54 protein-coding genes and 2 tRNA genes (2 of these 56 running past the window's edge) are annotated in these 56,237 nt (G+C 62.7%); 24 read left to right on the top strand and 32 right to left on the bottom strand.

Annotated features, from left to right (window positions below; all coding sequences use genetic code 11):
- On the bottom strand, positions 1-219 hold the 5' portion of the coding sequence (gene recA, locus NP945_RS29300; RefSeq protein ID WP_027036993.1) for a recombinase RecA. 882 nt of this gene lie to the left of the window's left edge; 219 of the gene's 1,101 nt are visible here — the first part of the coding sequence; the start codon lies at positions 217-219; its stop codon lies beyond the left edge, outside the window.
- Positions 220-496: 277 nt separating this feature from the next.
- Between recA and NP945_RS29295 the strand changes: the two genes are divergently transcribed.
- Positions 497-1,441, top strand: a complete 945-nt coding sequence (locus tag NP945_RS29295) for a carbohydrate kinase family protein (protein WP_256748262.1) — start codon at positions 497-499, stop codon at positions 1,439-1,441.
- 75 nt (positions 1,442-1,516) lie between these two features.
- A complete protein-coding gene (locus tag NP945_RS29290) occupies positions 1,517-2,434 on the top strand; it encodes a pseudouridine-5'-phosphate glycosidase (RefSeq protein ID WP_256748261.1) in 918 nt (305 codons plus the stop codon).
- A 187-nt stretch (positions 2,435-2,621) separates the two neighbouring features.
- Here the strand turns inward: NP945_RS29290 and NP945_RS29285 are convergent, their stop codons facing one another.
- Positions 2,622-2,945 carry a TfoX/Sxy family protein gene (locus NP945_RS29285; protein ID WP_256748260.1) on the bottom strand — a complete coding sequence of 108 codons (324 nt, stop codon included), beginning with the start codon at positions 2,943-2,945 and terminating at the stop codon, positions 2,622-2,624.
- A gap of 91 nt (positions 2,946-3,036) precedes the next feature.
- On the opposite strand from NP945_RS29285, the gene NP945_RS29280 reads away from it, so the two are divergent.
- On the top strand, positions 3,037-3,534 hold the full coding sequence (locus tag NP945_RS29280; protein WP_256748259.1) for a GFA family protein: 498 nt from the start codon (positions 3,037-3,039) through the stop codon (positions 3,532-3,534).
- 185 nt (positions 3,535-3,719) lie between these two features.
- Here the strand turns inward: NP945_RS29280 and sufA are convergent, their stop codons facing one another.
- The 7 genes from sufA to NP945_RS29245 form a co-directional block, all read right to left on the bottom strand.
- Complete coding sequence (gene sufA, locus NP945_RS29275) at positions 3,720-4,097, bottom strand: Fe-S cluster assembly scaffold SufA (protein WP_127329621.1); 378 nt, start codon at positions 4,095-4,097, stop codon at positions 3,720-3,722.
- A gap of 100 nt (positions 4,098-4,197) precedes the next feature.
- Positions 4,198-4,590, bottom strand: a complete 393-nt coding sequence (locus tag NP945_RS29270; protein WP_256748258.1) for an SUF system Fe-S cluster assembly protein — start codon at positions 4,588-4,590, stop codon at positions 4,198-4,200.
- Between the two features lie 21 nt (positions 4,591-4,611).
- Complete coding sequence (locus NP945_RS29265; RefSeq protein ID WP_256748257.1) at positions 4,612-5,856, bottom strand: cysteine desulfurase; 1,245 nt, start codon at positions 5,854-5,856, stop codon at positions 4,612-4,614.
- A gap of 4 nt (positions 5,857-5,860) precedes the next feature.
- Positions 5,861-7,129, bottom strand: coding sequence for a Fe-S cluster assembly protein SufD (sufD, locus tag NP945_RS29260; protein ID WP_128308885.1), 1,269 nt, complete (start codon positions 7,127-7,129; stop codon positions 5,861-5,863).
- Between the two features lie 19 nt (positions 7,130-7,148).
- On the bottom strand, positions 7,149-7,904 hold the full coding sequence (gene sufC / locus NP945_RS29255) for a Fe-S cluster assembly ATPase SufC (protein WP_023810312.1): 756 nt from the start codon (positions 7,902-7,904) through the stop codon (positions 7,149-7,151).
- 27 nt (positions 7,905-7,931) lie between these two features.
- Complete coding sequence (gene sufB, locus NP945_RS29250; RefSeq protein ID WP_027037002.1) at positions 7,932-9,449, bottom strand: Fe-S cluster assembly protein SufB; 1,518 nt, start codon at positions 9,447-9,449, stop codon at positions 7,932-7,934.
- Between the two features lie 187 nt (positions 9,450-9,636).
- Complete coding sequence (locus NP945_RS29245; protein WP_256748256.1) at positions 9,637-10,800, bottom strand: cysteine desulfurase family protein; 1,164 nt, start codon at positions 10,798-10,800, stop codon at positions 9,637-9,639.
- A gap of 236 nt (positions 10,801-11,036) precedes the next feature.
- Here NP945_RS29245 and NP945_RS29240 point away from each other — a divergent pair, with 236 nt between their 5' ends.
- Together NP945_RS29240 and NP945_RS29235 are read left to right on the top strand one after the other, a co-directional pair.
- Entirely contained in the window at positions 11,037-11,711 is a 675-nt protein-coding gene (locus NP945_RS29240; RefSeq protein ID WP_023669128.1) for an alpha/beta hydrolase, read from the top strand.
- 21 nt (positions 11,712-11,732) lie between these two features.
- Entirely contained in the window at positions 11,733-12,383 is a 651-nt protein-coding gene (locus NP945_RS29235) for an FMN-binding negative transcriptional regulator (protein WP_256748255.1), read from the top strand.
- Positions 12,384-12,394: 11 nt separating this feature from the next.
- Here NP945_RS29235 and NP945_RS29230 read toward each other — a convergent pair whose 3' ends face one another.
- The 3 genes from NP945_RS29230 to NP945_RS29220 form a co-directional block, all read right to left on the bottom strand.
- Entirely contained in the window at positions 12,395-13,225 is an 831-nt protein-coding gene (locus NP945_RS29230; protein WP_256748254.1) for a phosphatase PAP2 family protein, read from the bottom strand.
- A gap of 45 nt (positions 13,226-13,270) precedes the next feature.
- Positions 13,271-14,914 (bottom strand): glycosyltransferase family 39 protein, encoded by a 1,644-nt coding sequence (locus NP945_RS29225; RefSeq protein ID WP_256748253.1) that lies wholly within the window; start codon positions 14,912-14,914, stop codon positions 13,271-13,273.
- A 72-nt stretch (positions 14,915-14,986) separates the two neighbouring features.
- Positions 14,987-15,274, bottom strand: coding sequence for a hypothetical protein (locus NP945_RS29220; protein WP_256748252.1), 288 nt, complete (start codon positions 15,272-15,274; stop codon positions 14,987-14,989).
- On the opposite strand from NP945_RS29220, the gene tyrS reads away from it, so the two are divergent.
- From tyrS to NP945_RS29200, 4 genes are all read left to right on the top strand, one after another.
- Positions 15,261-16,514 carry a tyrosine--tRNA ligase gene (gene tyrS, locus NP945_RS29215; protein ID WP_256748251.1) on the top strand — a complete coding sequence of 418 codons (1,254 nt, stop codon included), beginning with the start codon at positions 15,261-15,263 and terminating at the stop codon, positions 16,512-16,514. The two genes, NP945_RS29220 and tyrS, sit on opposite strands and share 14 nt — an antisense overlap.
- Positions 16,515-16,669: 155 nt before the next feature.
- Positions 16,670-17,452: a hypothetical protein gene (locus tag NP945_RS29210; protein WP_256748250.1), complete on the top strand. Its 783-nt coding sequence runs from the start codon at positions 16,670-16,672 to the stop codon at positions 17,450-17,452.
- 62 nt (positions 17,453-17,514) lie between these two features.
- Positions 17,515-17,835 (top strand): helix-turn-helix transcriptional regulator, encoded by a 321-nt coding sequence (locus tag NP945_RS29205; RefSeq protein WP_256748249.1) that lies wholly within the window; start codon positions 17,515-17,517, stop codon positions 17,833-17,835.
- A 190-nt stretch (positions 17,836-18,025) separates the two neighbouring features.
- Positions 18,026-19,327, top strand: coding sequence for a hypothetical protein (locus NP945_RS29200; protein ID WP_256748248.1), 1,302 nt, complete (start codon positions 18,026-18,028; stop codon positions 19,325-19,327).
- An 81-nt stretch (positions 19,328-19,408) separates the two neighbouring features.
- Here NP945_RS29200 and NP945_RS29195 read toward each other — a convergent pair whose 3' ends face one another.
- On the bottom strand, positions 19,409-22,789 hold the full coding sequence (locus tag NP945_RS29195) for a DUF3971 domain-containing protein (RefSeq protein ID WP_256748247.1): 3,381 nt from the start codon (positions 22,787-22,789) through the stop codon (positions 19,409-19,411).
- A gap of 95 nt (positions 22,790-22,884) precedes the next feature.
- Between NP945_RS29195 and NP945_RS29190 the strand changes: the two genes are divergently transcribed.
- Positions 22,885-23,352 carry a peroxiredoxin gene (locus NP945_RS29190; protein ID WP_127258257.1) on the top strand — a complete coding sequence of 156 codons (468 nt, stop codon included), beginning with the start codon at positions 22,885-22,887 and terminating at the stop codon, positions 23,350-23,352.
- A gap of 151 nt (positions 23,353-23,503) precedes the next feature.
- The gene (locus NP945_RS29185) at positions 23,504-24,808 is read left to right on the top strand and encodes a M23 family metallopeptidase (protein ID WP_127268135.1); all 1,305 of its coding nucleotides are present in this window, start codon (positions 23,504-23,506) and stop codon (positions 24,806-24,808) included.
- Between the two features lie 49 nt (positions 24,809-24,857).
- On the opposite strand, the gene NP945_RS29180 is transcribed toward NP945_RS29185, so the two are convergent.
- The gene (locus NP945_RS29180; RefSeq protein ID WP_256748246.1) at positions 24,858-26,087 is read right to left on the bottom strand and encodes a M20 family metallopeptidase; all 1,230 of its coding nucleotides are present in this window, start codon (positions 26,085-26,087) and stop codon (positions 24,858-24,860) included.
- Positions 26,074-27,252, bottom strand: a complete 1,179-nt coding sequence (locus tag NP945_RS29175) for a M24 family metallopeptidase (protein WP_256748245.1) — start codon at positions 27,250-27,252, stop codon at positions 26,074-26,076. Before NP945_RS29175 ends, NP945_RS29180 begins: the two co-directional genes overlap by 14 nt.
- A gap of 221 nt (positions 27,253-27,473) precedes the next feature.
- On the opposite strand from NP945_RS29175, the gene NP945_RS29170 reads away from it, so the two are divergent.
- The 5 genes from NP945_RS29170 (at position 27,474) to NP945_RS29150 (ending at position 32,409) form a co-directional block, all read left to right on the top strand.
- Positions 27,474-28,640 (top strand): ROK family transcriptional regulator, encoded by a 1,167-nt coding sequence (locus NP945_RS29170; RefSeq protein ID WP_256748244.1) that lies wholly within the window; start codon positions 27,474-27,476, stop codon positions 28,638-28,640.
- A complete protein-coding gene (locus NP945_RS29165; protein ID WP_256748243.1) occupies positions 28,637-29,401 on the top strand; it encodes an ATP-binding cassette domain-containing protein in 765 nt (254 codons plus the stop codon). The genes NP945_RS29170 and NP945_RS29165 overlap by 4 nt, the downstream gene beginning before the upstream one ends.
- A 40-nt stretch (positions 29,402-29,441) precedes the next feature.
- A complete protein-coding gene (locus tag NP945_RS29160; RefSeq protein ID WP_127329643.1) occupies positions 29,442-30,482 on the top strand; it encodes a sugar ABC transporter substrate-binding protein in 1,041 nt (346 codons plus the stop codon).
- 147 nt (positions 30,483-30,629) lie between these two features.
- The gene (locus NP945_RS29155) at positions 30,630-31,625 is read left to right on the top strand and encodes an ABC transporter permease (protein WP_164898763.1); all 996 of its coding nucleotides are present in this window, start codon (positions 30,630-30,632) and stop codon (positions 31,623-31,625) included.
- Positions 31,626-31,638: 13 nt separating this feature from the next.
- Complete coding sequence (locus NP945_RS29150; protein WP_128310000.1) at positions 31,639-32,409, top strand: SDR family NAD(P)-dependent oxidoreductase; 771 nt, start codon at positions 31,639-31,641, stop codon at positions 32,407-32,409.
- A gap of 63 nt (positions 32,410-32,472) precedes the next feature.
- Here the strand turns inward: NP945_RS29150 and NP945_RS29145 are convergent.
- Positions 32,473-32,548 (bottom strand) — tRNA-Val (locus NP945_RS29145).
- A 216-nt stretch (positions 32,549-32,764) separates the two neighbouring features.
- Here NP945_RS29145 and NP945_RS29140 point away from each other — a divergent pair.
- Positions 32,765-32,841, top strand: a tRNA-Asp gene (locus tag NP945_RS29140).
- Between the two features lie 145 nt (positions 32,842-32,986).
- Here the strand turns inward: NP945_RS29140 and rbsK are convergent.
- From rbsK to NP945_RS29125, 3 genes are read right to left on the bottom strand one after another with little or no spacing between them, the layout of a single operon-like run.
- Positions 32,987-33,931 (bottom strand): ribokinase, encoded by a 945-nt coding sequence (gene rbsK / locus NP945_RS29135; RefSeq protein WP_256748242.1) that lies wholly within the window; start codon positions 33,929-33,931, stop codon positions 32,987-32,989.
- 4 nt (positions 33,932-33,935) lie between these two features.
- Positions 33,936-34,388: an RbsD/FucU family protein gene (locus NP945_RS29130; protein WP_256748241.1), complete on the bottom strand. Its 453-nt coding sequence runs from the start codon at positions 34,386-34,388 to the stop codon at positions 33,936-33,938.
- 21 nt (positions 34,389-34,409) lie between these two features.
- A complete protein-coding gene (locus NP945_RS29125) occupies positions 34,410-35,468 on the bottom strand; it encodes an ABC transporter ATP-binding protein (RefSeq protein ID WP_256748240.1) in 1,059 nt (352 codons plus the stop codon).
- 289 nt (positions 35,469-35,757) lie between these two features.
- Between NP945_RS29125 and NP945_RS29120 the strand changes: the two genes are divergently transcribed.
- From NP945_RS29120 to NP945_RS29110, 3 genes are all read left to right on the top strand, one after another.
- Positions 35,758-37,422 (top strand): ABC transporter substrate-binding protein, encoded by a 1,665-nt coding sequence (locus NP945_RS29120; RefSeq protein WP_127266588.1) that lies wholly within the window; start codon positions 35,758-35,760, stop codon positions 37,420-37,422.
- 88 nt (positions 37,423-37,510) lie between these two features.
- Entirely contained in the window at positions 37,511-38,632 is a 1,122-nt protein-coding gene (locus NP945_RS29115) for a carbohydrate ABC transporter permease (RefSeq protein WP_127273345.1), read from the top strand.
- Positions 38,633-38,658: 26 nt separating this feature from the next.
- Positions 38,659-39,576, top strand: coding sequence for a carbohydrate ABC transporter permease (locus NP945_RS29110; RefSeq protein ID WP_127321755.1), 918 nt, complete (start codon positions 38,659-38,661; stop codon positions 39,574-39,576).
- 12 nt (positions 39,577-39,588) lie between these two features.
- On the opposite strand, the gene NP945_RS29105 is transcribed toward NP945_RS29110, so the two are convergent.
- On the bottom strand, positions 39,589-40,332 hold the full coding sequence (locus tag NP945_RS29105) for a creatininase family protein (protein ID WP_127268004.1): 744 nt from the start codon (positions 40,330-40,332) through the stop codon (positions 39,589-39,591).
- Between the two features lie 3 nt (positions 40,333-40,335).
- Positions 40,336-40,902, bottom strand: a complete 567-nt coding sequence (locus NP945_RS29100; protein ID WP_256748239.1) for an SIS domain-containing protein — start codon at positions 40,900-40,902, stop codon at positions 40,336-40,338.
- Positions 40,903-41,080: 178 nt separating this feature from the next.
- On the opposite strand from NP945_RS29100, the gene NP945_RS29095 reads away from it, so the two are divergent.
- Complete coding sequence (locus NP945_RS29095) at positions 41,081-42,103, top strand: aldo/keto reductase (RefSeq protein WP_127382698.1); 1,023 nt, start codon at positions 41,081-41,083, stop codon at positions 42,101-42,103.
- Between the two features lie 204 nt (positions 42,104-42,307).
- Here the strand turns inward: NP945_RS29095 and hupB are convergent, their stop codons facing one another.
- From hupB to clpP, 4 genes are all read right to left on the bottom strand, one after another.
- Positions 42,308-42,580, bottom strand: a complete 273-nt coding sequence (gene hupB, locus NP945_RS29090; protein ID WP_127268007.1) for a DNA-binding protein HupB — start codon at positions 42,578-42,580, stop codon at positions 42,308-42,310.
- A gap of 298 nt (positions 42,581-42,878) precedes the next feature.
- Positions 42,879-45,290 (bottom strand): endopeptidase La, encoded by a 2,412-nt coding sequence (lon, locus tag NP945_RS29085; protein WP_127810676.1) that lies wholly within the window; start codon positions 45,288-45,290, stop codon positions 42,879-42,881.
- Positions 45,291-45,598: 308 nt separating this feature from the next.
- Entirely contained in the window at positions 45,599-46,873 is a 1,275-nt protein-coding gene (clpX, locus tag NP945_RS29080; protein WP_013532190.1) for an ATP-dependent Clp protease ATP-binding subunit ClpX, read from the bottom strand.
- 297 nt (positions 46,874-47,170) lie between these two features.
- On the bottom strand, positions 47,171-47,800 hold the full coding sequence (gene clpP / locus NP945_RS29075; protein ID WP_013532191.1) for an ATP-dependent Clp endopeptidase proteolytic subunit ClpP: 630 nt from the start codon (positions 47,798-47,800) through the stop codon (positions 47,171-47,173).
- Positions 47,801-48,138: 338 nt separating this feature from the next.
- Here clpP and NP945_RS29070 point away from each other — a divergent pair, with 338 nt between their 5' ends.
- Positions 48,139-48,729 carry a hypothetical protein gene (locus NP945_RS29070; protein WP_256748238.1) on the top strand — a complete coding sequence of 197 codons (591 nt, stop codon included), beginning with the start codon at positions 48,139-48,141 and terminating at the stop codon, positions 48,727-48,729.
- Positions 48,730-48,746: 17 nt separating this feature from the next.
- Here NP945_RS29070 and NP945_RS29065 read toward each other — a convergent pair whose 3' ends face one another.
- Positions 48,747-49,850, bottom strand: coding sequence for an FAD-binding oxidoreductase (locus NP945_RS29065; protein WP_127269906.1), 1,104 nt, complete (start codon positions 49,848-49,850; stop codon positions 48,747-48,749).
- Between the two features lie 103 nt (positions 49,851-49,953).
- Between NP945_RS29065 and NP945_RS29060 the strand changes: the two genes are divergently transcribed.
- Positions 49,954-51,204: a cytochrome P450 gene (locus tag NP945_RS29060; protein ID WP_256748237.1), complete on the top strand. Its 1,251-nt coding sequence runs from the start codon at positions 49,954-49,956 to the stop codon at positions 51,202-51,204.
- A 64-nt stretch (positions 51,205-51,268) separates the two neighbouring features.
- A complete protein-coding gene (locus NP945_RS29055; protein WP_256748236.1) occupies positions 51,269-51,985 on the top strand; it encodes a transporter substrate-binding domain-containing protein in 717 nt (238 codons plus the stop codon).
- A 91-nt stretch (positions 51,986-52,076) separates the two neighbouring features.
- Here the strand turns inward: NP945_RS29055 and NP945_RS29050 are convergent, their stop codons facing one another.
- From NP945_RS29050 to NP945_RS29025, 6 genes are all read right to left on the bottom strand, one after another.
- A complete protein-coding gene (locus NP945_RS29050) occupies positions 52,077-52,427 on the bottom strand; it encodes a cupin domain-containing protein (protein WP_256748235.1) in 351 nt (116 codons plus the stop codon).
- A 6-nt stretch (positions 52,428-52,433) separates the two neighbouring features.
- A complete protein-coding gene (locus NP945_RS29045) occupies positions 52,434-53,714 on the bottom strand; it encodes an O-acetylhomoserine aminocarboxypropyltransferase (RefSeq protein ID WP_256748234.1) in 1,281 nt (426 codons plus the stop codon).
- Positions 53,715-53,939: 225 nt separating this feature from the next.
- Complete coding sequence (locus NP945_RS29040; protein ID WP_127269926.1) at positions 53,940-54,461, bottom strand: CoA-binding protein; 522 nt, start codon at positions 54,459-54,461, stop codon at positions 53,940-53,942.
- Positions 54,448-55,212 carry a GNAT family N-acetyltransferase gene (locus tag NP945_RS32060; RefSeq protein ID WP_256748233.1) on the bottom strand — a complete coding sequence of 255 codons (765 nt, stop codon included), beginning with the start codon at positions 55,210-55,212 and terminating at the stop codon, positions 54,448-54,450. Before NP945_RS32060 ends, NP945_RS29040 begins: the two co-directional genes overlap by 14 nt.
- On the bottom strand, positions 55,209-55,985 hold the full coding sequence (locus NP945_RS29030) for an AAA family ATPase (RefSeq protein ID WP_256748232.1): 777 nt from the start codon (positions 55,983-55,985) through the stop codon (positions 55,209-55,211). Before NP945_RS29030 ends, NP945_RS32060 begins: the two co-directional genes overlap by 4 nt.
- Positions 55,985-56,237, bottom strand: partial view of a VOC family protein gene (locus tag NP945_RS29025; RefSeq protein WP_127322812.1) — the 3' portion only. It continues 170 nt past the right edge of the window; 253 of the gene's 423 nt are visible here — the last part of the coding sequence; the start codon falls outside the window, past its right edge; it ends in the stop codon at positions 55,985-55,987. Before NP945_RS29025 ends, NP945_RS29030 begins: the two co-directional genes overlap by 1 nt.

The raw sequence follows: 56,237 nt of genomic DNA, 5'->3' as shown, positions 1-56,237 counted from the left end.
GATGATGCGGCCGCGCGGCAGGCCACCGACGCCAAGCGCGATGTCGAGGCCAAGCGAGCCGGTCGGCACCGTTTCAATCTCGACGACCTGATCGTTGGCGCCGAGCCGCATGATCGAGCCCTTGCCGAAAGCCCGCTCGATCTGCGACAGCGCCGCATCCAGAGCCTTTGATTTGTCCACTGCCTTGTCCTCTACCAGCCGCAAAGAATTCTGAGCCATGATACATCACCCCTTGGTCGTCAATGAAGGCCGGACAATCCGTAATCCCTGCCTATTTGTACCTTTTTTGTTCTCATTTGGCAAGAGGGGTCAAATATCTGAAAAACAAACAATATCCGGATTTGTTCTTTTTTTGTCCAAAGATTCGATCAGGAATGCACCGCACGTTGGGCCAGACGGCTCGGTTGTTTCGACCTGCCGAATCGCCGCCTCGCATGCGAAGCTCCGTCGCACCTAGCGCTTGTGCGGCTGGAATAACAAAGGTCATATCGCCGGCATGCTGAAATCCGCGAAAATACTGGCCATAGGCGGCGCCCATATCGACCGACGCGGCCAGGTGTCCGGCGCTTACGTGCCCGCCGCCTCCAATCCGGGCACAATGCGCGAGGATGTCGGCGGCGGCGTCTTCAATGCTTTGCGCAGCGCCGTGCGGCGCGGCGTCTCCGCGTCGCTGATGTCGGTTCGCGGCGGCGATGCCGCTGCCGAAACCGTTTCGCGAGCCATCGCCGAGACAGGCATTACCGACCTGTCGGCGGTCTTCCTCGACCGCACGACGCCGAGTTACACGGCGCTGATCGACAGCGAGGGCGAGCTGATCGTCGGCTTCGCCGACATGGCGCTCTATGAGTTGGCCTTTCCCAAACAGATTCGCCGCTCCAGGGTGCGCGAAGCAATCGCGGCCGCCGATGCCGTGTTCTGCGACGCCAACCTGCCGACGGCGGCGCTGGAACGGCTGGTCGCGCTCGCCGCGGGCAAGCCGGTTTTCGCCATTGCCATCTCGCCGGCCAAGGCGGTGCGGTTGATACCGGTGCTGAAGGAGCTCTCGCTGGTCTTCATGAACCGGCGCGAGGCCATGGTGCTGGCCGGCGTCGCCGCGAATGCCAGGCAGCGCGAGGTCGTCGACGGGTTGCGATGCAGCGGCCTCGTCAGTGGCGTGGTCACGGCGGGCGAGGCGCCCGTGCTGGGGTTCGATGAAACAGGCGCCTTTTCGATCATGCCGCCCAATCCCCGAAAGGTCGCTGACGTCACCGGGGCCGGTGATGCGCTGGCGGGCGCAACGGTCGCTGCCTTGCTGCGCGGACTGCCGCTGCGGGTGGCCCTGCGCGAAGGCATCGCCGGGGCGACGCTTGCCATCGAAAGCGCCAACGCCGTTCCCGAGTTCACCGCCTCAAGCTTCGCGGAAGCGCTGGCTCTTGTGCCGGATGCCAGGGAAGTGGCATGAGACCGGCGAATTCATAGTGCCGCGATGTTGCCTGATGTCCCCACGGACGCGCCGCATTCCGGATTGGAGACCCTGATGACCCCTGAGACCGCCCGCCCCCTCATCGACATCCACGCGCCGGTGGCGCAGGCTCTGGCTGCCGGCCGGCCGGTGGTGGCGCTGGAAAGCACCATCATCACCCATGGCATGCCCTACCCCGACAATGGCGCCATGGCGGCCGACGTCGAAAAGATCATCACCGATGGCGGCGCCGTGCCGGCGACGATCGCCGTGGTTGGCGGCCGCATCAAGATCGGGCTTTCGGACGGCGAGCGCGAATCGCTGGCGATGACGGGCGACGCCATGAAGCTGTCGCGCGCCGATCTCGGTTTTGCCGTGGCGCAAGGGCGTACCGGTGGCACCACGGTCGCCGCCACGATGATCGCGGCGCATATGGTCGGCATAAAAGTGTTCGCCACCGGCGGCATCGGCGGCGTGCACAAGGGCGCCGAAAAGAGTTTTGACATTTCCGCCGATCTCGACGAGCTGGCGCGCACGCCGGTCATCGTCGTCTCGGCCGGCGCCAAGGCCATCCTCGACATCGAAAAGACGCTGGAAGTGCTGGAGACGCGCGGCGTGCCGGTGGTCGGCCTTGGCTGCGAGACGATGCCGGCCTTCTGGTCCAGGCATTCGCCGTTCCGCGCGCCGCTGACCTTGCACGAGCCGGAAGAGATCGCGCATTTCTACCAGACGAGGGCAGCGCTGGGGCTCGCCGGTGGCATGCTGATTGCCAATCCGGTGCCGGAAAACCACGAAATCCCGGCTGAGGAGATGGCCGGCTATATCGAGGCCGCGCAGAAGGCCGCCGAGGCGCTCAACGTGACCGGCAAGGCGGTGACGCCGTTCCTGCTGGGAAAGATTCTCGAACTGACTGGCGGCAGGAGCCTGAAGACGAACATCGCGCTGATCGAGAATAATGCGCGGCTGGCGGCGAGGATTGCCAAGGCGCTTTAGGGTCGCGCAGCGAAGGTTCCCCCTCACCCGGATTCCCAAGACCGAATTGCAAAGAACAATTCGGGGCAATCCGACCTCTCCCCGAGGGGAGAGGAGCTTGCAGCGCCGACGTCGACCTCTTCTCCCCTCGGGGAGAAGGTGGCCGCGAAGCGGACGGATGAGGGGGTGGCCTCGAGCTTGCGGGAATCTACTTCCCCGCCCGTCGCCCCGCCTCATAGGCCCGGCGTGCCCAGATCGTCATCTCGTCGGGATCATCGAAAGCGCTGTCTGGAACGCTCCAGTAGGGCATGGCGACCAGCTTGCCGTGGCGCGAGCCGGTATAGGTCCATTGCGTGCAGCCGGCGGCCTCGAACTCGGGCGCGCTTTGCTCGTCGGCCTTCAGCAGCAATTCTCCGCGCAGCACGATGGCGACGATGACGCCGTCGAAATAGATGCCCTTGCCGCCGAACAGTTTTCGGATGCTGACAGGACCGAGGCCCTCGAACAGTTCGGCGATGCGCTCATTGTCCATGCCGCGATCATGTCACCGGCGTTTGGCCTTGTCATCGCCGCAACCAAAATCATGCTGACAGGTTGTGTGAGGTCGATCGGAGTTTCCCGCTATGCCCGTGCTGCTCAAAGGCTCCTGCCGCTGCAATGCCGTCCGTTTCGAGGTGGTGAGCCACACGCCGGCGCCATTCATGCTGTGCTACTGCTCGATCTGCCGCAAGCAGCAGGGCGGCGGCGGGTTTGCCATCAATCTCGGTGCCGACAACGAAACACTGAACATCAGGGGCAAGCGCAGCCTCGGCGTCTTTCGGGCGGAGATCGAGGACGACGAGCATCCGCATTGCGAAATCTCAACCGGCGAGCGCAATTTCTGCAAGAAATGCGGCTCAGCCCTTTGGCTCTACGACCCGACATGGCCGGAGCTGGTGCATCCCTTCGCTTCGGCGATCGACAGCGATTTACCCATTCCGCCAAGCAAGGTGCACCTCATGCTGAAATACAAGGCGAACTGGGTGGAGCCGGTGGTTGGCAAGCATGACAAGGTCTTCGACATCTATCCCGAGGAATCGATCGCCGACTGGCACAAGCGGACGGGCATGTGGGTGGAGTGAATTTCTTCGCGCCGTTTACGGGGAGGTGAGGAGTGATCCGCGCAGCGGACGAAAAGCCAATTGCTTGGCCTTCGAACGACGAACGCCGGCAGATGAGGAGCGGCGCTAACTTTGGAGAGGCCGGCGCTGCCTATCATCCGTCACTTCGTGACACCTTCTCCCCGTCAACGGGGCGAAGGAAAAACTCAGGAAGCGCGAGCTTCTGCCAGTGCCTTCAGGTCGGCCGGCTTGAGTTCGACGGATTCGCCGCAACCGCAGGCCGAGCTCTGGTTCGGATTGTGGAATGTGAAGCCGGTGCGCAGCGTCGTCTGCTCGAAATCCATCTCGGTGCCGAACAGGAAAAGTGCTGCTTCCGGTGCGACATAGACATGCGCGCCGTCGCGCTCGATATGGTCGTCCTTGGTGTTGGGCTCGGTCACCAGATCGACCGTATATTCCATGCCGGCGCAGCCGCCCTTCTTGATGCCGAGGCGGATGCCGTGCGCATTCTCACGGGTGGCGACAATCTCGCGCACCCGGTCGGCGGCCTTTTCGGTCATGGTGATGACGGCGAAGCGTCCCATTCTTTTTCCTTCCATTCCATGCAGGTTCAAGGCCTGCCGAATGATTCCTCACCTAAAATGGTGAAGTTTTATCCCTGGCGCAAGTATGCCAGGCTCGACGCTAGTACCAACCCACCGCCACCTGCGCCTCTTCCGACATGCGGTCGGCCGACCAGGGCGGGTCGAAGGTCATGTTGACCTCGACGCCGGACACGCCTTCGACGGCGCCGACGGCATTCTCCACCCAGCCGGGCATTTCGCCGGCGACAGGGCAGCCGGGAGCGGTCAGCGTCATGTCGATCTTGACCGAGCGATTGTCCTCGATATCGATCTTGTAGATCAGGCCGAGCTCGTAGATATCGGCCGGGATTTCCGGATCGTAGACCGTCTTCAGCGCCGAAACGATGTCGTCGGTCAGCCGCGCCAGTTCGTCGGCTGGAATAGCCGATCCCGAAACCAGCGCATTGGGCACGGTTTCCGCAGTGGTCTCGGCAGCGATGCTTGCATCATCCATGGTAGTCACCCAAAAAACTCGTCATCCGAAGAATTTGCGCGCTTTTTCAAGCGCCTCGGCCAAAGCGTCGACTTCGGCCCTGGTATTATACATGCCGAACGATGCCCTGCATGTGGAGGTTACGCCGAACCGTTTCAACAGCGGCTGGGCGCAATGGGTGCCGGCGCGGACAGCAACGCCCTGCCTGTCTATCACCATCGACACGTCATGCGCATGAATGCCTTGCAGTTCAAACGAGATGATGGCGCCCTTGCCGGGCGCATCACCGAAGATGCGCAGCGAATTGATGGAGCGCAGCCGCTCATGCGCGTAATTCTTAAGGTCTTCCTCGTGGGCTGCAATGCGCTCGCGGCCGATCGTTTCCATATAGTCGAGCGCGGCACCCAGCCCGATCGCCTGGACGATCGGCGGCGTGCCGGCCTCGAAGCGGTGCGGCGGCTCGTTGTAGGTGACGATGTCTTCCGTCACCTCCTCGATCATCTCGCCGCCGCCCATGAAGGGCCGCATGCCAGCGAGAATGTCCTTCTTGCCGTAGAGCACGCCGATGCCCGACGGGCCATAAACCTTATGCCCGGTGAAGACGAAAAAGTCGCAGTCGAGATCCTGCACATCGATCGGCATGTGGACAGCGCTCTGGCTGCCGTCGACCAGCACGGGAATTCCACGCGAATGCGCGATGCGCACGATCTCCTTGATCGGCGTCACAGTGCCAAGCGCGTTCGACATGTGGGTAATGGCAACGAGCTTTGTCTTGCTGGTCAACCGCTTCTCGAATTCCTCGATGTGGAAGACGCCGAGATCGTCGACCGGCACCCAGACCAGTTTGGCGCCCTGCCGCTCGCGGATGAAATGCCACGGCACGATGTTGGAATGGTGCTCCATGATCGACAGCACGATCTCGTCGCCCTCGCCGATGTTGGGCATGCCATAGCCATAGGCGACCGTGTTGATGGCCGAAGTCGTGTTCGAGGTGAAGATGATGTTGTCGGTGCTCGGCGCATTGAGGAAGCGGCGCACCGTCTCTCGCGCCTTTTCGTAGGCATCGGTCGCGGCGTTCGAGAGAAAATGCAGGCCGCGATGGACGTTGGCGTATTCCTGGGAATAGGCATGCTGGATTGTGTCGAGCACCGCCTGCGGCTTCTGTGCCGAGGCGCCATTGTCGAGATAGACCAGCTTCTTGCCATAGACTTCCCGCGACAGGATCGGGAAATCGCGGCGGATCGCTTCGACGTCGTAGAAATCTCCGATCTTGCCCGGTGCGTTCATCAGATCACCCGTGTGCCGCGAACCAGCCGTCGAGCCGCGCTTCCAGCGCCTCGACGATCGCCTCGTCGTCCAGTTCCTCGATCACCTCCGCGACGAAGGCCTTCACGAGCAGGCCCCGCGCGCTTTTCTCGTCGACGCCGCGCGCCATCAGGTAGAACAGATGGTTGTGGTCGATTTCGGTGACCGTCGCGCCATGGCCGCAAATCACGTCGTCGGCGAAGATTTCAAGCTCGGGCTTGGTCGAGAATTCGCCGTCGTCCGACAGCAACAGCGTGTTGCAGGCCATCTTCGCGTTGGTCTTCTGCGCATATTGATGGACGTTGATGCGGCCCTGGAACACACCGCGCGCCTTGCCCGTCACCACGTTGCGGATGATCTCCGTCGAGGTCGTGTGCGGCACGGCATGGTCGAGAACCATGGTCACGTCGGTGTGGGTGTCGCCGGCCAAGAGGTTGATGCCGCGAAGCTTGAAATCGGCGCCTTCGCCAGTCGTCCTGACCATGATCTCCTGGCGCACGAGCTTGCCCCCGGCGTTCATGACGAACAGTGTCAGTTTCGCATTCTTGCCGATATGGGCCTTGAACTGCGCCAGATGCGTCGCCGTTTCCGGCTGCTCCTGGACGATCAGCCACGTCACCTCGGCGCCCTCGTCGAGCACGACCTGGCTGACCGAGCTGCTCAAGGCAGCGCCATCACCCGTCTGGCGCTCGACGATAACGGCCTTGGCGCCGGCGCCGACACGAACGGCCAGGCGCACATGGGTCTGGCCGCCGGCCTGCAGGTTCTGCAGCTCGACCGGCTTTTCAAGTTCCACACCATCGGCGATGTCGACAAAATACCCGTCGGCGACAAAAGCCGTGTTCAGCGCGCCAATGGCATCGTCGCTGCCATAGGGGTCGAGCCCAGGTGCTGCGCTGCCGTCGACCAGCTTTTCCGACAGGCGCTGGAAAGAGACGCCTTCAAGAACCGGCACTTTGGCGTCGGACTTGCCGTTCAGGATCGACACCACGGTGGAACCGTCGACGATCGGGGCGATGGCTTTGGCCATGGCTGCCGGGTCGAAGTCCGGCACGGTATTCAGCAACCGGCGCAGGTCGGTGTAGTGCCAGGATTCGACGCGCCGCGTCGGCAGGCCGTGCTTGATCGTCTCGATGGCGTCGTCGCGCTTCAGCATCACCGCGCCGTCGCCCGGCAGCAGCGACAACCGGTCGCCGAAGGCATCGATCAACGCTGTTTCGGCCGGTGTCCGCTGCGGTTGTGCGTGCATATTCATCAAACTGCCCTCTGGCATCTCACGCTGCTTCGCCGATCACGCCGGCATAGCCATTGGCTTCCAGGTCGAGCGCCAGCGACTTGTCGCCTGACTTGATGACCTGACCCTTGTAGAGCACGTGCACGGTGTCGGGCACGATGTGCTCAAGCAGGCGCTGGTAGTGGGTGATGACCAGGAACGCCCGGTCCGGCGCGCGCAGCGCGTTGACGCCGTCGGACACGATCTTCAGCGCATCGATGTCGAGGCCGGAATCGGTCTCGTCGAGCACGCACAGTTTCGGCTCCAGCAGCTTCATCTGCAGGATCTCCGCCCGCTTCTTCTCGCCACCGGAGAAGCCGACATTGAGCGGCCGCTTGAGCATCGCCATATCCATGCTGAGCGAGGCGGCGGCTTCCTTCACGCGCTTCAAAAATTCCGGGATCTTCAGCGGCTCCTCGCCACGCGCCTTGCGCTGCTCGTTCATCGCCACCTTCAGGAATTCCATGGTCGCAACGCCCGGTATCTCCATCGGGTACTGGAAGGCGAGGAAAATGCCTGACGTGGCGCGCTCGGCCGGATCCATTTCGAGGATCGACTGGCCGTTGTAGAGGATGTCGCCTTCGGTCACCTCATAGTCCTCGCGGCCGGCGAGGATGTAGGACAGCGTCGATTTTCCCGAGCCGTTCGGCCCCATGATCGCGGCGACCTCGCCGGCTTTCACCGTCAGGTTCAGGCCGCGGATGATTTCGGTGCCATCGTCGACGATGCGGGCGTGCAAATTTCTGATTTCAAGCATTTTTTCGTTTCCTGAATATATATCCGGTCAGCCGACCGAGCCCTCAAGGCTAATCCCGATCAGCTTCTGCGCCTCGACCGCGAACTCCATCGGCAGCTGCTGGATGACGTCCTTGACGAAGCCGTTGACGATCAGCGCGATCGCTTCCTCTTCAGGGATACCGCGCTGCATGACATAGAATTTCTGGTCCTCGGAAATCTTCGACGTCGTCGCTTCGTGCTCGAACTGCGCCGTCGAGTTCTTGGCTTCCATGTAGGGCACGGTGTGCGCGCCGCACTGGTCGCCGATCAGCAGACTGTCGCAGTTGGTGAAGTTGCGGGCGTTGGTCGCCTTGCGGTGCGCCGAGACCTGGCCGCGATAGGTGTTCTGCGAGAAGCCGGCGGCGATGCCCTTGGAGATGATGCGGCTCGACGTGTTCTTGCCGAGATGGATCATCTTGGTACCGCTGTCGACCTGCTGATAGCCGTTCGACACCGCGATCGAATAGAACTCACCTTGGGAATCGTCACCGCGCAGGATGCAGCTCGGATATTTCCAGGTGATCGCCGAACCGGTCTCGACCTGCGTCCATGAAATCTTGGAGCGGTCGCCACGGCAGTCGCCGCGCTTGGTGACGAAATTGTAGATGCCGCCCTTGCCCTCGGCGTCGCCGGGGTACCAGTTCTGCACCGTCGAATATTTGATCTCGGCATCGTCGAGCGCCACCAGTTCGACGACGGCGGCATGCAACTGGTTCTCGTCGCGCTGCGGCGCCGTGCAGCCCTCGAGATAGGAGACGTAAGCCCCCTCCTCGGCAATGATCAGCGTGCGCTCGAACTGGCCGGTGTTCTTCTCGTTCATGCGGAAATAGGTCGACAGCTCCATCGGGCAGCGCACGCCCTTGGGCACGAAGACGAACGAGCCGTCGGTGAACACAGCCGAATTCAGCGTGGCGTAGTAATTGTCGGAGGTCGGCACGACCGAACCGAGATATTTCTTCACCAGCTCCGGATGCTCGCGGATGGCTTCCGAGATCGAGCAGAAGATGACGCCGGCCTGCGCCAGTTCCTTCTTGAAGGTGGTGACGACGGAGACGGAATCGAACACGGCGTCGACAGCGACGCGTCCCGACTTGTAGACATTGTCGCTGACCTCCTCGAGCTCCGAGGCGTCGGTCTTCTGCACGCCGGCGAGGATTTCCTGCTCGCGCAGCGGAATGCCCAGCTTCTCGTAGACCTTCAAGAGTTCGGGATCGACATCGCTCAGCGAAGTCGGGCCGGGCGTGCTCTTGGGCGCCGCGTAGAAGTAGATGTCCTGGAAATCGATCTTGGGATAGTGGACGCGCGCCCAGGTCGGCTCGTCCAGCGTCAGCCAGCGGCGATACGCTTCCAGACGCCATTCCAGCATCCAGGACGGTTCGTCCTTCTTGGCCGAAATGAAACGGATGATATCTTCGCTGAGGCCCTTGGGGGCCTTATCGACAGCGATTTCGGTCTGGAATCCGTATTTGTATTGGTCGACGTCGATCTTTCGGACCCGATCGATCGTGTCCTGCACAGCAGGCATATGCGTTCTCCATCCACGCCGGGGTCAAGGCCCGACAGTTTTCAAACTATGGCACCGCCAAAAACGAACCCCAAAAAGGCGCTCGCGGCAGCGTAAGTTTCATATAGTGCGCTTCGACCGGAAATTCACCCGGCCAGTATGAAACGCACGGCTCTACCAGGCCGAAAGGCCCAAATTCGTCCAACCGCTACGCGGCCCGTTCTCTATCCGCCCTTCGTGCGGCAATACCCGCAAGCGCGGTGCGGAAAAGCTCAACGTCTTCCGCGCCGGTCGCCGGTCCGATCGACACCCGCAAGGCGCCGAGACTGTCACCGTAGCCCATGGCTTTCAGCACATGGCTCGGTCCGACCTTGCCCGACGAACAGGCAGAGCCGGCCGACAGCGCTACACCGGCCAGATCGAAGGCGATCTGCGCGGTTTCGGCTTTGACGCCCGCAATAGCGAAGAATGCCGTATTGGCAAGCCTTGGCGCACCGGTTCCAAAGATTTCCGCGTCCGGCACCAGCGATTTGACGATGGCCTCGATCTCGTCGCGGCGCTGGCGCACCGCATCCATGGCCGGCAATCCGGCAAGCGCCTCGCGTGCGGCGGCGCCGAAACCGGCAATGGCGGCGAGGTTCTCAGTTCCGCCGCGATGGCCCTTTTCCTGGCCACCGCCATTGATCAGCGGCTTCGGCATCATCAGGTCAGAGGCGGCGACGATGGCGCCCACGCCCTTGGGACCACCGATCTTGTGCGAGGACAGAATCAGATAATCGGCGTAACCCGCTGATAGATCGATGGAAACACGCCCAGCGGCCTGCACGACGTCGACTATGAGGATGCCGCCCGCCGCCTTGACGATCCCGGCGATGCGATCGATCGGCTGGATGACGCCGGTTTCGTTGTTGGCGGCGTGGATGGCGACCAGCGGCAGGCCTTCGCTCTTGTCGTGACCGCCGAGCGCCGACGCCAAGGCGCCGAGATCGGCGATGCCGTTGGCGTCGACGCCGATCCGCGTCACCTGCGCTGCGGGGAACCGTCCGCCGTTCAACAGGCAGGGATGATCGGCCTCCGACACGTAAAGCCGGCTCATACGCACCGTGCCGCGCCCCATCTGCCAGTCGGGTGACAGCAGCGTCGAGGCTGCTTCCGTGGCACCGGAGGTGAACACGACATGCTCCGCCTTGGCGTTGACTAGCGCCGCCACGTCACGCCTGGCGGTCTCGATCAGGCGGCGGGCCGCGCGCCCCTCGGCGTGAACCGATGACGGATTGGCCGCGACGTCAAGGGCCGCGACCATAGCCTCGCGGGCCACGGCAAGCAGCGGCGCACTGGCATTGTAGTCGAGATAGGCGCGTATTCCGGCCATTTTCGTCCGTCAAATCCCGTCAGAAGCCATTCCGCTGTCGTATGGCGTTATTTCCTTGAAATTCCAAGGCGAGCCGTCCTATTTACGCGGCTTGCGGCGCGGGTGGCCGGGCTCGATGTCTTGCCACTCAGTTTTGAACAATTCTAAACTAGCTTCTAAGAAGACGCTCGCCCTGCGTCAAGGCCAGAGGAAACGTTCCAGGCACCGCGCGTTCGTATTACCAAGTGGAGTATTTTATGCCTGAGGTCATTTTCACCGGTCCTGCCGGCCGCCTGGAGGGTCGCTATCAGCCTTCCAAGGAAAAGAGCGCGCCGATTGCCATCGTCCTGCACCCGCATCCGCAATTCGGCGGCACGATGAACAACAAGATCGTCTACGACCTCTTCTACATGTTCCAGAAGCGGGATTTCACCACGCTGCGCTTCAATTTCCGCGGCATCGGCCGCAGCCAGGGCGAGTTCGACCATGGCACCGGCGAGCTGTCGGACGCTGCCGCGGCGCTGGATTGGGTGCAGTCGCTGCATCCCGATTCCAAGAGCTGCTGGGTCGCCGGCTACTCCTTCGGCTCCTGGATCGGCATGCAGCTTCTGATGCGCCGGCCGGAGATCGAAGGCTTCATCTCGATCGCGCCGCAGCCCAACACCTATGATTTCTCGTTCCTGGCGCCCTGCCCGTCATCGGGCCTGATCATCCATGGCGATGCCGACAAGGTAGCGCCGCCGAAGGATGTGCAGGGCCTTGTCGACAAGCTGCACACGCAGAAGGGCATCACCATCACGCAAAAGACGTTGCCCGGCGCCAACCATTTCTTCGCCAACGATGCCGACCTGCTGCTCGAGGAATGCGCCGACTATCTCGACCGCCGGCTGGCCGGCGAATTGTCGGATCCGCGCCCGAAGCGGCTGAGATAGACAAGGAAAGAACGGACGGCGATGTACGAGCCTCCTCATTTCAGGGAAACGCGGCCGGAAATCCTGCACGGGCTGATCCGGACGCATCCGCTGGGCCTGTTGGTTTCCAACGGGCCCGAGGGGCCGGTCGCCAACGCCATCCCGTTCCTGCTCGACGCGGAAATCGGGCCGAACGGCAGGCTGCGCGCCCATCTGGCGCGGGCCAACCCGCAATGGCGCCTGTTGGCCGACAACCCGGCGTCACCCGTGCTGATCGTCTTCCAGGGCAGCGACGCCTATGTGACGCCGTCCTGGTACGAGACCAAGCGCGAGACCGGCAAGGTGGTGCCGACCTGGAATTACGCCATCGTGCAGGTCCGCGGCACCGTCAAGGTGATGGATGACCAGGACTGGCTGGCGCAGCAGATCGCTGATCTGACCGTCTCCCAGGAAGGCGCCCGCGCCGCGCCCTGGGCGGTGACCGATGCGCCGGAGCCCTTCATCCAGTCGCAGATCAAGGGCATTATCGGGCTGGAAATCGAGATCAGCGAAATCCACGGCAAGTGGAAGGTCAGCCAGAACCGGCCGGTCGCCGATCGCGTCGGCGTTGCACAGGGGCTGGAAAGCGAAGACCACCAATCGCCCGGCATGGCCGGCTTGGTCAGATCCTATGGCGGACTGGAGGGCAACTGAGCTTCGAATGCTCAGCCAGCCTTCCTTCTCCGCCCAATCAGCCGAAACGTCCTCTTGCGGACCGGCAGTCCCGACGGCATCGGCCGGAAGATGAAACCGAGCCGGGCAAAGACCAGCCCGCAGGCCAGCGCGAAGCCGCAGCCAAGGCCGAAGCCGGCGACGGTGTCGCTGGGATAGTGCGCGCCGACGAAAATCCGTGTCGAGGCGATGCAGGCGGTGATCGCCAGGGCGATGTACCAGCGCCGCGGAAACAACAGCAAAGCGACCCCGAACACCGCGCCCATTGTGGTACCATGGCCGGATGGAAAGCCGGCGAAGCGCGCATCGAACGCGAAGGGGTGCAGGGTCAGCACGCCAAAGTCCTCGTAATAAAGCGGGCGAGCCCGGCCAATGGCATATTTCAGCACATTGACGGCGATCCCCGACAGGCCGGTGGCGCACAGCACCAGAAAAGCCAGGCAGGTCCAATTGTAGAGCAGCATCAGCGAGCGCCGGGAGAGGCTTCGCCAATCCGTCAGGTTCGCGGCGACAAGCAGAAGCACTGAGGGAATGAGATACCAGCCACCCAGGCCGAACTGGGTGAAAAAGTCGGCAGTCCGGGCAAATCCCGCCGACCACTTGCCGTGAAGCATTCCGGCCGGGGTGTCGAGACGAACAAACGCAACCGCCGTCAGCAAAATCCAGACCAGCACCCAGACCGACCACAAAACGTTCGGGTATCTGGCCGGACGGGTGGCAAGGCGGCTTTTGGCGATCTGCATCGTATCGCGAAAATTGTCGAGCGACCGGCGCCCTATCCCAAGGAGCAGGCTCGAAACGGGCGGGCGTGATTTCACCAGCATAGGAAATTCGACCCCATTGTCGCCGTCATGGGCATCGGCGAGCCGTCACTGGGTTACACGATAGAGGCCGAGCGACAGCTTGTCTCCCGACGAATAGTTGAGGCCGTCAACCTCGGCAACGCGGTTCGCCGACTTGCCTTGCGCCGCCAGCAACCCATTCAGTTTCTGCTCGTCGCCGACCTGAGCCAGCGCCAGGGCGCAGGCGGGGTCGCCGAGCAGATGCTTGGCGACGCCATCGACATCGGTCAGGACGGTCTTGGTGCCGACCAGGAACACCAGGCTCGGCTCGTGATATTCCGCCGAAGCGAGCACCGTGGTGTCGCAAGGCCTGTTGGCCTGGAACGCCGCCTCGATCGCCGGGCTCAGCCAGATCGGCTTCAGCGAAGGCGCGATGACGCCGAACAACAGCCCATAGGTGATGCCGGCGCAGACGGCGATGGCGCCGATGCGGGAGAGCGGCACTTGCAGCTGTCGCGAAAAAGCGAAATATCCTGCCGCCAGCGCCGCCGCGGCGGCCGGGATGCTCCACCAGGAGAAGGCGCCGGTGAGATAGATCGGCGCTCCGACGCAGACCACCGCCAGGCCAAGGCTGACCACGGCAAGACCGAATGCGGTCGACCACCACAACCAGTCCTGCCAGCGCCTGAGCGGCGCATTCGCCTCCTGGGGCGGCAAGGTCAACAGCCAACCGATCAGCAGCGCCATGCCGGGATAGGCCGGCAGGACATAGTGCGGCAGCTTGGTCGGGATCAGTTCGAACACCAGCCAGAACGGAATGTACCAGGCGAGGCAGAAACGCAGCCGCGGATCGTCGCGCAACCGGTTGAGGGCCTGCAGCCCGGCGCCAACCGCGATCAGACCGAACGGCCACATGAACAAGGAATAGGTCAGCATGTAGAAGCCCGGCGGCAGGCCGTGCGATTCCTCGCCCGAGGCGACCTTGGCCATCATGTCCTTGCCGACGGCATCACTGAGAAAGGCGCCGCCGCTCTTCCAGGTGATGAGGGCGACCCAGGGCAGCACGATGAGCAGCACCAGGGCGGCACCGCGCACGAGCTTCAGCTTCAGGAGCCAGCGCCAGTCGCGCTCGAAGGCAAACAAGGCGGCGACCGTCAGCACCGACAGGAGCGGAGCCACCGGCCCCTTGATAAGGATTCCAAGGCCTTGAGCAGCCCAGAAAATCCACGGCAGGTGGGCGGCTACCGGTTCGTTCCGGCGCGCTGCCAGATAGATCTGGGCGAGCGCGCCTTGCGCCGCCACGCAGCAGGCCAGCAGCATGGCGTCAGTCTTGGCGTCACGGCCCTCGAAGGCGGTGGCGAAGATAGCCGCCATCATCAGGCCGGCGGCGAGACCGGCATTGGCCCCGAACAGCTTGGTGCCTGTCCAGGCAATGCCGACGACGGCCAAGGCAATGCCAAGCATGGAGACGAGGCGGTAGACCCAGATCGGCGCCGCCGCCCCCTCGCCGCTCAGCGCCACGGCCGCCGATTGCAGCCAGTAGATGCCGATCGGCTTCTTGTAGCGCGAGGCATCCTGAAAACGGATGTCGACATAGTCGGAGGTTTCGACCATCTGCTTGGTGGCCTGGACAAAACGGGATTCGTCCCGGTCGACGGGTGGAAGGCTCGCCAGTCCGCTGAAAGTCATCAGCACGCTGAACAGAAAGAGAAAAAGATAGTTCCTGTTCATCGCGGAGCTTTCCGGATCTGATCTGCGGGATGGCCCCGTCGCGGCGCCTCAGGCCCTGCCCTGCGCGGCGCCTCAATACGCCAGCCCAAACGACGAAGCAAGGATTCGCAAATGCCATCCGCGCGGGCACCAAAACCGGAAACCACTTTTGCTGATCGCCGGACCTTTGTCTGGCGCGCGATCGGACGCAAAACCGGAAACCACTTTTGCTGATCGCTGGACCTTTGTCTGGCGCACGATCAGTCGCAAAACCGGAAACCACTTTTGCTGATCGCGCTTGGATGCTAAACGCCCGCGTTCATGCACACCCGAGCCACGCTGGCCGGACGCTTTCGGGAAAGAAAAAATGCCTGCCTTCAAATCGGATTTCCTGCGCACGATGAGCGAGCGCGGTTTCATCCACCAGACTTCGGATGATGCCGGTCTCGACACTATCTTCGCCAAGGAAACGGTGACGGCCTATATCGGCTTCGACGCCACCGCCAAGAGCCTGCACGCCGGCTCGCTGATCCAGATCATGATGCTGCACTGGCTTCAGCAGACCGGTCACCGGCCGATCGCGCTGATGGGCGGCGGCACCTCGATGATCGGCGACCCGTCCTTCAAGAACGAGGCGCGCAAGCTTTTGACCCCGCAGGACATCGAAGACAATCTGGCTGGCATCCGCCGCAACTTCATGCCCTACCTCAAATTCGGCAGCGGTCCGAACGACGCCATCATGGTCAACAACGCCGACTGGCTGATGGAGATCAACTACGTCAATTTCCTGCGCGATGTCGGCCGTCACTTTTCCGTCAACCGCATGCTGGCGTTCGATTCCGTCAAGCTGCGGCTCGATCGCGAGCAGTCGCTGTCGTTCCTCGAATTCAACTACATGATCCTGCAGGCCTATGATTTCGTCGAACTCTACAAGCGTCTCGGCTGCCGCCTGCAGATGGGCGGCTCCGACCAATGGGGCAACATCATCAACGGTATCGATCTCGGCCGCCGCATGGAGGACGCGCAGCTCTATGCGCTGACCACGCCGCTGCTCACCACCTCGTCGGGCGCCAAGATGGGCAAGTCGGCTTCGGGCGCGGTCTGGCTCGATGCGGAGATGCTGAGCCCCTACGAATTCTGGCAGTACTGGCGCAACACCGAGGATGCCGACGTCGCGCGCTTCCTGAAGCTCTACACGACGCTGCCGCTGGACGAGGTGGCGCGACTCGAACGGCTCGGCGGATCCGAGATCAATGAGGCCAAGAAGATCCTCGCCACCGAGATCACCGCCCTGCTGCATGGCCGTGCAGCCGCCGAGCAAGCCAGCGATACGGCGCGCAAGACGTTCGAGGAAGGCGCGCTCGCGGAGTCGCTGCCGACCGTCGAGGTCGACAAAACGGCGCTTGAAACCGGCGTCGGCATCCTGTCGCTGCTGGTCACCGCCGGACTGGCGGCGTCGAACGGCGAAGCGCGGCGGCATGTGCAGGGCGGTGCCGTGCGCCTGAACGACGAGCCGGTGAGCGACGAGCGCCGCCTGGTGACTCCTCAGGATTTGAGTCCGGAAAACGTCGTAAAGCTTTCTCTGGGAAAGAAAAAACACATTCTGGTACGGCCTACCTGATCCGCACGGTGGGACCGAGCCAACCGCTTGTCAGGATCAGCGTTTGACGGCTCCGTCTTGGGCGCATAAATTGCGTTGAATGCATCGTCCATGCGCCGGGGGGCCGCCTGTGAAGATCAATCCACGCAAGCATAACGCACGAGCACGCCCAGGCGATGCGTCCGCTCCCGCCGCCAGCTATGGTTTGCGGAGCACCGACCTTCCCTGAGATCACGCTCGACGACTTCAACAGCCTTATCCACACGGTCTACGAGGCAGGCATCAACCCGCACAAATGGTCCGCGTTCGTCGGGGACCTGTCAGGCCATCTGGACGACACGCTCATTTGCCTGCATGCGCATGATACCGTCGCGCGAGCAAGCCTGGGCTTGCTCGCGTCCGGGGCTGCGCCGGAATTTATTGATTCCTATGTGCGAGACTATGCGACGATCAACGTCTGGGCGAACGGAATGGCTATCGCCCCGATCGGCAAGCTTGTTCAATCGGAAGAAATATACGACCCGGACAAGCTTCTCAAAACCGAGTTCTACAATGACTGTCTGCGTAGCCAGAGCCTGGTGTCCGCGAGCGCCGTTGCGCTGCATCGCTCATCGGACAGGATGCTCTTCCTTTCGGGCAATATTCGCCTGCGCAACCATGATCTCGTGCGGGCGCGGGTAAACAGGACGTTTGACCTGCTTGGGCCGCATATCACCCGCTCGTTCGAGTTGATGCGGCACATCCCGCACCAGGTGGAGGGAGAAGACTATCGCGCCACTCTTGAGACATCGACGACGCTGTGCTGTTCATCGACAGAGCCGGGCGTATCACCCACTGCAACCGTGCCGGAACGGCGATGCGCAAGGACGCGTCTTTGCTCGCCGTCGACCGCGACGGGCACCTGCACCTCAAGGATCCGAGGGCCGATACGACCCTGCGGATTGCCCTGGCCGCGATAGCGAGAGCGGATTTTCCCGCAATTCCAGGCAGCTTCCCCGTTCGTCGGGCGGCCGGTTCGCCGATGCGCGCGATGATCGTGCCGCTCGCCCACAGAACCACGCAAACAATGTTCGATCAGATTTTCGAGGACCTTCCGATTGCAATGCTGGTCCTGCGCAACCAGCCGACGCCGCAGCCTTCCGTCGCTGCATTGCCCGGCTATGGGCTGACACCGGCTGAATCGGAGCTGGCCGTGGCCATCGCCCAAGGCATCTCGCCGCGCGACCATGCGGACAGCCGCGACGTCAGCATTCACACGGTCAGGGCGCAGTTGAAGTCCGTCTTTGCCAAGACCGAGACCCGTCGCCAAAGCCAGCTCGCCGCCCTGATCCTGCGCCACTAGAGCGACAGGCACCGCCGCCTCGAAGCAAGCTCTAGCTAAGACTTTGATTTTCAGGCCGTTCCTGCGGCCGCATAGCCCAAATGGGTGATGCGAGGAATCCGTCCACCGAGCATAAGTCGTCGAAACAGGCGATCTGACCAACGTTGCAACGTTGGCTCTGGGGAAGCCCGACGCAGGCTTGGGGACGAAAATGAGAACAGGCAAGATGATGGCGGCGGCCGTGGCCTGGATCGCGGGAGCCTTCCCGGCCGGCGCTCAGGAGCAAACGCCGGAGCCCTCGCAGAAATCGGTCCGCCTGGTCGTAAACGGGCAGGTTTCGGAAGACGACAACCAGCAGCGGCTGAATGCCAGGATCGTCGCTGCATTCTCCGACGTTCCGGTAGCCATCGGCGTGGCCGCGGAGAAGGGAAACGGCGTCGCGCGGCTGATGGTTGGCGGTGCGGCGAACCTGGGCGAACTGCTCGCCGTGCAGGTTACCGGGCAATTCGTCCGCGAGGATGCCGATCAGCTGTTCGGCCTGACGACAGACAAGAGTGTCGAAACCTGGAGCCTTGCCAGCTCGCTCGACCTGCGCCTGAGCGCGGCGACCACGGTTTCTCTCGGTGTCGATGGCTGGAACAGCCCGTCCGCCATGTTGATTGACGAGCCCTTCGCGAAGACGCGCTTCGACGGCGCAAGCGGCGTTCGGGTTGCGCCCGGCTTCGAAACCTATCTCGACCCGAGCCTGAGATTAGGCGCCAGGATCGGCTACGAGCGTGCCATCGACAATGGCGATGACGGGCTGTTCGCAAAGGTCGATTTCAGCAAGGCGTTCGGCAAGACCTCGATCGAGGGAACGGCCTGGACCTCGCCCAATTTCGGCGCGGGCGCGCAGATCGGATTGGGCTATGCCTTCGACAACGACATGACGGCAAGCGTCTACGCCGGCTATCGTGACGGGATGACGCAAGGCGCCTATCTGGGCGCGAAACTGTCGATGGAGTTTGGACCGCACGCTTCGCAGGAAAGCGGTGGCCTCATCAACCGCCTCGACCGCCAGATGCAATATGCTGAAATGACGATGCCGGGCGTTCCCAAGACGGCCCGCGCGGCGGTTTCCACCGAGATCAATTCCCCGTTCAAGACTGTGTTCGACGTGCCATGCCAGAGTGTCGAGCCAACGCCCGGATGCACGTTCTTCATGGCGAACGGAAACCGGATCACCCTTGCTGACGATCCTCACTACAACAGATACGGCAACGGCTCCGACGATCTCGGATATGTCAGGTTCGACAGCGTCGGCAACGCCGCCGTGTACAACAATCTTGGCCAATACCAATATTCGTCATCGGCGAGCGCCTTCGAAGGGTTTGTCGGCGGAACGACCATCGGCGTCGGCACTACGGGTTTCTACTGGGAGAACGTTGCCAGCGGCACATACTGGCTCGGCAAGAACGGTATCCTGTACTCGGCTAATTCCGGCTCAAGCAACTTCCAACAGGCAATCAACTGACCATCCCCGCCGCCTTGCGGTGCCGAAGCGACGGACCGGTTGATTTGACACTTTGCGCGCGGCGGCCATGATCCGCGCCACTCACCTATACTCAAAAATCGACCTGAATATTCCGGGCGCGATCACCGACAGCGGATTGATGTCCAGCAGCGGCTTGTTGGCATTGCCTTTGAGCCGGTAGGTGACGCCGATCAGGCCACGGTCACGGCCATTGCCGAGCAACGCGCCAACGATGGGCAATTCGCCGAAGATGCGATTGAGGCCATAGACCGGCATGAAGGTGCCGGTCATGTCCATGTTGTTGTTCTGGTCGTAGAGCGTGCCCTGGAACGTCGTGCCGATGCGCGGTCCACGCAGCACGCCATTGGCCAGTTTCAGATAGCCGCTGCCCTTGTCGATCTCGGCGTAGCCGCGTTCGAACTTCACCCGCGACGTGTCGAGCTTGCCCTTGACCGCCTGATTGAGGCTGCGGTTGTCGCCGGCCGGCGTGGTCGAGACGATGGAGGCCAATTTCGGTTCGTTGACCACGAAAAAGTTGCTGGTGTCGACCTTGCCCCTCAGCGATCCGTCGCTCGGCCCCGCAAGCGCCAGGGTGATCGTTCCGCCTTCCATATGCTCGTAGATATTGAGGAATCTCAGGATGGCGCCGGCGTCCGCGGACTGCATGTTGAGCGCGCGCCGGCCGGCGCCGGTGGTGTTGCTGATCGATATGGCCGCACCCGAACTTGCCGTGGCGCTGACCTTCAACCCGTTTACCCGCGAGCCGGCCGCGCTGTAGTCAAGCTTCAGATTGGACAATTGCTCGTCGTGGAAACCGGTCAGCCGGTCGACATCGGCGCTGACGGAAATGGCATCGGAACCGGTGGTCTTGGTAGCCGTGTCGACGTCCGAGGTGAACTGCTTGATCAGCGAGCGGGCATCGAGCGCGTTGCCCGATATGTCGACCGCATAGCCCTTGCCGGACCGCTTCACCGACACGGCAACGTCGTCGCCCCTGTTCAAGGTGACCTTGCTGAACCGCGCCGACGACAAGGCGCCATTGACCAGCACGATGCTGCCGTCGACGGAGAACGTCTTTCCGTCAAGGTCGAAATCGGACAGCGTCGTGGTGTCGCCGGACTTGGTCATGACGAAAGTGACATTGGCAGGAACTCCTGCCCCCTTGCTCCAGCCGGCCCAGGGAATGTCCAGCCTGGCGTTGGTCAGATCGGCCGAGACGTTCTGGTCGCCGCCGCCGTTCTTGTCGATCGCCACCTTCACCGTTCCGGCAAGCAGCGGCTTCAGGCCGGGCATGGCGGCGGCGCGGATCTTGTCGTCAAGCACCAGAGCCACCTTGCGGCTGCGCGCCGGCCCGTCATCCCTGAGCGGCTCGACCAGATCGAGTTCGGCCGGAATGCCGTTCAGCAATGCCTTGGCGGAGATCACCGCCTTCTCCGGATCGACCGTGATCGAACCGTCGGCATCCGTCACGATCTGGCCCTCGAAAGGCTTGGCCAAGGACATGCCGCTGTAGTCGAGCGACACCAGCCAATCGAGCTTCGAGGAGTCGACACCGGACTGCAGCGGAATATCCGCCTTGACGTGGCCGGTGACGCTGCCCGACAGGTCTTCCGGCAGGATGCCGACATGGCGCATGGCGTTGATCGGCTCGTAGGATGCGAGTTCGGCGACGGCCGACGCTTCGCCGTCGACGTCGATATCGAGCGCGCCGACGACCGGCGGGCGGTTGGCCGCCTTGACCGTCAGCGTGCCGTTGCTGGCCGCCACGGTGCGGCCGCTGGGCATGTAGACGGTGCCCGAGGATAGCGAGATATCGACATCGTTGCCGTGGAAACCGACGACGCCGACCGCGTCGCGTATCGGCGGAATGCGGCCGGCGGTGTCGAAGCGCGATCCCTCGATCTGGAAGCGGCCGAACACCTCATCGGCCGAAAGCGGCACGCCGTTGCCCAGGCGGCCCGGCACCACCTGGAACTGAAGGTTGGCGTCGACGACACGGCCGCCGAACAGATTGGCCAGCACCCAGAGCCGGGCATTGCGCGCCGAAAACCACGGCCACAGCTGCTTGACGTGAGAGACCTGCATGTCGTGGATGTTGAACGCCAGATTGATCCCCGGCACTTTGCCGTCGACGAACGCCACGGCGGCGGTGCCAAGCATCTCGCCGGAGCCGGCGGACCGGAGCGCGATCTGCTCGGCGACCAATTTGTGGCTCACCGTGTTGTAGACGCCGGCAATCCGGGCCAGGAAGGTGAGCGCCGGCTCGGGCGACTCCGAAGGCGCAAGCGACGATCCGTCGCTGGTCAGGTCGTAGCGATAGGAGGGTTCTTCACCCACCGCTCCGCTTGCCGGCTTCGGCCCGATCGAACCGGCGAAATCGAATGTCGAGCGGCCGGTCTTCAGCAGCAATCTGTCGACCTGGATCTTGTTGCTGCCCGCAACCAGCGTCGCATTGATATCGACGTCCGCCGGCAGCAGTCCTCGCGTGCCGAGATCGAGGACAGAACCCGTCGACGACAAAGCGGCCGTCAGCCGCGATGCGTTCGCGCCGAACCCTTCCGATCCCGTCAGCTTCAGCGCGACGGTTCCCAGCTTGCCGGCAGCGGCCGCCATATCGCCGGTATCGGCCAGATCGACGCTCGCATCCAGTGCCGTGACGCGGTGCGCCGCGATATCGCGGGAGGCGGAAGCGGCAACGGTAGCCGTCCTGCCGTCGATGTCCGCCGTGGACGAGAACTGCATGCCGCCCGGGCCCGACTGCACGACGGTGGCGTCGGTGATCTTGACGAGCTTGATCGCTCCGGTTTCGGGCAGCACGAATTCGACATTGCGAAGGTCGATCCGGCGCAGCGAATCCTCCCGCACGGCATCGAGTGCGTGGTTGATGTTTCCGAACACCGCGGCGGACAGCTTCTCCGGATCGATGAGGCCGTCCGCATTGCGCAGGCCGGCGGTCCAGTCGCCGCCTGACGGCATCGCCGCCACGACGATGCGGGCATCCGAGATCCTGGCGCTGGTCAGCCGCACATCTCCCCACAGCAGCGGGAACAGACGCACGCCGAAGCGCACGCGGCCGGCATCGGCCATCGGCTTGCCGTCCGAAGTCTTCAAGCTGACGTCGCTGACCTGAAGCGCGATGAAACTCGAACCGTCGAGCGTGATGCGGGCAGGCCCGACCGCGACATTGACATCGACGCCCGCCAGTTTCTCGAGCGCCGTTTCCGCCTCGGTGCGAAGCCGCTCGGATCCGATGCCGGAGGCGCCAACCAGATAAACGAGCACGGCGGCCAGCAGCACGAAAGCGACCAGACCGGCGAACAGTCGCGACAGGATGCGAAAACCGCGTCCGATCGAAGCCTGACCGAGCGGCGGCACACGGCAGGCGGACGGAAAGGTCCCCAGGTCGGTGATCTCATCACGCCTGAACCGGATCTTCTCGTGCTGCGGTCGCTCCTGATCCACGCAATTTTCCGTTGTACGAACTCGATCGTGGACGAATCCCCGTCCGACACTATATCGGTGTGGCTTCGCGCGTAACCTCAAACAAGGGCATCGGTATGGCTGACCTCGACGTAGGCGATCTCGCGCCGCAATTCGACCTGCCGCGGGACGGCGGCGGATCAGTCAGCCTTGCCGCATCGTCCGGCAAGCCCATCGTGCTCTATTTCTATCCGCAGGACGACACAACAAGCTGCACACAGGAGGCGATCAGCTTCTCGCAGCTGAAGCCGGACTTCGAGAAGGCCGGCGCCGTGGTGATCGGCCTGTCGCCCGACCCCGTCAAGAAGCACGACAAGTTCAAGTCGAAATACAATCTCACCATCGACCTCGCCGCCGACGAGGAGCGCAAGGTGATCGAAGCCTACCATCTGTGGGTCGAGAAATCGATGTATGGCCGCAAGTATATGGGCGTCGAGCGCGCGACGTTCCTGATCGGCCGCGACGGGCGGATCGCCAGGATTTGGCGCAAGGTCCGCGTCAAGGGCCATGCGGAAGAGGTGCTCGAGGCCGTTCGCGCGCTTTGAGGTTTTGCCGGCGAGGTTGGCCCGGTTTCCCTTACAACCATACGCACGCCTGGCGGGCGTTCGCTGCGGGCAAGCCGGCGCTGCAAGCCTTTGTTAACCTTAATAATGTGTAGTCAAGCTGTCGTGGTGTCGTAAACGAAAGCTTGGTCCCGTGAACGCAACCGGTCAGTCCGCAGTCTTCGGCAGGCGTAAGGAGCCCCATACGGTCATCATCGCCCGGGGCAACGAGATCAGGCATTTCACGATCCGACCGTGGCTGGCGGCCTTTATCGGCTCGGCGCTCGCCGCCATTGCCGTCGGCTACCTCATGGCCACCTCCTATCTGGTGCTGCGCGACGATCTGATAGGCGCCACCACGGCGCGCCAGGCGCGCATGCAGCAAGCCTATGAAGATCGCATTTCGGCGCTTCGCGCCCAGGTCGACCGCATCACCAGCCGGCAGTTGCTCGACCAGCAGCTGATGGAAACCAAGGTCAGCGAACTGCTTGAACGGCAGAGCCAGCTGAGCCAGCGTCACGGCCGCCTTGGCCCGCTGCTCGAACGCGCCGAGAGCGAAGTCGGCGCAGCGCCGGCCGAAGATCCGGCAGCGGTTGCGAAGCCGGACAAACGCGCCGAAGTGACCGGCAGCATCAAGGAGCCCGCGCGGAACTATGCGGTCGCCAGCCTGAGCGCCGATCCCGGCGCCGGCGACACAAGGCCGTTCTCGCTGTGGTCGACCCGCTCCGATCCGCTGCCCAACGATTCAGCCGCCGATCGTGCCGACAAGCTCTTCGTCTCGATCAACCAGTCGCTGAAATCCATCGAGAGCGACCAGTTGACCCGCATCAGCACGCTTGCCGACAATGCCTACAAGAGCGCCGATGCCATTACCCAGGCGCTCGAGGCGGCCGGCCTGCCCGTCGACAGCGACTTTGGCAAGGGCGACAGCGATGTCGGCGGACCGCTGATCCCGCTCGACAGTTCGATGATGTTCGACAGCAAGGTCAAGGAGTTGGACGAAGCGCTTGACGCCCTCGACCATCTCAAGAAGGAAGCGCGCCAGCTGCCGCTGACCAACCCCGCACCGGGCCACTCCGTCACCAGCCCGTTCGGCGTGCGCACCGACCCGATCCTCGGCACCGCGGCACTGCATTCCGGCATGGATTTCAGAGCCCCGATCGGCATGGCCGCCAAGGTCACCGCACCCGGCACCGTCACCAAGGCCGGCTGGAACGGCGGCTATGGCCGCATGGTGGAAGTCGACCACGGCAATGGTTTTGCGACACGTTACGGGCATCTCAGCGAAATCGACGTCACCGTCGGCGAGAAACTGGACGCCGGCGCCGTCATCGGCAAGACCGGCAGCAGCGGCCGCTCGACCGGCCCGCATCTGCACTACGAAGTCCGCCACAATGGCGAAGCGATCGATCCCTTGCGCTTCCTCACGGTCGGCAAGAAGGTCGCTCAGTACCTGTAAGCGATCCTGGGCTCCTGCCCCATGCGCCGATGACCATCATGATGGCTGACTAAGGCGCTTCCATCGACAGAAACGCCGTCGCTGCCGCAACCAGGGTGGTCGCACCGACCTTCAACGCGGCCTCGTCGACACGAAACCGGGCGTGATGGAGCGGAAAGACCGATCCGATCTCCTCGTTTCGGATTCCCAGCCGAAAATAGACCGAAGGACGTTTCTCGCTGTAGTAGCCAAAGTCGTCCGCGATCGTCCATCCGGGCGTGCTGAGGACGTTGTCGGCACCGATGCAGGCCTTGGCGCTGGCGGCAATCAGCTCAGTCATCTCGACATCGTTGACGACACCAGGTTCGCCCTTGTGGATGTCGACCTCGACACGCGCGCCGTGGCTCGTCCCTATTCCCTCGGCTATCGTACGGACGCGGCGCCAGGCCCGCTCGCGGGTTGCATCGCTGCCGCTGCGGATGGTGCCTTTCAACGTGACCTTGCCGGCGGTGACATTATAGGCGTTGCCGCCATTGATGGCCGTCACGGAAATCACCAGCGGATCGTACGGGTCGATCTCGCGCGAAACGATCTTCTGCAATTCGCTCACCAGTGAGCAGGCCACGGCCAACGCATCGACACCTTCATGCGGTTTTGCCGCGTGCGCGGCCGAGCCGATGACGACCACATCGAACGTGTCACAGGCCAGAGTGTATGGACCGGAGCCGACGGCGATCTTGCCGGACGGCGTGTAGGGATCGACATGGACGCAGATGGCGGCGTCGATGTCGTCGAGAAGCCCCTCTTCCACCACCCGCTTGCCGCCCGACGGTTCGTCCTCCTCCGCCGGTTGGAAGATCAGGCGAACGGTGCCGCCAAAACTGTCCCGCGACCGGTGAAGATGCGCGGCCACCGCGAAAGCCATCGATGCATGGGCGTCGTGACCGCAGGCATGCATCACGCCTGGTTTCGTCGATGCATAATCGACGCCGGACTCCTCCTCGATCGGCAAGGCATCGATGTCGGCGCGAATGGCGACCTTTCGATTTGACGGCTTGCCGGTGCCGACAATATCGACGGCAAGGCCAAAGCCGGCGACGTCGCGAATGTCGGCAATTCCCTGATCCACCAGCATCTGCCTGAGATAGCGCTGCGTGCCGGCCTCCTGGTTCGAAAGCTCGGGATTGCGGTGCAGGTGGCGGCGGACCTCGATCATCCGATCGAGAATTCCGGCGTCGATATCGGTCGTCACGGTTTTCGCAACACCACCCGCCGTGGCCGAACCCTCAGGATTTGACATGGATCTCTCGCGGGAACTTCGTCAGGGTCTCATGGCCGGTTTCGGTGACCAGGATGGTCTCGCTGATCTCGATGCCCCAGCCATCCATCCACATGCCGAGGATGGAATGAACGACATTGCCCGGTTCAAGCACGGTCTTGTCGCCCGGCCTGAGGCTGATCGTATGCTCGCCCCAGTCCGGCGGATAGGCGACGCCGATGGAGTAGCCGATGCGCGATTCCTTCTTCAGTCCGTAGCGCTGGATGACCTTGCGCCAGGCGGCTTCGACGGCTTCGGCTGATGTTCCCGGTTTGACCGCGTCGAGCACCGCATCCATGCCCTCGATCACCGCTTTTGCCGTGTCCGAAACATTTGTCGGCGTCTTGCCAAGCTGCATGGTCCTGGCGAGGCCTGCGGCATAGCGGCGGCAAACGCCGGCAAGTTCCAGCGCAATCGTCTCGTTGTCTCCGAACCGCCTGTCGCTCCACATGATGTGCGGCGCCGAGGCATTCTCGCCACCGAGGATTGTCGGTGGAAGAGCGGTGATGTCGCCGGCAAAATCCGGGCTGCCTGCGATCTGCGCCGCCTGGATGGCGGCGATGGCATCGCACTCGCGAACACCCGGTGCGATCACCTCGAAGGCCCGCGTGACGGCCGCTTCGGCCAAGGTGGACGCCTTGCGCAAATAGGCGATCTCGGGCGCCGATTTGACCGCGCGGATCCAGTTCACCAGCAGGTCGGCATCATGCCATTTAGCATTGGGAAGTCCCGCGACAAGCCGGGCGTGCGCCTTGGGGGAGAAATAATAGGCTTCGAGTTCGATGCCGATATGTCTGACACCCCAGCCCCTGGCGACGATCCAGTTCGCGATCCAGTCCATGGGATGGCGATCGACGCGCTGGACATGATCTTCCGGAAAGCCGATCACGTTTTCCGGTTTCATCCAGGCTGTCAGAAGACCGCCGGCCGCATCCATGGCGCGCCCGATCCAGACCGGCTCGACCTCCTCGATCGGGACCAGCACCACCTGCGGCGTGTAGAACGACCAGCCATCATAGCCGGTGATGTAATGCTGGTTGGCAACGTCGTTGACGACAAGGAGTTCGAGACCGCGCTTCGCCATCTCGGTGCGGATCTTGCGAAGCCGCTGTTGGTACTCGTCGCGGGCAAACGGCAATTCGATCATCTTTGCTCCATGCTTTGTCGGATCAACGGTCGCGGGGTTCGCTCACCATTGAAGGGGTTTCGCCGCGGCGGCAATCGGCCAGGACGACGCGTGGGCAGGTCCTGAACCGAATAGGCCCTCCACGGCCTTCCCCTGGAAAACTTCGTCGTGATTATTTTTGAATTCCATTTGACTGAATAAATAAGCAATGCAAAGCTGCGCTCTCCTAAGGGGCGCAAGGCATGACACTGCGGGGGACCAATCAGGAGTTCGGGCGGCCGTACAATCGGCGCATCGTGCTTGAGTCCATCCGCCTTCATGGACCGATCGCCCGCGGCGAGATCGCCCGGCGCGTCGGCCTCACCGTCCAGACGGTATCGACCATCGTTCGCGAACTGGAAGATCAGGACTACATCCTGTCGCTGCGCGAAGAGCCGAAGGGGCGCGGCCTGCCGCCGGCGACGCTGCGGATCAACCCCGATGGCGGCTATGCCGTCGGCATCCACATCACTCCGCTTGGTATCAGCGCCGCCTTGATCAATCTGAGCGGCGACGTGATCGAGAGCATCTACCGCGAGGCGCCGAACGCGGCGCCGGACCACGCCTTCGAGCTGATCGGGGCGATGGTGGTGGAATTGACCAGACTGCGGGCTGGCGGACGGGTGCTGGGCGTCGGCATGGCCCTGCCCGGCCCATTCGACGTGGAGTCCATGAGTTTCGTGGGGCCAACCACCATGACCGGCTGGAAGGATGTGGCGCTGCGCGAACGGCTGGCGGCCTCCACCGGATTGCCGGCCTTCTTTGAAACCGATATGGCCGCGGCCGCCATGGGCGAGCGCCTCTACGGCCTCGGCGCCCAGTTTTCCGAATACTACTATCTCTATTTCGGCGTCGGCCTTGGCGGCGTCATGGTTCATGACGGCAGCGCCTTGCGCGGCGCCTGGGGAAATGCCGGCGAGATCGGACACATTCCCGTCATTCCCGGCGGCGAGGCCTGCCCGTGCGGCAACAGCGGCTGTCTCGAAAGATACCTGTCGCTCGAGGCGCTCCGGCGCTGGAACGGCAGCGAGGCGGATTGGGTCGCCGAAGTCGCACCGATCTTTCACAACGCCGTTGCCGTCATCGAGAACCTGTTCGACCCGGAGACGGTCATCCTCGGCGGGCTGGCGTCCACCGACCTGCTCGAAATGCTGGCTGGTTCGGCCGGAGGCCTGCACAACTCCGTCTCGGCCCGCAAGGACCGCACGACTCCCAGGGTTGTGGTTGCGCGCGGCGGACAGCATTCCGTGCTGCGCGGCGCCGCCGCCCTTGCGGTTTCCGGGGTGCTGTCACCTCGCTTCGGGCAGATGTTCGCGGCCGAACGCGAACGCGAGCGCGACCTTCTCAAAGGCAGGGAGATTGCGGCATGAGTGAACCCCTGCTGGTGCTCGACAACGTCACCAAGAACTATGGCGCGATCGAAGCGCTCAAGGGGATCAGCTTCTCGATCGGCAAGGGCGAGGTCGTGGCGCTGCTGGGCGACAACGGCGCCGGCAAATCGACACTGGTGAAGATCATATCGGGCGGACTGGAGCCGACCTCGGGCCGCATCCTGTTCGAGGGCAAGGAATTCCTTGCCAAATCACCGGCCGAGGCCAAGGCGGCCGGCATCGAGACCGTCTACCAGGATCTCTCGCTGTGCACCAATGTCGACGTGGTCGCCAATTTCTTCATGGGCCGTGAGATCACACGCAAGTTTCTCGGCATTCCCGTACTCGACGAGCACGCCATGGAAGCCGTCGTTGGAAAGGCGCTGGCCAATGCCGGCACCCGCATTCCCTCGCTGCGGGCCAATGTCGAGCATCTCTCGGGCGGCCAGCGGCAAGCCATCGAGCTCAACCGTTTCGTGCACTGGGGCGGCAAGCTGGTGCTGCTCGACGAACCGTTCGCCGCCCTCGGCGTCGAACAGACACGGCGCGGCCTCGACATGATCCGCCAGGTGGCGAACCAGGGCATCGGCGTCGTCATCATCACCCATATCATGCAGCAGGCTTTTCAGGTCGCCGACCGGATCGTGGTGATCCGCCAGGGCGTCGTGGCCGGCGATGTCGCACGCAATAAAACAAGTCCCGATGCGGTGATCAACATGATCACCGGTGAGACGCTTGCCGGTGCCGGACCGACAGGCTGAGGGACAAAAGAGGGGTCCGGCTTAAAGAGGAGCGAACGACATGAAGCGAATACTTCTTGCTGTCTTCGGTATCCTTGCACTGGCCTTTGCCACGCTCACGCCGGCATTCGCCCAGTCCAAGGGTATCGTCTACTATATGGTGCCGACCCTGCTGGACGAGTTCCAGACCGGCTCGGTGAGCGCGCTGGAACTGTTCCTGAAGCAGACCGGCTACGAGATGAAGACGCTGAACGCCGACAACAAGACCGACGCCCAGCAATCGCAGATGAACGATGTCATCGCGCTGAAGCCGGCGGCCATCATCCTGGCGGCAGTCGACTTCAATGCCCTGAAACCGTCGATCGAGGCGGCCCGGGCCGCCGGCATCCCGGTGGTCGAGTTCGACCGCCAGATCACCTCGACGCCATCCGACTTCACCTCTGTCGCCGGAACGGTCGAGATCGGCTACGTCGCCGCCGACCAGGCCGAGAAGCTGCTGAAGGCAAAGCACGGTTCGGTGAAGGGCAAGGTGCTGCAAGTCCTCGGCGACCCCGGCGACCCCTATACGCTCGATATCCAGAAGGGCTTCGAGGAGAAGATGAAGGCGTTTCCGGACGTCAAGATCATCTCGCTTCCGGCCATGCAGTGGGAAGCCAGCAATGCCGGCACAATCGTTGCCGACCAGATGCTGGCGAACCCCGACATCGACCTGATCTTCAGCCATGCCGCTCATCTTTCGGTCGCCGCCGTCGCCTCGCTCGAGGCGGCCGGCAAAAAGCCGGGCGACGTCATGCTGATGAGCTCGAACGGCGCTCCGGTCGGCCTCGACCTGATCCGCAAGGGTTGGCTCAATGCCGAAATCGAGCAACCGCTCTACGCGCAGGCCGCGGCTGTCGCCATGTTCATGGACAAGATCGTCAAGAAGCAAGAGATCAAGCCCGGCGAATACGACGTACTTGGCTTGAAATCGACGGTGACCAAGGAAGCCTGGGGTCCGAACATCAAGATCCCCGGTGCCGCCATCACCAAGGAGAACGTCGACAACCCGGCCTTCTGGGGCAACCAGAAGCCGCCGACGGACACCGTCAAGCCGGTCGAATAGTCATTGAAAGCGCTCCGGGCCGTTACGGCCCGGAGCCTGCCCCTTCACAACGCCGCGTCCAAAAGACGCCGTGGCGAATTTGAATCCGCGCCCGAACCCGACGAAATCGAATTGATTTCGCGGGGCATGCGCCAACCGGATCAGCCCATGAACCCGCGCACACGCAAAGCCCTGGAGTTCGTACTCGACAACCTCGTCTGGTTCATGCTGCTGTTCGTGCTGGTGGTCTTCTCCATCTTCGTCCCGAACTACTTTCAGCTCGGCATCTTCGCCAACATCATCGAGGCTTCCAGCGTGCTCGGCGTCATGTCGATCGGCCTGGCGCTGGTGATCATCGCCGGCCACATGGATCTGTCGGTCGAATCCGTCGCAGCGCTTAGCGCCATGGCGGTCGGCATCCTGTTCTGCTCGTCGGGCATCGGCATGGGCGTGCAACTGCATCCCGAATGGCTGATGGTTCCGGTTTCGCTGCTGCTGGCCCTGGCCGTCGGCGGTCTCATCGGCGCCTTCAACGGCTATCTGGTGGTCAAGGTGAAGATGAGCGCCTTCATCATCACGCTGGCGTCCTACATCTGGGTGCGCGGCCTCGTGCTGGTCGTGTCGGGCGGCCGCTCGGCGCAGGATCTTGCACCGGCCATCCGCTGGTTCGGCATCCAGCGCCTTGTCGGCCTGCCACTTACCGCCTGGATCGCGGTTGGCTGTTTCGTGGTCTTTTCGCTGATCATGGCCAAGACGCCGTTCGGCCGTCACCTCATCATGATCGGCGGCAACGAGACGGCGACCTTCCGCGCCGGCATCCGGGTGAACCGCAATCTCATCATCGCCTTCGTGCTTGCCGGCGCGATTGCCGGCCTTGCCGGCTGGCTGCTGGCGATCCGCACCTCGGGCGCCACCGCCAATCTCGGCGTCGGCCTGCTGTTCAACGCCTTCGCCGCCGTCGTCATCGGCGGCGTCAGCCTCAAAGGCGGCGTCGGCACCCTGCCCGGCGTCTATGCCGGCGTGCTGCTGCTCTCGGCCATCAACACGGCGATCAATTTGATGGGCCTGCCGGCCAATTTTACCCAGGTGATCCACGGCCTGCTGGTGCTGGCGGCCGTGCTGCTCGACGCCTTCAAGCAAACCATTCGCCAAAGACTCGCATGACAGGACGGCTCGCATGACCAATCGGTTGCAGGACAAGGTAGCGCTGATCATCGGCAGCGCCCGCGGCATCGGCAAGGGCATCGCGCTACGCTTTGCCGAGGAAGGCGCAAGGCTGGTGCTCGCCGACACTGAGGCCGATGCCGGGCAAGCCACCGCTGACGAGTTGGGCGTCCCCTTCATCCGCACCGACATCTCGCAAATGAGCGACGCCGAGGCCGCCGTGGCGCTGGCGCTGAAGCAGCATGGCCGCCTCGACATCATCGTGCAGAATGCCGGCATCTATCCCTGGCAACTGATCGAGAACACCAGCGCCGACGACTGGGACCGCGTCATGGCGGTCAACCTGCGCGGCACCTTCAACGCCAGCCGCGCGGCCCTGGTGCCGATGAAGGCGCAAGGCTTCGGCCGCATGCTCTACACCTCGTCCATCACCGGCCCGCATGTCACCAGCCCGGGCCATGGCCACTATTCGGCCAGCAAGGCCGGCATCAACGGCTTCATCCGCGCCGCGGCACTGGAATTCTCCGGCTACGGCATCACCGTCAACGGCGTCGAGCCCGGCAACATCCTGACCGAAGCCATCGAGCTGCATCGCGGCGCGGCCTACATCAAGAACATGGAGGACTCCATCCCGCTCGGCCGCCTCGGCAGCCCGCGCGACGTCGCCAACGCCTTCCTGTTCCTCGCCTCCGACGATGCCAGCTACATCACCGGCACGACCATCGTCGTCGATGGCGGGCAGTTGCTGCCGGAGGGCAATGATTTTCGACTGTTGCCGCCGTGATTGCAGCACCTACCGAACGACTCGGTTCCGTGTCTTGGCAACAGATTGAATGGACTAATGGAATGGTGGGCGATGACGGGCTCGAACCGCCGACATCTTCGGTGTAAACGAAGCGCTCTACCAACTGAGCTAATCGCCCGCTCCGGGCCGGACCTTTAAGCGGTCAGGGTCCGCTTCGCAAGGCCAAATGAGCGCAGGACACCCTGGTTGGATGCCGGTTTTGCCAACAAAACGCCGGCTGTCAAAAAACCTTCTCCTGTTTGCTGTTATGCTGTCCTGTCACGCTTGACACCCGGTGGCGAACCCCTTATCCAGCGCCCCAACGACGAACACGGCTGACACGTGTTCGCCATGCGCGGGTGTAGCTCAGTTGGTTAGAGTGCCGGCCTGTCACGCCGGAGGTCGCGGGTTCGAGCCCCGTCACTCGCGCCATTTCTCTCAAGGGTATCAAGCTCTTGGCTTCAGAGAAATGTCGACATTGATTGTCAAAAATATTGTCTTGCAAGAGACCTGAGGTCCAAGAGACCTGAGGTCACTCAGGTCCTTTCAGCCCTTGCCTACGCCTGGCCCTGCAAGATCACCCCCTCGCCAGCAGTGCCTCGACCTCCTGCAACGTCGGCATCGACGGTGCAGTCCCCGGTCGCGTCACGGAGATACCGGCGACGGCGCAGGCGAAGCGCACCGCTTGCAGCGGCTCCACGCCCCTCGAAAGTGCTGCGGCAAGCCCGCCATTGAAGGCATCGCCTGCCCCCGTGGTTTCGACCACCGGGCCGGCGCTGACGGCTGGAACATGGTCGGAGCGCTCCTTCGAGTGCAAAAGCGCGCCCTTGTCGCCGAGCGTGACGATGACCGTGCCGACCCCCTTTTTCAGCAGACTGTCCGCGGCGGCTCGCGCCTCGTCGACCGAGGACACCTTCATCCCGGTCAGTTCCTCCGTCTCGGTCTCGTTGGGCGTGAGATAGTCGCACAGCGTGTAGATGCGGTCGGGAAGCTTTGCCGCGGGGGCCGGGTTGAGGATCGTCGTCACCCCTGCCCCACGCGCGATCTCCAGCGCCCGCATGGCTGCTTCGATCGGCTGTTCGAGTTGGGTGACAAAGACGCCGGCATTGCTGATCAATGCAGCATTGGCTTCGATATCGGCTGGAGAGATCAGCATGGCAGCACCAGGGCTGACGATGATGGCGTTGTTGCCGGTGGTCTCCTCGACGAAGATGTAGGCCGCACCGGTGTAGCTTTCCGGCGTATCGATGACGGCATTTTTGACGCCCGCCTGCGCCCAGGTCTGCCTCGCCATGTCGGCGAAGGGATCGACGCCGAGGCGGGTGAGGAAGGTGACGTCGGCGCCGAGCTTGCCGGCGGCCACGGCCTGGTTCGAACCCTTGCCGCCCGGCCCCAGCGTGAAGGATGTGCCTAGGATCGTTTCGCCCATGCGCGGCTGCCGCTGCGCCCTGTAGGCGGTGTCGGCGACGAACACACCCAATATGACGACAGGCTTCATGACGACCGGCTTGCCCGAAGCCATGCCGCTACTGCGCATCCGGCGGCACGACGCCCTTGCGGAAGGCGAAGCAGCCATAGAAGCGGCGCTCACCTGTCTGGATGACGCAATAGGCCTGTTTGGCGCGCTCGTAGAAGGCATAGCGCTCAACCGCGATCATCGGCCACGACTTGCCCTCGGCGTTGTCGACCTCCTTCTGCACTTCGCTTTGCACGGGCGGAATCTCGTCGGGCTTGCCGACGATTTCCATGCGCGCGGCCGAGTCGTCGACGAATGTATCCAGCGGGTAGAGCGACAGCACCGCCTTGACCACTTGCGCCGCCGAGGCATCGATGCGCAGCACGCGGCCGAGCGCGGTCTGGCGCGCCACCGAATCGGACGGAAAATTGGTGTCGGCGATGATCAGATCATCGCCATGCCCCATTGCCCGCAATGCCTGCAGCACGTCGGCATTGAGCAGCGGGTTGATGCCTTTGAGCATGGTATTCCTCGTGAGTTGGGATCAGAGACGCTTGCCGGTCTCTGCGTCGAAAAGATGGATTTGGTCGAGCCTTGGCTTCAGCTTCAGAGTATCGCCCGGCTTGAAGTCGTGGCGCTCGCGAAACAGCGCCACCATCTCGCCTTCGCCGAAGCGCAGGAACACCAGCGTTTCCGAGCCGGTCGGCTCGACCACCGAAATCTTCGCCGGCACGCCGTCGGGATGGATTTCGAGATGCTCCGGTCGCACGCCATAAACGACGGCTTGCCCGTCTTGTGCGGCGTTGCCCGATGCGATCGGGAACAGCGTGCCCGCGATGTCGACACCGGGCTTGTCGCCCTTGCGCATGGTGCCCTTGAGCAGGTTCATCGACGGCGAGCCGATGAAGCCGGCGACAAACAGGTTGGCCGGTCTGTCGAACAGCTCCAACGGCGCGCCGACCTGCTCGATGCGGCCATCGCGCATCACGACGATCTTGTCGGCCATGGTCATGGCCTCGATCTGGTCGTGGGTGACGTAGATGGTGGTGGTCTTCAGCCTCTGGTGCAGTTCCTTGATCTCGGTGCGCATCTGCACGCGCAGCTTGGCGTCGAGATTGGACAGCGGCTCGTCGAACAGGAAGACCTGCGGATTGCGCACGATGGCACGGCCCATGGCCACGCGCTGTCGCTGGCCGCCGGAAAGCTGGCGGGGATAGCGCTTCAGATAGGGATTGAGGTCGAGGATATCGGCGGCGCGCTTGACCCGCTCGGCGGCCACGGCCGGATCGGTTTTCCTGAGCTTGAGGGCAAAGGCCATGTTCTGCTCGACCGTCTTGTGCGGATAGAGCGCATAGTTCTGAAACACCATGGCGATGTCGCGCTTGGCCGGCGGCAGATGATTGACGACACGGTCGCCGATGGCGATCGTACCGGCGGAGACGGTCTCCAGCCCGGCCACCATCCTGAGCAATGTGGACTTACCGCAACCCGAAGGGCCAACCAGCACCACGAACTGTCCGTCTGCGATATCGACGCTGACTTCGTGCAGAACCTTGACCGTTCCAAAGGCCTTGGCCACCTTGCTGATCGCGACTTGCGCCATGTCTCCCCCATCGGCTCCATTAGCCGTAGGCGCAGAAGCTAACCAACGCGCCCTGTCAGGGCAAGTCGGTCCCTTATAGATAAAAACCCGTTCTCGTTGACACGGCGTTGGGTTGTGAGAATAGTGGCAGGCGCTGGTCGAAATGTCGGTACCCGATCCGCAATCGGAACCTCAATCGACGCAGGGTGGGGTCCTGCCTAATTCGTTTCCGAAACGGGAGCATCGTTGGCGCTCCGGCGTCCGACAGTTGGCCGATTTATTCACACTGATGTTCTGGGAGGAATAGGCGATGAGAACGGGTCTTTACGACAAACTGGTTCGAGCCGGCGCCACAAGGCGCGACATATTGAAAGGCGCGGCCAGCATGGCCGCGATCGCAGCCGCATCCAGCGCCGGACTTGGCGCCTTGACGCGCCCGGCTTCCGCGGCAAGCGAATTGCGCACAAAAATCCTGCAGATCCCCGGCGTCGGCAAAGGCCAGCCGACGGACGCCGACTTCCAGAAGGTCGGTGAACTCTGCCTCGAAGCGACCAAGGCCAATGTCAAGGAAGGCGAATTCGCCGGCGTCGAGCTGACCTTCATGGGTCTCAACAACCAGAACCTGCACAATGTGCTGTTCCGCGGCTTCCTGAAGCCATGGGAGACCTACACCGGCGCCAAGATCAACTGGATCGACCTGGCGCAGGCCGACTACAACGCCCGCCTGCAGCAGTCGATCGCGACCGGCACCGTCGACTTCGACATTATCGAAATGGGCGCGCCGTTCGAAGGCGATGTCTGCGGCAAGGGCCTGACGTCGGAAATGCCCGACTGGGTCAAGACCCAGATCGATTTCGACGACCTCGTCAGCTATCTGAAGCCGCCGGTCGGCACCTGGGACGGCAAGCAATACCGCGTGACCGTCGACGGCGACGCGCACAACTTCAACTACCGCACCGACGTGTTCGCCGATGCCGACCTCGCCAAGGCCTGGAAGGACGGCGGCGGCGAAGGTGAATGGGGCGTACCGAAGACCTGGCAGCAGGTTCAGGCGGTGACCAAGTTCCTCAAGGGCAAGAAGCTCAAGGACCAGGACGTCTATGGCTATCTCGACGCGCCAAAGCCCTGGGGCGGCTTCGGCTTCTATTTCCTCGGCAGTCGCGCCACCGCTTATGCCAAGCACCCCGACGACAAGGCCTGGCTGTTCGACGCCGACACGATGAAGCCGCGCGTCAACAATCCGGCCTGGGTGCGCGCCATCCAGGACGTCATCGACGCGCTGCCGTCCGAACCCGCCGACCAGATCAATGCCGATCCGAACACGACCGCCTTCCAGCAGTTCCTGGCCGGCACCGGCTCGATGGTCACTTGGTGGGGCGACGTCGGCTCCAACGTCAAGACCAACGACTCTTCCGTCGTCGGCGACGTCACCGGCTTCTCGATCCTGCCCGGCTCGGACGATGTCTACAATGCGAAGACCGGCGCCTGGGACAAGCTCGCCAGCGGCCCGAACTATGCGCCCAACTGCGCCTATCTCGGCTGGGGCGTCTATGTGATGGCCCGCGTCGATGCCGACGAAAAGAAGAAGAAGGCGGCATGGTCCGCCGCCGCCCATCTCGGCGGGAAGGACCTGTCGATCTGGACGGCGATGTATCCGTCGGGCTTCCAGCCTTACCGCAACTCGCATTTCGACATTCCCGAATGGGTGGCGGCCGGCTACGACGAGGCCTTCATCACCTCCTACCTCAAGTCGGAATCAGACAGCTACAACCATCCGAACGCGGCAATCGAGCCACGCATCCCCGGCATTTTCCAATACTACAGCGCCGCCGAGGACATCCTGGCCAACACTTTCGCCGGCAAGATGAAGGCGCAAGAAGGCGCCGACGCCATCGCGGCGGCCTGGGAGAAGCTGACCGATCAGATCGGCCGCGACAACCAGATCAAGCTCTACAAAGCTTCGCTCGGCATGTAGGCTGGCCTATGAACCGTGGTCCGGCGGCAACGCCGGACCACTTTAGACCGGCTCCGGCTCTTCGAGAGCCTTCAAACGGGCGAGATTTGTGGCTGACCAGACTTCGACCGCGAACCAGTGGCCGGCAGATGCCGGCCCTTCCGATCTGATCTCTCCAGGCCGCAAACGCCTTGGCTGGACGCTGATGGCCGTTGCGACGCTTGGCCTGCTGGCGACGATCGTGCTGGAGATCCTCTACAAGGGCAGCGCCGATACGATCGGCTTCGAGACCTGGCGCCCCGTCGTCTATGCCTATGTGCTGTGGGGCGTGGCGATCGGCGTCGGCCAGGTGCTGACGCGCGGCGAAGACGGACAGCGTGCCCTGTTCCTGCTGCCGGCGCTGCTGTTCACCATCGCCATGGTGATCTTCCCGACGCTGTTCGGTTTCTACATCGCCCTCACCGACTGGAACCTCAGCTCGTTCAGCGGTCGCAAGTTCAACGGGCTCGACAATTTCTGGCAGATGCTGGCCGATCCCTACTACCGCAACGCGCTGTTCAACATGGTGCTCTATGTGCTGGCGGTGGCGGTCGAATATGTCATCGCCTTCGGCCTGGCGCTGCTGCTCAACGCGCAGATCCGGGCGCGAAAATTCTTCCGCGTCGTCTTCCTGATGCCGTTGATGCTGTCGCCGGTCGCGGTGTCGTGGATGATCGGCAAGTCGCTGATGGAATACCGGTTCGGACCGGCAGCAACGCTGGCGCGCCATCTCGGCTGGGAAAATCCCGCCTTCTTCTCTGACCCGATCATCGCGCGCATATCGATCATGATACTGGATGCCTGGACCTTCATTCCGTTCATGATGATCATGCTGCTGGCCGGGCTGCAGGCGATGTCGCGCGAGGTGCTCGAAGCCGCACGCGTCGATGGCGCCAATGCGTGGCAGACCTTCTGGCAGGTCACTTTTCCGCTGATGTTGCCGGTGTCGGTGACGGCGGTGATCCTGCGCATCATCTTCAAGTTGAAGCTTGCCGATATCATCATCACCGTGACGTCCGGCGGCCCCGGCGGCGCCACCGATTCCGTGTCGAGCTTCATCTATCGCGAATATCGCGACCGCTCGAATGTCGGCTACGGAACCATGCTGGCGATGGCCTATCTGGTGATCATCGTCGTGTTCGTCACGTGGCTGTTGAAATTCGCCAACCGTTTTGTCCGCAATGTCAATTAAAGCAAGATGGGGGTGAGTTAAGCCCGATGAGCGTTCAGACCACCGAATATGTCGCCTCGGAGATCCGCTCGCCGGCGAGCTTCCTCGCCAGCCGCGTTTTCATCTATGGCGCGCTGGCCTTCTGGGCGTTCATCTGCCTGTTCCCGATCTATTGGACGGTGACAACCTCGTTCAAGACCGCGGTCGACGTCACGCAGGGCCATCTCATCCCCTTCGTCGACTTCCAGCCGGACTGGAAAGGCTGGCGCTCGCTCGGCCTGTCGCCGGACTCGATTTTCCAGACCTCGACGGTGCGCGAGGAGTTCCTCAAGCGCTTCATGAATTCGGTGATCACCTCGGTCGGCGCGTCGAGCCTCGCCATTGTCATCGGCAGCCTCGCCGCCTATGGGCTCACCCGCTATCGCTATCATTTCGCGTGGTTCAAGAACGAGGACATCTCGTTCTTCTTCCTGTCGCAGCTGATCCTGCCGCCGGTGGTGCTGGCCCTGCCCTTCCTGGTGCTCTATCGCGAGGTCGGACTGCTCGACACGCGCGTCGGTCTGATCCTGCTTTACACGCTGATGGTGCTGCCGATCGTCATCTGGATCATGCGCGACCAGTTCAACTCGATCCCGGTTGAGCTCGAGGAAGCAGCCCTTGTCGACGGGCTGTCGATCTGGGGGGCGTTCTTCCGCATCGTCATGCCGATCGCGCTGCCGGGCATGGTCGCCGCCTTCATCCTGGCGATGGTGCTGTGCTGGAACGAGTATTTCTTCGCCGCCCTTTTGACCTCGACCGACGCCAAGACGATCCCCGTCATGGTGGCGAGCCAAACCGGCTCGCAAGGCATCAACTGGTGGTCGATGGCGGCACTTGCGACGGCGGCCATTGCGCCGCTGGCGGTGATCGGCATCGCGTTGGAGCGCTATCTGATCATGGGCATGACCGCTGGCGCGGTGAAGTAGCAGGGCGGCCCGCTAGGCTGCCAGGATCGTGCGCAGGTGGTCCATGATCATGGCGACGCCCTTCTGCCCAAGCTCGGCCGAAGCATCCTTGGCGCTCGCCGTATACCAGCTCTTGTTGTCGTTGAAGTGAGCGGCATCGACAGCCTCCGGGCATAGCGCCAGCATCAGCGAGGTCTCGCCGATGCCGGCATGATCGAACGGGTACTTGCCGTTCATGTCAGCCGACATCAGCGGATGCACTTGCACCCAGTTGAAGAAATTTTCACCCGTGGCGTGCCCGGAATAGTAGTCGGCCATCGCCTGAGAGCCCCACCAGCCCTCGCCGCGCTCCTTTTCGAGGAAGCGGAAGATCGCCTGGCGGCCGGCGGTCTTGAACGCCAGATCGGTCGGCATGCCGGCGGCAAAGTTCTCGGTCTGGTGGTGGATGATGGCGTGGATGTTGCGAAAGCCGATGCGCAGCAGGCTGTAGAACAGCTCCTCGCCGAACGGCGCCAGCGCATTGCCGCCGACCTGCACCGAGCCGCTGCCTTCCGGCGGCGCCACCGCATAGCTCGCAGCACCGTAATAGAAGGGCGGCAGGATGACGACGTCCTTCTCCTTTTCGAACAGCTCCAGCGTCTTGACGACGGCCAGCGTGTCCATGCCGACGGCCATGTGCTCGCCATGGTATTCGAGCACGCCGAGCGGCAGAGCGACCGGCCAATTCTCGGCGATCGCCCTGCGGATCTGGTGTGGCAGCATCAGTTCGTAGCGCATGATCTATTCCATGTTGGTGTGGCGGGCGCGCATGGCTTCGGGCGACGCTCCGATCAATTCCCTGAGCTTCAGCACCATCACCTCGAACAGCAGGAACAGCGCGCCTTCGAACACCGAGCCCATCGGCAGCACCGATGTCTTCTGCGCCCCCTGATCGTTGGCCATGGTCTGCGCGGGAATGAGCAGGGTGAAGTCGGCAAGCCTTGCCGCGCTGCCTTCGGCCTGGGCGGTCAGCAGGAGGTTGGTCGCGCCGGCATCGTGCGCGACCTGCATCAGGGTCAGCACGGTCGAGGTCTCTCCCGGCCCGGAGCTGACCAGGAAGACATCGCCCTGCCCCAGCGGCGGTGTGTTCATGTCGCCGACCACGGACACCGGCAGGCCCAAATGATAGAGCCGCATGGCAAAACCCTTGACCTGCAAGGCCTCGCGGCCGCAGCCATAGACGACGATCTGTCGCGCGCCGGCCAGCATTTTGCAGGCGGCGTCGATCCGGCTTTCGTCGATGCGGGCCAGCACGCCGCCGAGTTCCTCAAGCGCGGTCTCGAACAGGCTTTTGCTCTTGTCGCTCACCGCGATCCTGCCATCAAAAATCACCCCTGGGATTTGCCGCCATTGCTGCCACGAACAGCTTGATTTCGTTCATGCTAGCAACCGCGAAAATGCGTGTCCAACGCGCAGCGATGCTTTTGCCTGATCACAGGCGTGATAGTGTCATGTCAGACAAATCAGGCGAGGCAAGCAGCAGCATATGAAGACACGGCATTTCGACCGCATCGGCAATGGCGGCATCAGTTTCACCGAGCTCGGCTTCGGCGCGGCGCCGCTCGGCAACCTCTACCGTGCCGTCTCCGACGAGGACGCCAACGCCACGCTGGAGGCCGCGTGGGCGACCGGCTGCCGCTACTACGACACCGCGCCGCTCTATGGGCTCGGCCTCTCGGAAACGCGGCTCAACCCGTTCCTGCGCGGCAAGAAGCGCGACGACTATGTGCTGTCGAGCAAGGTCGGCCGCATCATGCGCGCCTGCCCGCCCGAAGAGCGCACCGGCATCGGCAAGTTCTTCGACACGCCGTCGCGCCGCGAAGTGTACGACTACAGCTATGACGGTGTCATGCGCTCGTTCGAGGCCTCGCTTGAGCGCCTCGGCGTCGACCGGATCGACATCCTCTTCGTCCACGATGTCGACATCTTCACGCATGGCAGCAAGGAAGCCTCCGACCGGCGCATCGAGGAGTTCATGCGCTCGGGCTATTACGGCTTGCTGTCGCTGCGCGACCAGGGCGTGATCAAGGCGTTCGGTGGCGGCATCAATGAGTGGCAGGTCGCGCAGACGCTGGCCGAGCGCGGCGACTTCGACCTGTTCCTGCTGGCCGGACGCTATACGCTCCTGGAACAGGAGGCGCTGACGTCCTTCCTGCCGCTCTGCCAGGCACGCGGCATCGGCATCGTTCTCGGCGGCCCCTACAACTCCGGCATCCTGGCGACCGGACCGAAGCCCGGCGCCTACTACAACTACTCGGAAGCGCCGAAGGACATACTCGATCGGGTCGCCGGGATCGAAAACGTCTGCAAGCGTCATGGTGTCAGGCTGATCGAGGCCGCCCTGCAATTCCCGCTGCTGCACCCCTCGGTCGTCTCGGTGATCCCCGGTGGCCAGCGGCCGAGCGAGGTCGAGAGCAATCGCTCGCTGCTCGATGCGAAACTGCCCCCAGCGCTTTGGGCCGATCTCAAGAAGGAAGGTCTTATGCGCACCGAGGCGCCGACCGCGTAAGCCGGCCGCCGTCGCGTCAGCGTCGGGCACAAAAATGAAAAGCCGGGCAAGCCCGGCTTTTCTGGTCGCGTGTACCCGCGTAGGCTATAAAAAATGAAAAGCCGGGCAAGCCCGGCTTTTCTGGTCGCATGTACCCGCGTCGGGCGCCAAAATGAAAAGCCGGGCAAGCCCGGCTTTTCTGAGGTCTCTGAAAAGAAAAAACGCTTAGTTGACTGCGTCCTTGAGGCCTTTGCCGGCCGAGAACTTCGGCACGGTGCGCGCCGGGATCTTCACTTCGGCGCCGGTCTGAGGATTGCGGCCGGTCGACGCCGCACGCTTTGACACGGAGAAATTGCCAAAGCCGACAAGCCGGACATCGCCGCCCTTCTTCAGTTCGCCGGTGATCACGGAAAATACCGCATCGACCGCCGACTGCGCGTCACCCTTCGAAATGCTCGCGGCGTCGGCGACAGCAGACACCAGTTCGTTCTTGTTCATAAAAATTCCCTTCCATGAGAACACCGGAACTATCGACTCATCCGGCAGGAAACGGACTTTAGAAAGAAGCGCTCCCGCAACCAAGTCGAAAAGGCAGGAAAAAAGCGGAAAAAGCCCGGAAATGCTGGGTTTTTCACATGAAAAAGCCGGGCTCTAGGCCCGGCTCTCCGTTTGTGCGCTGCAACCTTGACGAAAACCAACGCATAGCCTCGAAAACCGTAGCCGGTTTTCGGAAAGGGCCATGCGCAAGTCCGAGCGTTAGAGCGTCCTTTGTGCGTCCAGATGGACGCCCGGCGCTCTAATGCGCCAGGGACTTTCCAGCGTCGTCGGCACTGTCTGTCGAGGCCGGCGGATTGACCGGTTCGACCCATTCGATCGGCTCCGGCATACGCACCAGCGCGTGGCGCAACACCTCGCCGACACGTGAGACCGGAATGATCTCCATGCCGTTCTTCACGTTGTCCGGGATCTCCGCCAGATCCTTGGCATTGTCTTCCGGGATCAGCACCTTCTTGATGCCGCCGCGCAGCGCGGCGAGCAGCTTCTCCTTGAGCCCGCCGATCGGCAAGATGCGGCCGCGAAGCGTTATCTCACCGGTCATCGCCACATCCGCCCGGACCGGAATACCCGTCAGTACCGACACAATGGCTGTCGCCATGGCAGCACCCGCAGACGGGCCGTCCTTCGGCGTGGCGCCTTCCGGCAAGTGCACGTGGATGTCGCGCTTGTCGAACAGCGGCGGCTCGATGCCGAAATCGACGGCGCGCGAGCGGACATACGAGGCCGCCGCCGAAATCGATTCCTTCATCACGTCGCGCAGGTTGCCGGTCACCGTCATGCGGCCCTTGCCGGGCATCATGACGCCTTCGACCGTCAGCAGTTCGCCGCCGACTTCCGTCCAGGCAAGACCTGTAACGACACCGACCTGATCGTCAGCCTCGACCTGGCCGAAGCGGTAGCGCTGCACACCAAGGTAATCGGAGAGGTTCTCCGCCGTGATGCTCACCGTCTTCTTCTTCGTCTTCAGGATCTCGGTCACCGCCTTGCGCCCGAGCTTCATCAGCTCGCGCTCCAGGCTCCTGACGCCCGCTTCGCGGGTGTAGGTCTGGACGATGGCGCGGATCGCGTCCTCACCGACGGAAAACTCCTTCGGCTGCAGCGCGTGATCGCGGATCACCTTCGGCATCAGGTGCCGCTTGGCGATCTCGATCTTCTCGTCCTCGGTGTAGCCGGCGATACGGATGATCTCCATGCGGTCCATCAAGGGCGCCGGGATGTTCAGCGTGTTCGCCGTCGTCACAAACATGACGCTCGACAGGTCGTATTCGACCTCGAGGTAATGGTCCATGAACGTCGAGTTCTGTTCCGGATCGAGGACCTCAAGCAACGCCGATGACGGATCGCCACGGAAGTCCTGGCCCATCTTGTCGATCTCGTCGAGCAGGAAGAGCGGGTTGGACTTCTTGGCCTTCTTCATCGACTGGATGACCTTGCCGGGCATCGAGCCGATATAGGTGCGCCGGTGACCACGGATCTCGGCCTCGTCACGCACGCCGCCAAGCGCCATGCGGATGAATTCGCGACCAGTCGCCTTGGCGATCGACTTGCCGAGCGAGGTCTTGCCGACGCCGGGAGGGCCGACGAGGCACAGGATCGGCCCCTTCAGCTTCTTCTGGCGGCTTTGCACGGCGAGATACTCGACAATGCGCTCCTTGACCTTGTCGAGGCCGAAATGATCAGTGTCGAGCACGTTCTGCGCGAACGCCAGGTCCTGCTTGACCTTGGAGTTCTTGCCCCACGGGATCGACAGGATCCAGTCGAGGTAGTTGCGCACGACGGTCGATTCAGCCGACATCGGCGACATCGTCCGGAGCTTCTTCAACTCGGCTTCCGCCTTTTCGCGGGCCTCCTTGGAGAGCTTGGTCTTCTTGATGCGCGCCTCGATCTCGGCGGCCTCGTCGCGGCCGTCCTCGCCCTCGCCGAGCTCCTTCTGGATCGCCTTCATCTGCTCGTTGAGGTAGTATTCGCGCTGCGTCTTCTCCATCTGGCGCTTGACGCGCGAGCGGATGCGCTTCTCCACCTGCAGGACGGAGATTTCGGCTTCCATGAAGCCCATAGCCTTTTCCAGCCGCTCCTTGACCGAGAGCGTGGCCAGCATTTCCTGCTTCTCAGGGATTTTGATGGCGAGATGCGAGGCGACCGTGTCGGCGAGCTTGGAATAGTCGTCGATCTGGCTGGCTGCACCCACCACTTCGGGCGAGATCTTCTTGTTCAGCTTGACGTAGTTCTCGAAGTCGGTGACGACCGAACGCGCCAGCGCCTCAACCTCGACCTCTTCCTCGTCCGGCTCGACCAGCGCCGCGGCGCGGGCCTCGTGGAAGTCGGGACGGTCGGTGAACGAGACGATTTTCGCACGCGAAGCGCCTTCGACCAGAACCTTGACGGTGCCGTCGGGCAGCTTGAGCAATTGCAGCACATTGGCGAGCGTGCCGATGTCGAAGATGGCATCGGGCTCGGGATCGTCGTCGGCGGCATTCATCTGGGTGGCAAGCAGGATCTGCTTTTCCTGACCCATCACCTCTTCCAGCGCCTTGATCGACTTCTCACGCCCGACGAAGAGCGGCACGATCATGTGCGGGAACACCACGATGTCGCGCAGTGGGAGAACTGCGAAGACGCCGTCGCTGGGTGCCTTGGATACTTTGGCCATTGTCCAACCTTTCATGTCGCGGCCGCCAATCAGCCAACCGCGAATCTTATATTAACGACCGGGGATCGTTCCGCCTACCACCGTTTATGACGGGAGTTTTACAGCACAGAAATCGGGCACCTCGGCCTTCTCCAGTTAGTTGGATGCACGACCCCCAAAGATCAAGGGGCGTGTCCAAATCCGCACTTCCAACCCGTCCGCGAGTGACACATTTGCGACGCCAAGCCGTACGCCGCGCAAAAGCCCTGTGTGACAGCAAAACGGCGCCTTGCGGCGCCGTTTCAGAATTTCGCTGCGGGCTCATCATGTCAGGCGCTGACATTGCCCTTCTTTTCCTTCTGCTCGGAGTAGATGTAGAGCGGCCGGGCACTGCCGGTCACCACCTCCTCCGAAATCACCACTTCGCGCACGCCCTCGAGCGCGGGAAGCTCGAACATCGTGTCGAGCAGGATCGCCTCCATGATCGAACGCAGGCCGCGCGCGCCGGTCTTGCGCTCGATGGCGCGCTTGGCGATCGCCGAAAGAGCGTTCTCGTGGAAGGTCAGGTCGACATTCTCCATCTCGAACAGCCGCTGATACTGCTTGACCAGCGCGTTCTTCGGCTCGGTCAGGATCTGGATCAGCGCCGGTTCGTCGAGGTCTTCCAGCGTCGCCAGAACCGGCAGACGGCCGACAAATTCGGGGATAAGACCGAACTTCAACAGATCCTCGGGCTCGACCAGGCGGAAGACATCGCCAGTGCGGCGATCCTCGGGCGAAGCGACGACCGCGCCGAAACCGATCGAGGTCTTGCGGCCGCGATCCGAGATGATCTTGTCCAGCCCGGCGAAGGCGCCGCCGCAGATGAACAGGATGTTGGCTGTATCGACCTGCAGGAACTCCTGCTGCGGGTGCTTCCTGCCGCCTTGCGGCGGCACGGAGGCGACGGTGCCTTCCATGATCTTCAGGAGCGCCTGCTGCACGCCCTCGCCCGACACGTCGCGGGTGATCGAGGGATTGTCCGACTTGCGCGAAATCTTGTCGATTTCGTCGATGTAGACGATGCCGCGCTGGGCCCGCTCGACATTGTAGTCAGCCGACTGCAGCAGCTTCAGGATGATGTTCTCGACGTCCTCGCCGACATAACCGGCTTCGGTCAGCGTCGTCGCGTCAGCCATGGTGAAGGGCACGTCGATGATGCGGGCCAGCGTCTGCGCGAGCAGCGTCTTGCCGCAACCGGTCGGACCGATCAGCAGGATGTTGGACTTCGCCAGTTCGACATCGTTGTTCTTGCCGGCATGCGCGAGGCGCTTGTAGTGATTGTGGACCGCCACCGACAGCACGCGCTTGGCGTAGGGCTGACCGATGACATAGTCGTCGAGAACCTTGAGGATCTCCTGCGGTGTCGGCACGCCTTCGCGCGACTTCACCATCGAGGTCTTGTTCTCTTCACGGATGATGTCCATGCAGAGTTCGACGCACTCGTCGCAGATGAAGACCGTCGGACCGGCGATCAGCTTGCGCACTTCGTGCTGGCTTTTGCCGCAAAACGAGCAGTAAAGCGTGTTCTTGGAATCGCCGCTGTTGTTGCCGACCTTGCTCATTTTCATGTCCTTTCATGGCCGCCCGCCGATGGTCTGGCTGAAAGGGCGCATACTCTATCTATCGCGGGAATCCGCCGCCGCCAGTGTGTCCCGGCTCCCGCAACGCATTCCGTACGAAACACAAATCAGAAAACGTGGCAATGATTCGCGACAACCCCGCATAAAGCTAAGCCGCCGAAACTCAACATAGCCTTAACGTAGGCAATCCTGTCCCCCGAGGGAACAGCCAATTGTGGCCGAAATGCCGCAAGACGCGCCAAAAGCGCGTGATGGTGCCATCCAACTGCCAACTTGCCTTTATGCCAGCGCCCCTTCGGCCGCCTCGCGCGACGAAATGACCTTGTCGATGAGGCCGAAATCCTTGGCTTCGTCGGCGGTCATGAAATGGTCGCGGTCGAGCGTTTTCTCGATCTCTTCGTAGCTCTTGCCGGTGTGCTTGACGTAGACCTCGTTGAGGCGACGCTTCAGCTTGATGATATCCAGGGCATGGCGCTCGATGTCGGACGCCTGGCCCTGGAAGCCGCCGGAAGGCTGGTGAACCATGATGCGGGCGTTCGGCGTGGCAAAGCGCATGTCCTTGTGACCTGCGGTCAGGAGCAGCGAACCCATCGAAGCCGCCTGGCCGATGCAGAGCGTCGACACGGCCGGCTTGATGAACTGCATGGTGTCGTAGATCGCCATGCCCGAGGTGACGACGCCGCCCGGCGAATTGATGTAGAGGTTGATTTCCTTCTTCGGATTCTCGGCTTCGAGGAACAAAAGCTGCGCGCAGACCAGCGTCGCCATGCCGTCCTCGACCGGACCGGTGATGAAAATGATGCGCTCCTTGAGGAGGCGCGAGAAAATGTCGTAGGCCCGCTCGCCGCGATTGGTCTGTTCGACCACCATCGGAACGAGGTTCATGTAGGTTTCGACGGGGTTCTTCATCAGATATCTCTTATCTCGCGGTGGGATTCCGGCGCCGGGAATGCCGGCAGATCGGGCAGAATCGGTTCTGGATCGTTATTCCGTAAATAGGATGCCGGCTCATCCTTGTGCAAGGCCGACCCCTCCTAGCCATCTGGGTAAGTCGAATCAAGCTTTCTGACCAAGGATTCGGGCCGGCGGATGCTTCCGCGGGTCCGGAGCCGCATGGCCGGCCGCGCAAGGTAGCAGTTTCTTAACCGCGTCACTTAACGAAATGCGCCGAAACCGCTTTTTTCCGAGACGGCTTCCTCTACAATTCAACGTTGAACTTATGCGTAGAGTTCAACAGGGGAAGTGTCATGCCCGGGAAAACCGCATGCTTCACCATCGCCGGCCTGACCATGCTCGGCACGATTTCGCAGACGGCGGCCGGCGGCCGCGCCGTCGAATGTTATGAGCCGGTCCGCAGTCCGGCCGTCTACGACACGGTCTATGAAGACGTGATGATCAGTCCGCCCGGTCAGCAGGTCGACTATATCGCCCCCATCTATGGCACGCGCGAGCGCGTCGTGATGACCGTTCCGGCGCAAGTGACCTACCAGATCGTGCCGGCCGTCACCCGCACCGTCTACCGCACGGTCCGGATCGATGGCGGCGGCTATTCCTGGGAATGGCGCGTCATCCATGGCCGCAAGGTGCTGTGCAAGGTCTGGCACAAGGCGCGCTACGAACGTGTTGCCAAAACCGTGGTGATCCGGCCCGAACGCACGCGGCGCGTGGTCATCCCCGCACAATACGACAGGATCGCCCAGGAGGTGCTGGTGCGGCCGGAGCAAAGGCGCATCATCGATGTTCCCGCCTCCTACCAGACCGTCGCGCGTCGTGTGCTGGTTCGCGAGGGTTCATCGGGCTGGCGGCGGGTGCATATTCCCAGGCATTGCCAGAATTAGGTCACCCCCGGCGGCGCTCAGGCGACCTCCGCCCGCAGCCATGCCTTCAAGCCGGCAATATCCCCATCGCCGACAGCAGCGGCAACGCGCCTGCCGACCGCCGCGCCGAACTTGTAGCCGTGACCGGAGCATGCCGAGACAACAAGGCATTTGCCCTTTTCATGCGCCATGAATTTTTCGTCTGATGTGAAAGTGTAGGCGCAGGTGACGACCTCGGTCACACGATAGTCCTCGATGCGGTCGATCGGCGGCGAAAACAGGTTGCGGATCGCCTCGCCCTCCCCCGCCACCGGCTGACGGTTCCAATCGGCGTCGCTGGTCGGCACCCTGTGCCGCCCGGACCCGAATTTCATGCCGGCGCCGCCGGAGGGCGGGATCACATAGCCGTCGATCGCGCCGCCGACATCGAGGACGACCGGTGCCGCCTGCCAGGCCGCCTCGAGATCGGCGGGCGGTTCGACATAGGCAAGTGCGGTTCGATAGGTCTTCAGCTCGCCGTCCAGCTCCGGAAACAGTTTCAGCACCCAGGCGCCGGCGGCGACAACGATGCGGTCGGCCTGCATGGTCTCACCGCTTTCGAGCACGATGTGGCCGGCTTCGGCGTCGACTTCGACGACCTTGCTATTTTCGTAGACATTGGCGCCGTTGGCGCGCAGCCACTTTGCCAGGCCGGACGCGATCTTGCGGCAATGCAGGGCGCCGCCTTCGGTTGAGAAATAGGCGTAGCGGAACGACCCGGCTTCCAGGAACGGCCAGCGCTTCACGGCTGCATCCGGCTCCAGCAATTCGAACGGAAAATTGCCTTCTTCCAGGCCCTCGCGATATTCCTCGGCCTCGTCGCCCGGCTCGCGCGAAATGCAGACAAATCCTCTGGGATCGAGGTGGCTTTCGCCGAGATCGGCCCACATCTCGTCCCAGGCCTGGTAGGCTTCGGTGATCAGCCGGCCATAGCCGGTCCCCGCGCGGTAGGCGCGGCGGATGATGCGATGATGGTCGCCCGACGCGGCCATCGGGTTTGGGATCGGCCCTTGCTCGACGATCGAAACGCTGTGGCCGGCCTTGACCAGCGACCACGCCGTCGAGAGACCGGCAATACCCGCGCCGACAACGATCACCTTCATCAAATCAGACTTTCCGCAGCCGGTCGGCTGGCTCAACGTATTGGATTGCGGGCGCCAACATACGGTCTGGAACCAGGCTGGCAAGCCGCGCTATTGGTCTGGCATGAGCAAATTGACGCTTCCCGCCCTGGCCTTTGATCCAACCACTCGACATCTGCGGCTTGACCCGCACGAGCCGGCTTTTTTCCAAAACCCTTATGATGCCTATGCTTTCCTGCACGGCGTATCGAATGCATTCTTCTGGGAAGAATTCGGCTTCTGGTGCTTTGGCGGTTTCGACGACGTCAACCGGCTGCTGCGCGATCGCCGCTTCGGCCGCCAGAACCCGGCCGGCATTCCAGACAGCCGCGGCATTGGACAGGATCGCAGCCATCTCAGGGCCTTCGACGGCGTCGAAGCCAATTCGATGCTGGAACTGGAGCCGCCGGTGCACACGCGGCTGAGAACACTGGTCAACCGGGCCTTCGTCTCGCGCCAGGTCGAACGGCTGCGGCCGCGTGTCGAGGCTTTGGCCAACGAGTTGATCGACCGTTTCGAACCAGGCAAGACGGTCGACCTGTTGCCTGCTTTCGCGGCGCCCTTGCCGATCACCATCATTGCCGAAATGCTCGGCGTCCCGGTCGAAATGGGGCCGCAACTGCTCGACTGGTCGCACCAGATGGTCGCCATGTACATGCATGGCCGCACACGCGCGATCGAGGAGACGGCCAACCGCGCCGCCCGCGAATTTGCGGATTTCCTCCGTGGCTACGTCACCGAGCGACGCCGAGATCCCGGCGACGACCTGTTGTCGCTGCTGATCTCGGCGCAGGAGGACGGTGAGAGGCTGTCGGAGGACGAGATGGTGTCCTCGGCGATCCTGCTGCTCAATGCCGGCCATGAAGCGACCGTGCATCAGACCGGCAATGCCGTCCGCTCGATCCTTTTGCAAGGCGGCGATGTCAGCCGCTTCTTCGGTTCGCCCGAGGCGACCGCGGCAACGGTCGAGGAATGCCTGCGCTTCGACGCGCCGCTGCACATGTTCGCGCGCTATGCCTATCAGGAGATCGAGGTCGCGCCCGGCATCGTCGTGCAGCCGGGCCAGACGATCGGGCTGCTGCTGGGCATGGCCAATCATGACCCACGCGCCTTCGCCGATCCCCTCGCCTTCCGGCCCGACCGTGCCGACCAGAAGAACGTCTCCTTCGGCGCCGGTATCCATTTCTGCATCGGCGCGCCGCTCGCCCGGCTCGAATTGCAGGTGTCGCTGAAAACCTTGTTCGAACGGCATCCGAAGCTGCATCTTGCCGAAGAGGCGCGCTTCCGCGACACTTACCACTTCCATGGGCTGGAAACGCTCGCCGTCGGCCTCTGACGGCCACAAGCCGGGGCTACCTCAGACTGTCCCGGGGAAATAGGATGGCGCCGGCTTGCCTGACATGACTGAATTGAAATTCGCCTTCCTGGAAGAGCCGCCATTCTGCTTTGCAGGTGCATTGGGCGAGGTCTCAGGCTGTGACGTCGAGCTTGCGCGCAGGCTCGGTGACATGCTCGGATTGGCGAGCTTTAAGCCGATCGAAACCGAATTCGCTGAACTGCTGCCGGGATTGGTCGAGGGCCGTTGGACCATGACGACCGGCCTGTTCGTCTCCGAAGAGCGCAGGCAGCTTGTCGACTTTACACGGCCGATCTGGGCGCTGCAGGACGGGTTGCTGGTCGCGAAACACAATCCGCGTGGCTTTCGCGGCTACCAATCCATTGCCGAGGACCGGACAGCGTTGATTGGTGTCATGACCGATCAGGTTCAGCATCTTACGGCGTTGCACAACGGAATCGCATCCGAGCAGGTCAGGACGTTTGCAACGCAGGCGGATGCGGCGGACGCAGTGGCCAGCGGCGCGGTGCACGCCTACGCCAGCGTTGCGATGGCGCACCGAGGCTATCTGACCCGGCGGCCCGATATGCCGCTTGGGCTCGTCGAGGTTCCCCCGATTGAAAAGCAGCCGGCGGCCGGTGCCTTCGCGATCGCCAAAGGCAATTCAGCCCTGCTCCGGCGCATCGATGCTTGCCTCGATGAATTGGTGGGCAGCGACTGGCACCGGCGGATGATGGCGCGTTACGGATTCTCGGACAGCGATATCGATCGCATCGTCTGATCAGCGTCGATGCCTAAAACGCGACGCGCTTTAGGCCCTTGTTTCTATGCATGTCGTTCTCCCAAAACCGGGCCACTTTGGGCGACATGCATCAGAGCTTGATCACATACTCCTTGCGAGTCGTTTCAAGCACTTCCCAGCTGCCTTTGAAGCCGGGCCTGAGCACGAAGCTGTCGCCGGCCTTGACGGTGCGTGCCTGCCCGCCGTCTTCCGCGATCACCGACAGGCCGGACAGGATGTGGCAGAACTCCCATTCGTCATAGACGATGCGCCATTTGCCCGGGGTCGATTCCCAGATGCCGGCGTAAAGGCCGCCGTCGCGCTCCTCGACATTCCAGGTGCGGAATTTGGGATCGCCCGAGATCAGCCGATCCGGCGTCGGCGCGCCCTGTTCGGCGTCGACAGTGTCGACGCCGATGGCAAGGAATTTTGACTCGCTCATGATCGGTCAGACCTTGGCTAGCGCCTGTTCGAGGTCGGCGACGATGTCGTTGACGTCCTCGATGCCGATGGAAAGCCGCACCGTGTCCGGTCCTGCGCCGGCCTTGACCTTCTGCTCGTCGGAAAGCTGGCGGTGCGTGGTTGAAGCCGGGTGGATGACCAGCGACTTGGTGTCGCCGACATTGGCCAGGTGCGAGAACAGGTCGAGCGCCTCGACAAATTTCACGCCGGCGTCATAGCCGCCCTTGAGAGCGAAGGTGAACACGGCACCGGCGCCCTGCGGCGAGTATTTCTTCTGCAGCGCATTGTTCTTGTCAGTCGGCAGGCCTGGATAGTTCACCGACGCGACCTTGGGATGGTTGGACAGCCAGGCGGCAACGGTGACGGCATTGTCGCAATGGCGCTGCATGCGCAGCGGCAGGGTTTCCAGGCCGGTCAAGATGAGGAAGGCGTTGAACGGCGAGATCGCCGGGCCGAGATCGCGCAGGCCGAGCACGCGCGCGGCAATGGCGAAGGCGAAATTGCCGAAGGTTTCGTGCAGGACAAGACCGCCATATTCGGGGCGCGGTTCCGACAGCATCGGGTATTTGCCCGACTTCGACCAGTCGAAGGTGCCGCCGTCGACGATGGCGCCACCGATCGAATTGCCGTGGCCGCCGATGAACTTGGTCAGCGAATGGACGACGATGTCGGCGCCATGCTCGATCGGCCGGATCAGGTAGGGCGAAGCCAGCGTGTTGTCGACGATCAGCGGCAGGCCATGCTTGCGCGCGATGTCGCCAATCTTCTCGATGTCGACGAAAGTGCCGCCCGGATTGGCCAGGCTTTCGATGAAGATCGCCTTGGTCCTGTCGTCGATCTGGCTCTCGAAGGTCGAGATGTCGTTGGTGTCGGCCCAGCGCACCTCCCAGCCATAATTCTTGAAGGCATGGCCGAACTGGTTGATCGAACCGCCATAAAGCTTGTTGGCGGCAACGAAATTGTCGCCCGGCTGCATCAGATTGTGGAACACGATCACCTGCGCGGCGTGGCCGGAAGCGACCGCGAGTGCCGCCGTGCCACCTTCGAGGGCCGCCATGCGCTCTTCCAGCACCGCCTGCGTCGGATTCATGATGCGGGTGTAGATGTTGCCGAAGGCCTTCAGCCCGAACAGCGACGCGGCATGGTCGGCATCGTCGAAGACGAAGGAGGTCGTCTGGTAGATCGGCGTGGCACGCGCGCCGGTCGCCGGATCGGGCTTGGCACCGGCATGGACGGCGAGCGTGTTGAAACCTGGCGTGCGGGTCACTGAAAACCTCCCTTTTGAAACTCTTGAAATCGCCGGGCATTCTTGGCGAAGCATGAGCGCGAATGCAAAGAAGAAAATGCCCTTCGGCGAACGATCTGCGGCCGAGGCCCGAGAAAATGCACTGGTCTAAGGAATAATTTTGCGCCCAAGGCGCATTGCGCATCAGGCCTTGCTTTTGGTGCACGTCGTTATCCCAAAACCGCCGCGCACTTTTAGCGACGTGTCCTACTTCTGGCGCACGCCAAAACTCTGGAATCCCGACCGCATCAGCGGCTTCTTCGACGACAGCACACCGGAATTGACGCCGGTCCAGCCGATCTCGCCGGACAGCTTGCCGTATTCGATCTTGGGGCAGCGGTTCATCACCACCTTGATGCCGGCGGCCTCGGCGCGCGCGGCGGCCTCGTCATGGCGAACGCCAAGCTGCATCCAGATGACTTTCGGCAAGGGATCGAGCCGCAACGCCTCGTCGACGATGCCGGGCACCGCCGCCGGCGCGCGAAAGACATCGACCATGTCGATCGGCTCGGGAATATCGGCGAGCCTCGCATAGGTCATCCGGCCGAGGATCTCCTTGCCGGCCTGGCCAGGATTGATCGGAAACACCGAAAATCCCTTGGCCAGCAGATATTTCAGCACGAAATAGCTTGGCCGCACATCGTTGGCGGACGCGCCGACCATGGCGATGGTCTTCACCGAATTGAGGATGCCGGCGATGTAGGTGTTGTCGTAGCTATCGTGGTTCATGCGGCTTCCTGCGGTAGTGGTATCGGTAAAGTTCACGGCTGAACCCAAGCGAGGCATAGAGAGCGCGAGCCGGCGTGTTGTCGACCACCACCTGCAAGCATGCGGCGTGAACCCCTGCCCGCCGCGCCCAGCCGATGAGGCCGCCGACAGTCTTGCGGCCCAGACCTTGCTGCCTGAAACGGCCATCGGTTTCAACCGATTCCACCACAAGCAGGCCATTGCGGATGACGCCATAGGCCAAGGCGGCAATTTCGCTGTCGCGTTCACAGGATACGAACGCCCGGTCGCCGACGATCAGCCCGGTCATCTCGCGAAAGATGCGGCACTCGGCGTCGTCAAAGGTCCCCATGCGGAACCGCGCCGCGAGCCAGTCCTCGCCCGGCACTTTCGAAACGGTGACCTGCTCATCGCGGACTTCAGCCAGGTCGCCGATCCCGGCATGGAGATGGATCGTACCGCCTTCCGGCTGGTATCCGCGATGGTCGAGTATGGCTTCGAGCTCGCCGGCGATGTCGGGAACCCGAAACAAGGGCGTCTGGCCGTGGCCGATGTAGAAGGACTCGGCGGCGCCGATGACAGCATCCGGCGCGCCACGCTGGCCGCGCAAGGGATTGGCCGAATTGGTGCGCCGGATCCGTCCGCCGGAGCGCCGCAGGAGCCAGCCATCAAAGACCGCCCCGGTCGCCGCCGGCCAGCCTTCGCGGCATGCCTGCTCGACGCGCCAGTTGAGATCATCGTCGCCGGCGCTCACGCGTCATCCTCCCGCAGCGCTTCCTCCATGAACGCCTGCGGATCGGTACAGAAGTCGCGCATCATGCGAAAATGATCGGTATCGCTGAAATCGGTCGGGTCGAGCCCGAAGCGGCTGATGCGGAACAGCCGCGCGCCGGGACAAGCCATCAGCAGCGGCGAATGCGTCGCCATGATCACTTGCGCGGTGCCCGACTGGTCCATGCGCCGCAGCATCTTGAGCAGCTCGATCTGTCGCGTCGGCGACAGTGCGCTCTCGGGTTCGTCGAGGATGTAGATGCCTTGCCTGCGGCAGCGCTCCTCGAAAAATCGGATAAAGCCCTCGCCATGCGACCAGGACAGGAAGTCCGGCGGCGCCCCGCCAGACTCCAGCGCTGCCTGATCGAGATAGCGGGCCACGGAGTAGAAGGATTCGGCGCGAAAGAACCAGCCGGCGGTGACTTTCGGCAGCCAGTGACCACGGAATGCGTTGGCCAACGCAGCACCACTCTTGTCGATAGCGCTGGAATGGTCGACTGGCATATATCCCTTGCCGCCGCCGGCTTCGTCATAGCCGGCCAGTGCGCCGATCGCCTCGAGCAGCGTCGATTTGCCGGTGCCGTTCTCGCCGACAATGATGGTGATCGGCGTGGCGAATTCGAGTTCGAACTCATGGCCGCGAAACAGCGGCAGGTTCCAGGGATATTTCTCCCAGTCCGCCACGCGCTCGGCGTCGAGCAGGATGCGCTTCAGATAGGGAGCCTTTAGCCGCGTCAGCTGCTTGCGATGGGCCATCAGCCAGGTAGCGAAATCGTGCCGTCTTCCGCGATCGGAAAGGCAGGATTGTGCGCCACTTCCCAGACATGCCCGTCGGCGTCGGCGAAATAGCCGTACCAGCCGCCCCAAAAGGCCCGGCCGGCCGGCTTGACGATGCGGCCGCCGGCTTTTTCCGCCCTGGCGAGCACGTCGTCGACTTCGGCGTCGGAACGGGTGTTGTAGGCGAGGTAGACCGCCGATGGCGCCGCGGCGAAGGCGATGCCGGAATCC

The sequence above is a fragment of the Mesorhizobium sp. LMG17149 genome, from assembly GCF_024518695.1.
In the GTDB taxonomy this organism is placed as follows: domain Bacteria; phylum Pseudomonadota; class Alphaproteobacteria; order Rhizobiales; family Rhizobiaceae; genus Mesorhizobium.
This window is presented reverse-complemented; position numbering and strand designations above follow the sequence as displayed.

Coding starts and splice junctions, on each gene's coding strand:
- NP945_RS29040 (WP_127269926.1), bottom strand. CDS start 54,461: ATGAACCACGATAGCTACGACAACACCTACATCGCCGGCATCCTCAAT.
- NP945_RS29240 (WP_023669128.1), top strand. CDS start 11,037: ATGCCTGAGGTCATTTTCACCGGTCCTGCCGGCCGCCTGGAGGGTCGC.
- NP945_RS29180 (WP_256748246.1), bottom strand. CDS start 26,087: ATGTCAAATCCTGAGGGTTCGGCCACGGCGGGTGGTGTTGCGAAAACC.
- rbsK (WP_256748242.1), bottom strand. CDS start 33,931: ATGGCTTCGGGCAAGCCGGTCGTCATGAAGCCTGTCGTCATATTGGGT.
- lon (WP_127810676.1), bottom strand. CDS start 45,290: ATGGCCAAAGTATCCAAGGCACCCAGCGACGGCGTCTTCGCAGTTCTC.
- NP945_RS29065 (WP_127269906.1), bottom strand. CDS start 49,850: ATGAAGGTGATCGTTGTCGGCGCGGGTATTGCCGGTCTCTCGACGGCG.
- NP945_RS29270 (WP_256748258.1), bottom strand. CDS start 4,590: ATGGATGATGCAAGCATCGCTGCCGAGACCACTGCGGAAACCGTGCCC.
- hupB (WP_127268007.1), bottom strand. CDS start 42,580: ATGAACAAGAACGAACTGGTGTCTGCTGTCGCCGACGCCGCGAGCATT.
- sufB (WP_027037002.1), bottom strand. CDS start 9,449: ATGCCTGCTGTGCAGGACACGATCGATCGGGTCCGAAAGATCGACGTC.
- sufA (WP_127329621.1), bottom strand. CDS start 4,097: ATGGGACGCTTCGCCGTCATCACCATGACCGAAAAGGCCGCCGACCGG.
- NP945_RS29225 (WP_256748253.1), bottom strand. CDS start 14,914: ATGAACAGGAACTATCTTTTTCTCTTTCTGTTCAGCGTGCTGATGACT.
- NP945_RS29230 (WP_256748254.1), bottom strand. CDS start 13,225: ATGCTGGTGAAATCACGCCCGCCCGTTTCGAGCCTGCTCCTTGGGATA.
- NP945_RS29125 (WP_256748240.1), bottom strand. CDS start 35,468: ATGGCGCAAGTCGCGATCAGCAAGGTGGCCAAGGCCTTTGGAACGGTC.
- NP945_RS29295 (WP_256748262.1), top strand. CDS start 497: ATGCTGAAATCCGCGAAAATACTGGCCATAGGCGGCGCCCATATCGAC.
- clpX (WP_013532190.1), bottom strand. CDS start 46,873: ATGAGCAAGGTCGGCAACAACAGCGGCGATTCCAAGAACACGCTTTAC.
- NP945_RS29210 (WP_256748250.1), top strand. CDS start 16,670: ATGCGTCCGCTCCCGCCGCCAGCTATGGTTTGCGGAGCACCGACCTTC.
- NP945_RS29050 (WP_256748235.1), bottom strand. CDS start 52,427: ATGAGCGAGTCAAAATTCCTTGCCATCGGCGTCGACACTGTCGACGCC.
- NP945_RS29070 (WP_256748238.1), top strand. CDS start 48,139: ATGCCCGGGAAAACCGCATGCTTCACCATCGCCGGCCTGACCATGCTC.
- NP945_RS29160 (WP_127329643.1), top strand. CDS start 29,442: ATGAAGCGAATACTTCTTGCTGTCTTCGGTATCCTTGCACTGGCCTTT.
- NP945_RS29190 (WP_127258257.1), top strand. CDS start 22,885: ATGGCTGACCTCGACGTAGGCGATCTCGCGCCGCAATTCGACCTGCCG.
- NP945_RS29170 (WP_256748244.1), top strand. CDS start 27,474: ATGACACTGCGGGGGACCAATCAGGAGTTCGGGCGGCCGTACAATCGG.
- sufC (WP_023810312.1), bottom strand. CDS start 7,904: ATGCTTGAAATCAGAAATTTGCACGCCCGCATCGTCGACGATGGCACC.
- NP945_RS29175 (WP_256748245.1), bottom strand. CDS start 27,252: ATGATCGAATTGCCGTTTGCCCGCGACGAGTACCAACAGCGGCTTCGC.
- NP945_RS29205 (WP_256748249.1), top strand. CDS start 17,515: ATGCGCGCGATGATCGTGCCGCTCGCCCACAGAACCACGCAAACAATG.
- sufD (WP_128308885.1), bottom strand. CDS start 7,129: ATGAATATGCACGCACAACCGCAGCGGACACCGGCCGAAACAGCGTTG.
- NP945_RS29280 (WP_256748259.1), top strand. CDS start 3,037: ATGCCCGTGCTGCTCAAAGGCTCCTGCCGCTGCAATGCCGTCCGTTTC.
- NP945_RS29105 (WP_127268004.1), bottom strand. CDS start 40,332: ATGCGCTACGAACTGATGCTGCCACACCAGATCCGCAGGGCGATCGCC.
- NP945_RS29055 (WP_256748236.1), top strand. CDS start 51,269: ATGACTGAATTGAAATTCGCCTTCCTGGAAGAGCCGCCATTCTGCTTT.
- NP945_RS29110 (WP_127321755.1), top strand. CDS start 38,659: ATGAGCGTTCAGACCACCGAATATGTCGCCTCGGAGATCCGCTCGCCG.
- NP945_RS29285 (WP_256748260.1), bottom strand. CDS start 2,945: ATGGACAATGAGCGCATCGCCGAACTGTTCGAGGGCCTCGGTCCTGTC.
- NP945_RS29200 (WP_256748248.1), top strand. CDS start 18,026: ATGAGAACAGGCAAGATGATGGCGGCGGCCGTGGCCTGGATCGCGGGA.
- NP945_RS29165 (WP_256748243.1), top strand. CDS start 28,637: ATGAGTGAACCCCTGCTGGTGCTCGACAACGTCACCAAGAACTATGGC.
- NP945_RS29155 (WP_164898763.1), top strand. CDS start 30,630: ATGAACCCGCGCACACGCAAAGCCCTGGAGTTCGTACTCGACAACCTC.
- NP945_RS29130 (WP_256748241.1), bottom strand. CDS start 34,388: ATGCTCAAAGGCATCAACCCGCTGCTCAATGCCGACGTGCTGCAGGCA.
- NP945_RS29120 (WP_127266588.1), top strand. CDS start 35,758: ATGAGAACGGGTCTTTACGACAAACTGGTTCGAGCCGGCGCCACAAGG.
- NP945_RS29245 (WP_256748256.1), bottom strand. CDS start 10,800: ATGGCCGGAATACGCGCCTATCTCGACTACAATGCCAGTGCGCCGCTG.
- clpP (WP_013532191.1), bottom strand. CDS start 47,800: ATGAAGAACCCCGTCGAAACCTACATGAACCTCGTTCCGATGGTGGTC.
- NP945_RS29290 (WP_256748261.1), top strand. CDS start 1,517: ATGACCCCTGAGACCGCCCGCCCCCTCATCGACATCCACGCGCCGGTG.
- NP945_RS29060 (WP_256748237.1), top strand. CDS start 49,954: ATGAGCAAATTGACGCTTCCCGCCCTGGCCTTTGATCCAACCACTCGA.
- NP945_RS29030 (WP_256748232.1), bottom strand. CDS start 55,985: ATGGCCCATCGCAAGCAGCTGACGCGGCTAAAGGCTCCCTATCTGAAG.
- tyrS (WP_256748251.1), top strand. CDS start 15,261: ATGCCTGCCTTCAAATCGGATTTCCTGCGCACGATGAGCGAGCGCGGT.
- NP945_RS29095 (WP_127382698.1), top strand. CDS start 41,081: ATGAAGACACGGCATTTCGACCGCATCGGCAATGGCGGCATCAGTTTC.
- NP945_RS29265 (WP_256748257.1), bottom strand. CDS start 5,856: ATGAACGCACCGGGCAAGATCGGAGATTTCTACGACGTCGAAGCGATC.
- NP945_RS29235 (WP_256748255.1), top strand. CDS start 11,733: ATGTACGAGCCTCCTCATTTCAGGGAAACGCGGCCGGAAATCCTGCAC.
- NP945_RS29150 (WP_128310000.1), top strand. CDS start 31,639: ATGACCAATCGGTTGCAGGACAAGGTAGCGCTGATCATCGGCAGCGCC.